Here is a 50262-nt window from a genome sequence, read left to right on the forward strand (position 1 = left end):
CCCCGGCCGAGGCCGACAACTTCCGCCGCACCGTCATCGTCGCCATCGAAGCCGCCGCCCAGACCCACAAGGGCCGGCCCAGCCCCACCATGGCCGAGATGATCCGCAAGATCACCGAAGCCCTCGACGCCGCCTGACGGGGATGTCGACCCGCGTCGCCACTGCTGGTCACGGGGATCCTCTCCGGATCCCGGCTCTTCACCGCTCCGCTCATCGTGCCCGGACCGAGCACCGGTTCATCGACTGTCCGCATGACGTCCGCAAGACACGCTGGCCGGCCCACAAGTCGGCCAGCGGTTCGGGGGCGATGCTTCCCTGGGGCATGCCGGCAGCCGGTGAGGACACGGCCTCGCCTTGTCGTCAGGCCGATGCCTGGCCTCAGCGGAGGCGGGTACCAGGCTCCTCGGTCGATCCCGCGCTCCTCGGGAGCGAGGACGCCGCCCTACTCCTGCGTGTCGGAGGACCTCTCCGCGATCTGCACGCTCAGCCCTCGGGTGTCCGAGTCGAGGAGGAGCTCGCCGAGCTGCCGCCTCTGCTCCGGCGTGAGCCGTACCGGCCACACCGCAGGCAGCACGAGGACGTCGCCGTTCGGAAGCGCGACCAGGTCGAGTGGAAGCGAGGGGGATGAGATCACAGTACGTCTACTGTCCCACGTCAGGACGCTACGCGAGCCGTCTTCGCGTCTTCTCGCTCGAGGAAGCCATGGCGCGCGGGCGGGCTCGTCACGCCACCGACTCGAACGCGACCCGCCGCCGCGTCACCATTCCTCCTCCAACAGGTCGATCTGCCCTTCGCAGTTCCAGCCTCGCGGCACTCCGGTGATCCTCAGCGGCTTCCGAGGCGCCAGCCCCAACCTGGCCGCGCACTCGGGCCCGATCCCCGCGGCCCGCGACTCGGGGGTACGAAGGGTGTGCTTGCACGCTTCACACCGCACCACGTGTTCGCGCACGAAAGGCTCACTCAGATCGAAGAGGGTCACCGCCACATCCTTCATCCCACCCCTCCTCAAGCCCGTCGCGATGAACCGCGCACCATCACGTATGTACCCACAGCCGCCCCTGCGCATGGGAGCGCGTACCGTCGGGGAGCCGGGGCGAGATCGGGCGACGGCTCCTACGAGCCCGGTTCGCTTGCCGTCCTGCCGCTGCGCCGCACCACCGCGGTGTGCAGTCCCTTGAGGAGAAGTGCGGCCACGAACACCACGTTGCTGAGGATCCTCAGGTCGTCCCTGTAGAGCTCGAGCTCGGTCATATCGCCGTAGCCGATGGCGATCGCCAGCCCGATCAACGTGGCAGCGGCGCCGAACAGCATGTAGGCGACTCTGTCGAGGACCGTCATCCAGAGGCGGGCGCGCGAGGCCCGGGGCCTCTGCCGTATGACCATGGAAACTCCTGGCACGAGCGAATGGACCTCACGCGACTCGGACGAGAGCGCGTGTGCCCGTCCTGCCCGGCAGGCGTCAGAGGGCGTTCCAGAAACGGTAGTCGTGGTCGGCGGCCGCATTGTCGGTGAGGCAGGGACTCAGAACGCAGGACTGCAATCCGGCGGCGATGCGCGGTGTGAGGTCCTCCTCTGGGACGACGCCGTCGCGACCTCCGGAGGAGCCGGCCGAGACCCGGTGACGATGTGCGGGGTACCGCCGCGGCGGCAGATTAGGCAGGGTGAACACCTCTCCTCCAGGAAGCCGCCGTACGATCGTGCCGGCCCTGATCGTCGTCGTCTGGTCGGCGAGTTATCTGGCCCTCGGCCTGCTCTGGGCTTTCGGAGGGCCCGGATATCCGTTCGACGCCAGCCGTCCGGGCGCGGGCAACACCCTGCTCGACCCTCTTCCGGCAGCGGCCGGCGGGGGCGTGCTGGCGATGTCGGCGCTGGTGGCCGGCGTCGTCGCCGTGCTCGCCGCCAGAGGCCCGCTCAACCGGGCCCCCGCCGTCGTGGCCGTCGTGGCCGGCGTCGGCCTGGCGGTGCTCCTGCCCGACGTGCGCATCATGATGACCGCCGGGTACCTGCCGGTGATGCTGGCTGCCGCGCTCGCCGGCCAGGCCGAGTTCTCGATGATCGCGACCATGCTGACGTGGCCGAGCGTCAACCTGCTCATCCTGATGGCGGCCGGCGTCAGCCTGATGCTCTTGGGGACGCGCGCGCTGATCGGAGGGCCCGGGCGGCCCGGCAGCGCCGCCGGCGCGCTACGGATCGGGCGGTATGCGACCGCTGTCGCGGTCGCCGTCCCTGTCGTCTACGCCGTCACCCGCTTCGGCTGGCTCCTGGGCGTGCCCGTCGGCATCAGCGACCGGTTCCTGGCCTACATCGCCGAGATCACTCCGATCGGCGCCGGTCTCAGCACGCTCGGTCTCGTCGGCGCGGTTCTGACCGTCGGCTTGGTCCGGCCGTGGGGCGAGGTCTGGCCGCGCTGGGTGCCGTTCCTGCGCGGGCGGCCGATTCCGGCGCGACTCCCGGCCTACTCGGCTCTGGCCGTCTCCCTCCCCATCACCTCCGCCGGACTGATGTACGTCCGCAAGAAGCTCACCGGCGAGCAGGTTGGCCCGGCGGGGGCGGCCGACGAGCTGGGCGCCTGGCTGCCGGAGATGTTGTGGCCGCTGTGGGGTGTGGCCCTGGCGGTGGCCGCGCTGGCGTACCTCTCCCGCCGCCGGCACCTCGCTCACGCACGCCGACCATAATGGTGGGCGTGCGAGAGTCCCCGTCACCTGCCGGCGCCGTGGTGGACTCGTTTTTCAACCGGCATCAGGTGAGCGCCGATGCCATGCTCGCCGTCCTGCTCGTCCTGCCGCTCGGCCTGGTCTCGTTGAGCCTGCTCCGGGCCTCGGACAGTCCCCTGTCGCTCCGCCTGCTCGCGGGTCTCGGCCTACTGGTGCTGCATGGTTGCGTCGTTCCGCGTCGGCTGCGCCCGCTGGCGGCGTACGGAGTGGCCGCCGTGGCGATGCTGCTGCTGGTGGCGCTGCCGCCCCTGCACGACCCGACGGGCGGCGCCTACTATCCGGCGGTGCTGCTGCCGAGCACGCTGGTCTTCGGGCTGCTGCTCTACACGGCGTCCGGCCGGCTCGGCCTGCTGCCCAGCTTGGTCTGCCTGGCCGTCGCCCTGACGGGTGTGGTCCTGGTCCTGTCGCGTCTGTGGAATCCGGCCTCGTGGGGCGGCTCCTCGGGCTCCTACGAGCTGGTCGCGTGGCGGATCGGGCTGTCGGTCGGCCTGGTCGCCGCGGTGGCGTGCTTCTGGTCGCTGGGCCGCCTCAGCCGCATGCGGGTGTTGTTCTTGTCCGAGCTCAGAGCGAAGGCCGAGCGCGCCGAGGCCGACCGTGTGCGGGAGCGGAAGGAGGCAGCGCGGGCGGAGCGCGACCGCATCAGCCGCGAGATGCACGACGTGGTGTCCCACTCGCTCGCCGTCATGGTCAGCCAGGCGGAGGGAGGCAGGCTGTCCGATCCGGACTCACCCGGGGCGGGCGTGTTCGCCACCATCGCCGGGGTCGGGCGCGAGGCCCTGCGCGACATGCGCGGGCTCCTGGGGGTGCTACGCACCGACGGCGGCACCTCTCCGCAACCCGGCCTCGGCGACCTCTCCGACCTGCTCGACCATGTGCGTGATACGGGCGTACGCGTCGCCGTACAGGAGGTCGGGGACGCCCGACCGCTGCGTCCAGCCGTCGACCTGACCGCCTATCGCGTCATCCAAGAGGGGCTGACCAACGTAATCAAGCACGCGGGGGCGACGGCCGCGGCCGACATGATGCTGGCGTGGCGCCCGGACGGACTGCACATCACCATCACGAACGACGGCGACGGGCCGCCCGCCGAAGAGGCCGGCGTCGGGCTGACCGGGATGCGCGAACGTCTCAGCATGGTGGGAGGCACCCTGGAGGCCGGCAGACGTCCCGGCGCCGGCTTCGAACTGTCGGCCACCGTGCCCTATGAGCCGAGGAGTCTCCCATCATCAGGATCATGATCGTCGACGATCATGAGCTGCTGCGCAACGGCCTGACCATGGTCGTCAGGTCCCAGCCCGACATGGAGGTCGCCGCCGAGGCCGCTGACGGCCTGGCGGCCCTGAAGGCGTTGGAGTCGCGACGCGTCGACGTGGTGGTGATGGACATCCGTATGCCCCGAATGGACGGTGTCACCGCCACCCGGGAGATCCAGCGGCTGGACGATCCGCCGAAGGTGCTGGTGTTGACCACGTTCGACCTCGACGAGCACGTCCTGGCCGCGCTGCGCGCCGGTGCGAGCGGGTTCATGTTGAAGGACGCGCCAGGAGAGGAGATCATCGCTGCGATCCGGTACGTGCACCGGGGCGACTCGATCATCGCGCCCGCCACGACCCGGCGGCTCATCGGGCGGCTCGTCGCGAAGGCCAACACCGACCCGGACGCCGTGCTCAAGGTGCTCACGGAGCGCGAGCGTGAAGTCTTCCTCAGCCTGGCCCGAGGCGCGTCCAACGCCGAGATCGGGGTCGAGCTGTTCTTGTCGGAGACCACGGTCAAGACCCACGTGGGGCGCATCCTGACGAAGCTCGGGCTGCGCGACCGGGTCCAGGCGGTGGTCCTGGCGTACGAATCCGGCGTTGTCACTCCGGGCGAGCGCTAGGCACTGGCACCGATCAAAGCGCCGCCGCGTGACTGCTGCCACGACCAAACCTTTCCTGGTTCGGTCTCCACGTTACGAGGGGAAGTGCACTAGCAGGACCGGTAACCGAAGCGCAGGCGATCCCTCTGATCCCAACTCCGTACAGGCCCCAGATCCGCCCACCCTCCCACCTGCCACGGCCGGAATCGTCGCCCCCGATTCAGGCGGCGCCGATTCAGGCGCAACCGGATCAGGCGGGGGCGGTTCGCGTCGCGGTGATCACGACGGCCGTGTAGTGCATCGTGAAGCCGCCGCCCATGGCGTCGACAGCGGCCCCGATGCCCACCAGCACCTCCGCCAGCTTCGCCGGTGGGATCTGGCTGAGGCCGCCCTGGGTGGGCAGCTGGTCCAGCCACTCGTCCGTGGTGTAGTCCCGCTCCCAGTCGAATCGCCACTGCTCCGGGTCGCCGAACGCGCCCGCCTGCTTCATCCCGTCGGCCGCCTTGCCGAACAGCACCGCGTAGCCATCCAGGGCGGACATCGCCTTCCGGTAGCCGCGCGCGGCCAGCGAGTCGGGCACCACGCGGCCGTAGACCGCCGCGAAGGCCTCCGTCGCTTCGGGCGGGGGCTGGCCCACGTTCCAGAACGCCGCTAGCCGTCCGCCTGGCCGCAGCACCCGCGCCGCCTTCGCCGCTCCCACGACCGGGTCGACCCAGTGCCAGGACTGCCCGGCGATGACCGCGTCGAAGTGGCGGCCGGCCGGGTCCCAGTCCTCGAACGTCGCCACCTCGACCTTCGCCCCGCCGCGCCGCGCGAAGTCAGCCATCCGCGCGTCGGGCTCGACCCCGAGCACCTTGCAGCCGGCGGCCTGGAACTGCCGGGCCTCTATGCCGGTGCCGACGCCGACGTCGAGGACGTCGGGCCCCGGGCTGGCGGCCACGATCCGGTCCACCATGGCTTCGGGGTAGCGGGGCCTGGCGCGGTCGTAGCGTTCGGCGTCCGATCCGAACGACTCCGCCGCCTGTCGGTATCGATGAGGCTCGTTCTCGGCAGGACGCGCCGGCTCCAGATGACGCTCGTTCTCGGTGACACGCGCTGACTCTGGATGACGCTCGTTCTCGGTAACACGCGCTCGCTCCGGATGACGCTCGTTCTCGGCGAGACGCGCTCGCTTCGGCGGTATAGTGGGCATGTGCCCACTATGAATGGGCGCTCGCCCACTCGTCAACCGGGCGGGCCCCCGAGAGCGAAGGAGCGATGCACTGTGCCGACAGGTGTGGCCATCCACGACGCGCGCGCCCAGCTCTTCGACGCCGCCGAGCGCATCCTGCTCAGGGACGGGCCGAACGCGCTGACCAGCCGGGCGGTCACCACGGAGGCGGGCTGCGCCAAGGGCGTCCTGCACCGGCACTTCGCCGACTTCGACGCCTTCGTCGCCGAACTCGTACAGGACCGCATCAGCCGGATCGGCAGCCAGGCCACCTCATTGCGCGAGTCGGCAGGCACCGGCACCATCGCCGGCAACCTCACCGGCGCGCTGATGGAGCTGTTCGGGTCGGTCGCCGTGGCGATCGTCGGCTTCATCACCTTCAGGGACGACCTGCGCGCCCGGCTTCGCCAGGCCACCCCGACCGGCGTCCCGGTACTCACCGAAGCCACGGCCATGATCGCCTCCTATCTCGCCGTCGAGCGCGACCTGGGCCGCATCGCCGCCGACGCCGACGTCGACACGCTCGCTCCCACGCTGATCGGGGCCGGGCACCTGCTCTTCGCCGACCGCCAGGTCACCCGACCTGAGGCCGAGGCCGTCCACAAGGTCGTGACCACGGTCATCGCCGGCGTCCTGCGGGAACCGCCGCGATGAACGGCCCGCGCACGGGTCAGCCGATCCTGCTGTCGACCACACCGCCCACATCGCCGCTCCAGATGTCGTCGTCCTCGTGCAGCCAGGTGCCGGTTTCGCGATCCTGCTCCTCCTGACCGCCCGCACCGCCCGTCCCGCTCATCGGCATGAAGGGCGAGCCCATGCCGTGCGAGGCGGCGGCCCTGCCGTTGACCGGGTCTGATCCGAGCTCCGTGCCGGCGCCGGGGACGCCGAAGGTGGCGGCCGGGGAGTGGTTCGGCCCGACGGGGAGTGGTTCGGGCCCGCCGGGGTGGAGAGCGGGCTCGCTGGGGTGGAGAGCGGGCTCGCTGGGGTGGAGAGCGGGCTCGCCGGGGTCGAGTGGAGCGGGGTGCCGTGCGAGTCGACGGGACGCTGGAAGTCCGCGAGATCGTCGATGGAGCCCTGGCCTGCGGTCAGGCCGCTCCCCTCGCCGCCCCCGCCTTCGCCGGTCAGGCGGCCGAGCACGTCTCTCAGCGCCTGAGCCGATCTCGCGATCGCTCTCTCGTCGTAGACGACGCCGTCTCGTTCCGCGTCCAGTCCTGGCCAGTCGTATTCGAGGGGTACCGGTTCCGGCGCCATGCTCGCCCTCCTCAGGGATGTCCGATCACCCGGAACGCTGACCATACCATTCCGTATGGTATGTCTCTGGAGCGGGCGACACTAAACTTGGATAATTCGCTCTCTTGTATCATTCGTGTTTATGACGGTAGGTTTGGCGACATGACCGCTTCCGGGACCCCGACCATCGCCGAGGAGCTGCGCGGTGCCGGCCTGCGGGTGACGGCCGCCCGCGTCGCGCTGCTCGAGACCGTCCGGGACGGTGACCATCTCGGCGTCGAGGCGATCGCCTCCGGGGTGCGTGATCGCGTAGGTCATATCTCTCTGCAAGCCGTGTACGAGGCCCTCCACGCGCTCGACGCCGCAGGGCTCGTACGCCGCCTCGAGCCACCCGGCAGCCCCGCCCTGTACGAGGGGCGCGTCGGGGACAACCATCACCACCTCGTGTGCCGGTCGTGCGGCGCCGTCGCCGACGTCGACTGTGCGGTCGGCCACGCGCCCTGCCTGACCGCCTCCGACGACCACGGCTTCTCGATCGACGAGGCCGAGGTCATCTACTGGGGCCTGTGCCCCGGCTGTTCCAGCACCCGCAGTTCCTGAGCACCGTGATCTGCCAGTCCGGAAGGATTCCCATGTCAGAGAACCACGACGCGATCGTCACAGACCCGAAGACGGAGGGTGGAGGTGGCTGCCCGGTCGCGCACGAGCGCGCCCCTCACCCGACTCAGGGCGGCGGAAACCACCGGTGGTGGCCGGATCGGCTCAACCTGAGGATCCTGGCCAAGAACCCGGCCGTGGCCAACCCCCTCGGCGAGGAGTTCGACTACGCCGAGGCGTTCAAGACCCTCGACCTCGCGGCCGTCAAGCAGGACATCCTGGAGGTGCTGACCACCTCGCAGGACTGGTGGCCCGCCGACTTCGGCCACTACGGCCCGTTCATGATCCGGATGGCCTGGCACAGCGCGGGCACCTACCGGATCAGCGACGGCCGCGGCGGCGCGGGGGCCGGCCAGCAGCGCTTCGCCCCCCTCAACAGCTGGCCGGACAACGGCAACCTCGACAAGGCGCGCCGCCTGCTGTGGCCGGTCAAGAAGAAGTACGGCCAGAAGCTCTCGTGGGCCGACCTCATGATCCTCACCGGCAACGTCGCCCTGGAGTCGATGGGCTTCAAGACCTTCGGCTTCGGCGGCGGTCGCGCGGACGTCTGGGAGCCTGACGAGGACGTCTACTGGGGCCCCGAGTCCACCTGGCTCGGCGACGAGCGCTACACCGGCGACAGGGAGCTCGAGACCCCTCTCGCCGCGGTCCAGATGGGCCTCATCTACGTCAACCCCGAGGGCCCGAACGGCAACCCTGACCCGCTCGCCGCGGCCCGCGACATCCGTGAGACCTTCCGCCGGATGGCGATGAACGACGAGGAGACGGCCGCCCTGATCGTGGGCGGACACACCTTCGGCAAGACCCACGGCGCCGGCCCGGCCGACCACGTCGGCGCCGACCCCGAGGCCGCCTCGATCGAGGACATGGGCCTCGGCTGGAAGAACTCCTTCGGCACCGGCAAGGGCGGCGACACGATCACCAGCGGTCTCGAGGGCATCTGGACGAACACCCCGATCACCTGGGACAACAGCTTCCTCGAGATCCTTTACGGCTACGAGTGGGAGCTGTTCAAGAGCCCCGCGGGCGCGCACCAGTGGCGGCCGAAGGACGGCGCGGGGGCGGGCACCGTGCCCGACGCCCACGACCCGTCGAAGAGCCACGCTCCGACGATGCTGACGACCGACCTCGCGCTCCGCGTCGACCCGATCTACGAGCAGATCACCCGGCGCTGGCTCGAGAACCCCGACGAGCTCGCGGACGCCTTCGCCAAGGCATGGTTCAAGCTGACCCACCGCGACATGGGCCCGGTCGTGCGCTACCTCGGCCCTGAGGTCCCGGCGGAGACGCTGCTGTGGCAGGACCCCCTGCCCGCCGTGACGCACGAGCTCATCGACGCCGCCGACGTCGCCGCGCTCAAGGGCCAGGTTCTCGCCTCGGGCCTGTCGGTGTCCCAGCTCGTGTCCACCGCGTGGGCGTCTGCCTCGTCCTTCCGCGGCAGCGACAAGCGCGGCGGCGCCAACGGCGCGCGCATCCGCCTCGAGCCGCAGAGCGGGTGGGAGGTCAACGACCCCGACCAACTGGCGACGGTGCTGCGCACCCTGGAGGGCATCCAGCAGTCCTTCAACGCCGCCCAGACCGGCGGCAAGCAGGTCTCGCTCGCCGACCTGATCGTGCTCGCCGGCGGTGCGGCGGTCGAGCGGGCCGCCAAGGACGCCGGCTTCGAGGTCGAGGTCCCCTTCACGCCTGGCCGCGTGGACGCGTCGCAGGAGCAGACCGACGTCGAGTCGTTCGCCGCGCTCGAGCCGACCGCCGACGGGTTCCGCAACTACCTCGGCAAGGGCCACCGGCTGCCGGCCGAGTACCTGCTGCTCGACCGGGCGAACCTGCTGACCCTGAGCGCCCCCGAGATGACGGTCCTCGTCGGTGGTCTCCGCGTCCTGGGCGCGAACCACCAGCAGTCGTCGCTCGGCGTCCTCACCACGACCCCCGGTTCTCTGACCAACGACTTCTTCGTCAACCTGCTCGACCTGGGCACGACGTGGAAGGCGACGTCCGAGGACGCGAACACCTTCGAGGGTCGCGACAGCGCCACGGGCGCGGTCAAGTGGACCGGCACCCGTGCCGACCTCGTCTTCGGGTCGAACTCCGAGCTGCGTGCGCTCGCGGAGGTCTACGCGAGCGACGACGCGAAGGAGAAGTTCGTGAACGACTTCGTGGCGGCGTGGGACAAAGTCATGAACCTCGACCGGTTCGACCTCGTCTGATCATGACGTCCAGGCCGGCCCGCTCCGGCCGGCCTGGACGTCCTCAGTCCGGAGGCCCTGCGCTCCCGCCTGAGGGGGCTCCGGCCGCCCGGACCTCGAGAAGGCTGGCCTGGTGCCGTTCGGCCTGGTAGGCCGCGTGGCCGCCGCGCACGCCGAACAGGCGCTTGCCGTACACGATGTAGGCGACCGCCGCGAGGTTCAGCGCCAAGAGGGCGACGCGCACCCAGGTGACCCTGTGGCTCAGCTCGTAGATCTCCAACGGGATGAACACCGACGTCGCGATCACGGCGAAGTACTCGCCCCATCGCCTGAGCAGCCACAGCCCGATACCCTCGGTGACCTGGAGCAGGCCGTACGCGGTGAGGCCGATCGCCAGCCAGGTCAGCGTCCCCGTGCCGGTCGCCAGCAGCTGGTGCAGGGTGTGGACGAGCTTGGAGTCGGCCAGGCGCCAGCCGAGCCTGTCGGCCAGCGGCGCGAGCAGGGGGAGGTACTCCTCGAAGGCTCTGTCGACGGCCTCCCTGCCACCCTTGAAGCGCCAGACGCCGTAGGCGGCAAGGAACAGCAGCAGCCCTCTGGCGCACCGTTCGAGCGCGAGAAGCCTGAGGACGGCGGCGTCGCGCAGGGCCCTGCCGCGCAGCACGAGCGGCGCCTCGTCGGCCGGGCCCTCGCCGTACGGCGGGCCGAGGGTGAAGTCACCGCAGCGCAGACAGCGCCACGCCTCGCCGAGCGCGGTGTCGGCGCGCAGCCGTCGCCGCAGGTGAGGCTCGTCGGGGGCGTACGTGACGTGACCGCGCCTGCTACAGGCGCGAAGGCTCCAGTCCACGGCGGCAGGACTCCTTGGCAGAGGACACTCTCTTCCTTCCCGCATGAAGCCCTTGTGCGGGCGAGGATCGCCCAAGTCTGCGCCCGGTCCTCCCGGAGAGCGGTGCCTTGACAGGGTCGCGTCCCAACGGAGATCGTTTCGCGGAGGACTCCCCCCTCCAGGGGATCGACGGGGAAGAGCGCCATGAAGCTGATCTTCGGTGGGTTCGTACTGGCGGCGATGGCGGGCGCGCTGTGGGCGCGAAGGCGCTACGTGGTGGTCACGGTCGAGGGGACCAGCATGGCCCCGACGCTGTCCGACGGCGATCGGGTCCTGGTGCGCAGGCGCCGCATCGACCAGGTCAGCACGGGCGATGTGGTCGTGCTCGAGCCGCCGCTCACTCCCGCGGAGATCGGACCGCCCGGCCGGGACGGCCGGCAGTGGAACATCAAGCGCGCCGTCGCGTTACCCGGCGACCCGGTGCCGCCCGGCATCGACGACAGCGTGACCCGGGTGCCCCCCGGCGCACTGGTCGTCCTGGGTGACAACACCGACAGCGTCGACTCCCGGCAGCGCGGGTTCTTCGATGCCGACCGCCTGCTCGGCGTCGCCCTGCGCCGGTTGGGCGGGCCACCCCTGTAAGCCGGTACATCGTGCGTTTCCGACTTCTCGGCCCGATGCGGATCCAGGTCAACGGGTCGCCGGTCAAGATCACGGCGCCCAAGCAACGGACCGTCCTGGCCATGCTGCTGGCCCGGGCCGGCCACGTCGTCCCGATCAGGTCGTTGGTGGCGGAGGTGTGGGACGAGCGGCCACCCCGCTCCGCTGTGGCGAACCTGCGCACCTACCTCATGCAGCTGCGCAAGCTGCTGCATGAGGTAGGTGCGCAGGAGTGGCTGGTCACCTCGGACGTCGGCTACCTGCTGAGGGTCGGGCCTGAGGAGTTCGACCTCTTCGAGTTCGAGGCGCTGTCCGCGCGTGGCCGCCAGGCGCTGGCCAGGCGGGATCTGGGCGCCGCCGAGGAGGCCTTCACCCGGGCCCTGGCGCTGTGGGACGGGACCGCGGCGGAGGACGTGCCGCTCGGGCCCGCCCTGCGCGAGGTGGTCGCCCGCCTCACCGAGCACTATCTGGGCGTGGTGGAGGAGCACGCGGACGTCCAGCTCGCTCTCGGCAAGAACGCGACGGCGGCCACGCGGCTGCGCGAGGTGATCGGGCAGTACCCGCTGCGCGAGCGGCTGCACGCCCAGCTCATGGTGGCCCTGTACCGCAGTGGCGACGTGGTCGGCGCGCTGGACGCCTTCGGGGCCGCCCGCCGGATCCTGGCCGACGAACTGGGCATCGACCCAGGGCCTGACCTGCGCCGGCTGCAGCAGGCGATCCTGCGCAGGGACACCGCTCTGCTGACCCCCGACCGTGACGTCCCCGCCGTGCCTGTCGATGACGGGCGTCCGCGTCCGCGTCTGCTTCCGCGGGCTCCCATGGTGTTCGTGGGCCGGTCCGCCGAGCTGGCCCGCCTGCACACCGTCCTGTACGGCGGGCCAGGCCCCTCCGTGGTCGCGCTGCACGGCCCCGGCGGTGCGGGCAAGTCGGCGCTCGCCCTGAAGGCGGCACACGGCGTGGCCGACCGCTATCCCGACGGCCAGCTCTACGTCGATCTCCAGGGGTCCACGCCCGGCCTGCCGCCGTTGCAACCGGCCGAGGTACTCGGCCGGTTCCTGCGCGCGCTGGGCGTGCCGCCCGGTGAGGTCCCTGCGGCACCGGCGGAGGCGGCCACCCACTACCAGTCGTTGCTGGCCGACCGGCGAGTCCTGGTCGTCCTCGACAACGCCGTCGGCGCCGCCCAGGTGGGGCCGTTGCTGCCGGCGGGAGGCGGCTGTGCGGCGCTGGTCACCAGCCGTGCCGCGCTGACCACCGTGGATGCCGTGCCCATCGCCGTCGGCATGCTCGACGAGGCGGATTCGGTGCGCCTGCTGGCGTTGCTGGCCAGTCAGGAGCGGGTGAGCGCCGAGGTGGAGGCGGCTGCGGAGATCGCGCGCTGGTGCGGCTACCATCCGCTGGCGCTGCGCATCGCCGGGGCTCGGCTGGCGGGCAGGCCCGACTGGTCACTCGCCAGGTTCGGCCTGCGGCTGGGCGACGAGCAGCGGCGGCTGGACGAGCTCCAGGCGGCCGACCTGCGGGTGCGCACCTGCTTCGAGGTCGGGTACGGAACGCTGACGAGCACCGCGAAGGCGGCCTTCCGCGCGTTCGGCGTGCTGGAGGTGCCAGAGGTCGGCGTCGAGCTCGCCGCCGAGCTGGCCGACCTCGACCCGACGACGGCGGAGGCCGCGCTCGACGAGCTGACCGAGGCACGGCTGCTCGAGCCGGTCGGCGACGGCCGGTTCCGCATGCACGACCTGCTGCGCCTCTTCGCCGCCGAGCTGGCCGTCACCCATCATGCGCCGGAGGAGCGCGCGCGGGCGGTCGGGCGGGCCCTGGACTGGTACCTGGACCACTGCCGCCGGCTGCAGGCTCTGTTGCAACCGCACCTGGTGCCCGTCAGCGGGGGCGCCCGCGCGACCGGTGTGGACCTGCGCGATCTCCCGACGGCGGTGCGGTGGCTGGAAACGGAGCTGCCGTGCCTGGTGGCGGCAGCCGTACAGGCGGCGAAAGGGAGGCAGGGCGGCTTCGCCGTCGAGCTGATGGCCCTGATCAAGGCCATCGCGATGAAGAACGGCTACTGGCGGGAGCTCGAGACCATCGCGCGGCTCGCCATCGAGGTCGCGCGGCGCGACGGCGACCGCACCGTGGAGGCGTCCACGCTGGCGACGCTGGGGCTGGTGGAGTGGAAGTCCGGCCAGGCCGAGGCGGCGCACGACCTCCTGCGCCGGGCGCTCGAACTCTGGCGTGACGTGGGCGATCGGAGGGAGGAAGGGCTCGCGCTGCACAACCTCGGCTGGCTGTGCATGCAGTCGGGAGATCTCGACGCGGCCCTCGACCACATCAGCGCGGGCCTGCTGCTGCTCGAGGCGCACGGGTCGAACCGCGTCGGGCTGGTCGCGCACAACCTGGGTGAAGTCCTGCTCCGGCTGGGCCGGCACACCGAGGCGGTGGACCGCTTCGAACGGTGCCTGTCCATCCGGCGGGCCGATCGCGACCTGTACGGCGAGAGCATCACGCTGGCCGCGCTCGGCCGCTCCCACTGCCTGCTCGACCAGCGGGAGAAGGCGCTGGTGGTGCTGGAGGAGGCGCTGGCCCGCTGCGAGGAGACCGGCAACAGGGAGGATCAGTGGGAGGTTCTGCTCAGCAGGTCCGAGATCCGTCTGCGGCAGGGTGATCCGGCCGCTGCTGAGGCCGACCTGGCCCGCGTCCTGGAGCTGACCGCCAGGATCGGCGATGCGTACGGCCACGCCGCCGGCATCCGCCAGCTCGCCAGGGCGAGGGCGGCACTCGGCGATCCGCGCGCCGCGGCGGACGCCGGCAAGGCCGAGCAGCTCCTCGCCGATCTCGCGACGCGGCGCGATCCGGTGCTGGAAAGGCTGCTCACCGCCCGGCTGTAGCGCGGCTGTATGAGGCGCTGTATGCCCCCCGCATAGGTTTTCGGCTGACCGCATCGCAACGAAAGGAGCGAATCCATGACTGCTGTTCTTGGCAGGCTCGGCGACCGGATTCTCGACAAGCTGGTGCCCAAGGCGTCCGCGAAGGCGGCCGCCGAGTGGTACGTCCACTGCTACTGCAGGGAGCGCTCCGACTTCCGCAAGATCTGCACCACCGCCGGTGGCCAGACCCGCTGTGGGTCCTGCTACGCGTTCCGCATCTGTGGCGGCTAGGTAGAAACGCGGGTCTGGCGGCGGTGCCCGCCGCCAGACCCGGCGCGAGGTGAAGACTGTGCTGTATCTCATGATCGCGTGTCGAGTCCTGCTGGCCGCCGTCTTCGCGATCGCGTTCACGGGGAAGGTCCGTGGCCGCGCGGCGTTCGACGAGTTCGTGTCCTCCATCGTGGTTCTCGAGGTCCTCCCCAGGCGCGTGTCCGTGGCGGCCGCGCACGCGCTGCTGGCCGCCGAGGCCGCGGCGGTCCTGCTGCTGGCGCTGCCGTGGACCGTACCGCTGGGGTTCGTGGCCGCTGTGGGGACGCTCGCCGTCCTGACCGGCGGCATCCTGGCCGCCCTGCGCCGAGGACGGCAGGCGCCGTGCCGGTGCTTCGGCGCTTCCGTCACACCGCTCGGCCGGGTGCACGTGGTGCGCAACCTCGTCCTGGCCAGCTTCGGCGGCGTCGGGCTCATCGCCTGGATCACCGCCGGCGCGTCCACGCCACATCCGGCCGGTGTCGTCCTCGCACTCGTCGCGGCCGGCGTGGGCGCCCTGCTCGTGGTGCGCCTCGACGACCTGATGGAGCTGTTCACCGTCTGAAGTGAGGTTGCCTGATGCCCTTCCTGGTTACCGCTGTCGTGTTCGTCGGCCTCCTGTGCCTGTTCAACCTGGTGCTCGGTCTCGGGGTGCTGCGCCGGCTGCGCGAGCACACCGCTGAGCTCGCGCGCCTCAACGAACGCTCGATGTTCATGCCGTACGACCCCGCCGTGCTGGTCGGTCGCGCGCTGCCCGAGGCCGCGGCAGGTGCGCGGCTGGTGGGCTTCTTCGACGTCGGCTGCAGCACGTGTCACGAGCGCGCACCGCAGTTCGCCGAGGCGGCAGGGAAGCAGCCCGCCCTCGCGGTCGTCACCGGCGACGGCGCGAAGGTCGACGACCTCGTCGCCATGGTCGGCGGCGTGTCGAGCGTGATCACGGGTGAGGAGGCCGCGCGTCTCACGCACGACCTCGGCGTGGAGGCGTTCCCCACCTTCCTCTGGGCCGACCAGGAGGGCACGGTCGCCGCCGCGCACACGGAACTGTCCGAACTGCCCGTCGTGGCGACGGCCAGATGACCTTCGACCGCCTGCGACGGGCCGCCACCCTGGGGCTCCTGTGCTGGCGGGCCGGACCTGTGCTGGCGGTGTCCCAACTGGTGGTCACCGTCGTGGCCGGACTGCTGCCCACGGGCACCGTGTGGGTCACGAAGCTGCTCATCGACGGGCTGGCGGCGGGTCTCGTGGACCGGGTGCTGGGGCCGGTCGTCGGACTCGTCGCGCTCGGGCTGGCCGCCGGGGTGCTGCCCCACGTCACGGGATACCTGCGGGCGGAGTCTGACCGCAGGCTCGACCTGCTGCTGCAGGACCGCCTCTACACGAGGGTGAACGGGTTCCAGGGGCTGTCCAGGTTCGAGGACCCGGCCTTCCTCGACGAGCTGCGGATGGCCACGCAAGCCACGGGCGGCGCGATGGGCCCGATCACCTCGGGCCTGTTCGACCTCTGCCGCAACATCATCACCCTGGCCGGGCTCCTCGGCGCGCTGGCCGTACTGAGCCCCCTGATGGCCGGGCTGGTGGCCGTCGCGGCGCTGCCCACCCTCGCCGCCAGGATGTCCCTGGAGAAGCGGCGGACCAGGATGATCGCCGGGCAGTCGACGGCGGCCAGGCGGCAGATCTTCTACTCCTCGCTGATCACCGACGTGGAGGCCGCCAAGGAGGTACGGCTCTTCGGGCTCGGCGACTTCCTCAGGCGCAGGGTCATCGGCGAGCTCGGCACGATGCAGGCGGCCGAGCGGCGGCTGGACCGGCGGGAGGCGCTCACTCAGTCGGCGCTGGCCGGCCTGTCCGCCGTGGTCAGCGGCGCGGGGTTGGTCTGGGCGGTGTACGCCGCCCTGGCGGGGCGGCTGACCCTGGGCGACGTCACGGCCTTCGCCGCGGCCGTGGCGGGCACCCAGGCCGCCCTGATCGCGACCGTGGAGAACGCGGCCAACGCGAGCCACGCGCTGCTCCTGTTCGACCACCACGAGCGGGTGATGTCGCTCTCCGACGACCTCTCACCACCGCGCAGGCCGGCCCTGCTGCCGGCCCTCCGGCGCGGCATCGAACTGCGCGACGTGTGGTTCCGGTACGACGAGAGCCATCCCTGGGTGCTGAGCGGCGTCGACCTGACGATCCCCCACGGCGCGTCGGTCGCGCTCGTGGGACTCAACGGAGCCGGCAAGAGCACGCTGATCAAACTGCTGTGCCGCTTCTACGATCCGTCCCACGGGGCGATCCTCTGGGACGGCGTGGACATCCGCGATGTCCCGCCGGCCGAGCTGCGCGCCAGGATGGGCGTGCTCTTCCAGGACTACATGAGCTACGACCTCACCGCGGCGGAGAACATCGGCGTCGGCGAACTCGAGGCGATGTCCGACCGGACCAGGATCCAGGCCGCCGCCGAGATGTCCGGAGCCGACCAGATCGTGCGGTCGCTGCCCCAGGGATACGACACGATGCTGAGCCGGATCTTCTTCGGACCGGAGGACGACGCCGGAGTGGTGCTATCCGGCGGCCAGTGGCAGCGGCTGGCCCTGGCCCGCGCGCTGGTGCGCGAGCAACGCGACCTGCTCATCCTCGACGAACCCAGCTCGGGGCTCGACGCGGAGGCCGAGTACGAGGTGCACCGGCGGCTGCGCGAGCACCGGTCGGGACGCACCAGCCTCCTCGTCTCGCACCGGCTCGGCGCGGTCAGGGACGCCGACCTCATCGTGGTGCTCGGCGAAGGCAGGATCGTCGAGCAGGGCACCCACGACGACCTCATCGCCGCGCGCGGCGGCTACGCCCATCTGTTCGAAACCCAGGCCAGCGGCTACCGCGTCGAGGCCTAGCAGCTCTCGCATCCCTCCGGGTAGCAGGGCGTCATGCCCTGCCGTTGGCCGCGCACCAGTCGGCCCACGTGGTGGCGCCCTTGCCCAGCTGCTTGTTGTAGAAGGAGGTCCAGGAGTTCTCACTCGGGCCCGGCGCGGTGGGAGCGGCCTTGTAGAGCGGGTAGGCGGCGTCGACCTCCGCGCGCAGCCACGGCTCGATGTCGAGGTAGGACGGCAGCGACCAGCTGCGGGCGTGGTAGGTGAGCTGCCCGCGGACGCCGGTCTCCGGCAGGCACATGAACGGCGCCCACGGGCTCGTCCTGGACCAGCTGATCTTGGTCTTCATCGCGCCCCTGGGGACGGTGCCCGCGACCGTGCGGGCCGCGACCTCGCGGTCGTCGACGTAGAAGTCGAACATCTCCTGGGCCGCGTAGACGCCGTTCACCAGGCCGAACGACTCGCCCAGCGTGAGCCCGAAGTTGGTCCGAACCGGGATGTCGCTGGTCCACACGGTCTCGTCGTGCATCTGCCGCAGGGGCGGGCCCGCGTAGGAGGGGGTGACGTTGAACGGGCCGAAGTTCACCGTGTCGTTGTTGATGGGCACGACGGGATAGGTCCGGAGGTCGATCGGGTTCGTCCACTCCCGCACGATCTTCGTGGGGTCGGCGGGGTCGGTGTAGAAGACGATCTCGCGGGAGAGCTGGTAGAGCTGCGTGGTGCCGGGTACCCGGTACAGCCGCCGGATGTTGTAGCCCTCGATGTTGAACAGCTTCTGGCCATGGCGCAGCTGCGGGTCGTGAGCGTTGCCCTCGATGTTGGCGTAGACGGATCCCGAGATCCTGAAGACCATGTCCCGCCCGTCAGGACGCCCGTTGGTCTGCAACGACAGCAGCCCGCTCTTGTCCGTCACCGTGCGGTAGACCGGCCCAGGGGCTGTCGGATCATCCAGCTCCTCGCCCGCCGCCGCACCGGGAACTGCGACGGAGACCAGCAGGGCGGTGAGGGCTGCGGACAAGGTGAAGGCACGACGCTTGAACAAGAGTGCTCCTGCGATACAGAGGGGTGACAGGGACAAATGTGATCATTTCAGCTCACGGGACCCACCCTCAACCAAACCTGGCGTCAACGACACAGTCATCCGAGCCCTTCGCTTTCGTGATCAGTCTGCACTTCCCGGCGACAAGGAACCTTGCGACAATTCCGCGACAGAACGCGCGGGGACGGGAGGCCGGGTGTCGAGCAGGGTGCTGACCCACGTGTTTCACACGCACGACAACCCGATCACCGTGGCCCTCCACACCGACGGTCTGTCCGTCCACGGCGAGGTGCGAAGCCCCGGATGCGTCCGCATGGCCTACCGCTTCGACCTCGAGCCTGACGGCACCGGCACACGGGTGAGCGACAGGCTCGACCTGACGGCACCGTGGCTCCTGGCCGGGTTCGCCGCAGGCCAGGCGCGCAAGGTCCAGCTCGCCCGCGCTCGGATCCTGGCCGAACGGCTGTCTCACCACCCATGAGCCGCCGCCGGCCCCCGACGTTACTGGCGTAGGCGGTCGATCGCCGGGTCCGCGAGCTGTGGATGGACAGAAGGAAACGAGCCGTCGCCGAACAGGACCCGCGCCGCCAGTGCCCGACCGGCACGACCGCGCAGCACGGTCACCGCCGCCTCTGCCAAGGCGGGTGATCGGATGCCGGCGAACACGCGGCGCAGCACCAGCCGCCCTCGGAACCGGCTCCGCAACGCGTTCCCGTCGTACCGGCGCAACACGCGCGGGTCGCCGGTACGCAGGTAGCCGGCGGCGACCGCCGCTGCCCATTCCGACATGCGGAAGCAGGGGTCCAGCCCACCGGCCGTCAGCGGCGACACCGCGCCCGCCGCGTCTCCGACGAGCAACCCTGCGGGGCAGGCCAACCGTCGCAGCACCCCGCCGACCGGGATGGGACCGCCTCGACGCTCGACCGGACCTGCCGGCGCCGCGCGGCCTGGCGCGTCCACGGCGAAAGCGTCCAGCAGGTGACGGATGCCGGCGCGCATCGCGTCCGGGTAGCCCGCGACGCCGACATGCGCATGCCGGCCGTCGTCGATGACCCACCCCAGGTACCCGGGAGCGACCCGGGGGTCCAGCACGCAGTGGAACGCAGGAGTGGTCGTGCCTGACGCGATGGGATGGACGAGCTCGGCACCGACGAGGAAGCGCCGGTTGACATCGAGACCGAGATCTCGGGCCACCCTGGAGCGGGCGCCGTCCGCGCCGACGATGAACCGGGCCTTCACCGGTTCCGCACCCGTGAACCGTACACAGCCCATCGACGCGTCGACGTACCGTACGCCCAGGAGGACCTGTGCCCCGGCCGACTCCGCCGCGCGGCGCGCGTGCTCGTAGACGGCCGCCATGTCGGCCACGCGGTACTCGTCCCTGTCGCTGGTGAGCCGGATCGGCGCCCGCCGCGACGGCGGATACAGCAGCACGTCCCGCACACCAGGCCCGAGCAGATGGTCGGGCAGGTCGAAGTCGTCCAGGGTACGACGCACGAAGATCCCGGTGGTGCGGATGCCCGCCGACAGCGACCTGCGGCGGTCGACCACCATCACCTTCAGCTGCCGTCGCGCGAGCAGCTGGGCTGTGCGCAGACCGGCCAGTCCCGCGCCCACGACCAGTACATCCACTGTCTGCATATTCTGCGACGATAGGAGCGAGGCCGCACCCTTGCGACCGTTTGCACGCGACCCGCACAGGACCTCCCCACCGTCGCCACAACGGGACGGGAGACTGCTCCGCTGCCGCGAGGTCGCCGCAGGAACACCGCCACGGTCAAACTCCATGAGCTTGGCTGAGCGACCGGGTCACCGCGACCCACGCTGGAGGCGTTCGCCGCGACGCTGACCACGCTCGCCGAGGGCGACACGTTCGGGGCGCTGCCGACGTTGTGGGTGCACGGCGAAGACGACCAGCTCGTGCCGCTCGGGCCCAGCAGGGGCGGGATCGACGCCGTGCGGGGGACCGACCTGTCCGAGCGGATCTACCCGGGCGGCAGGCACGAGGTGTTCAACGAGACCAACAAGGACGAGGTCCTGGACGATGTCACATCGTTCATCGACCGCGCCCTGACCGCCCGGGCTCGAGGCGTCAGCGAGTGGTGATCTCGAGATAGGGGACGGTCTTGGAGGAGAGGCCGCCGACAGCCACGCCTACTCCAGCGCTCTCGGCCAACCCCACGCTGGCCGGTCCGCCCAGCTTCGGCTTGAGGTAGCTGGTGAGATTCAGCTTCACCCAACTGCCGGACTCATCCACCGGCGGGAACTCGCCGAGTTTGTTGCTCAGAGGCGGGCGGGTGTCGAAGGTGACCCCGGAGGTCCAGTTGTTCCCCATGGCGTACGCGACAGCCCTTCCCTGGACGTCACCGCTGTCGTCGACGTGCATGTGGGCGTGCAGCACGATTTTGGCGATCCGGGCAGGCTCGACCTTGACGGCGCCGAGGTCGAAGCGGAAGTACGTCTCGCGGTAGTAGCCCGGGTTACCGGTCTTGACCTTGCATTTCATGCAGGCGGCGTACGCGTCGCCGGAGTAGCCGCCTGCCCGGACCATGTTGGTCATCGTGGCGGGCACGCGCAGCCTCCGGGGACCCGCCTTCGGCGAGGTGGAAGGGGTGGGCGTCGCCGAGGCCGCGATGCTGAGAGGGAGGGCGGCGACCCGCGACGCGCCGTTCATGGTCACCTTGACGGTGATGCGGACCCGGCCGGCGGCGAGCACGGTGACCTGGCCGTCGGGGCTGACGGTGGCCACGCGAGGATCGGCGCTGTGAAAGTCGAAGGCGGCTTTCGACAGGCTGGCCGCGCGCCCGTTGGACAGACGGCCGGTCACCTTCAGTTGGAGAGTCTGACCAGGAGTCTGGGCTTTCGCGTCCGTTGTCACGAACACCTTGGTGAGGGTGGGCTTCTTGGACCTCGCCGAGGGTTCAGCCGAACTAGGCGAAGGGGTGACAGGCTCGTGCCCGGTGGCCACGGGCAGCGGGGAAGAGGTGGTGGCGAGCACCGCCTTCGCGGCGGGTCCGCCGGTCAGGTTGACCGCGGCCACGGTGGCGACCACCGCGGTGAGCGCCGCGGCCGTCGCGAGAATCCATCGGCGGGACTTGCGGCGTGCGCTCGTGGGCGCCGTCACGGCAGGCCCAGGGCGAAGGGGAGGGGCCGCTGCCGGTGCGGGGGGCGTGACGGCGGCGGGAAGTGGCGCCGGAATGGCGGTCGCCGGCTCGGTCACCGGGAGCCCGAGAGCCCGCTGCACCTTCTGCAGCTCCTCGACGAAGGCCCAGGCGTTCTGCGGCCGCGCGTCAGGCTCCTTGGACATCGCCCGCTCGACGAGGGCGCGCAGCGGAGCGGGGACGCCGGGCTCCGGCAGCGGGGGCAGCGGCTGCCTGAGCACCCTGAGCAGCAACGGGGCGACCCCGACATCGGCGGCGTCATAGTAGGCGGGACGCCCGGCCAGCAACTGGTAGAGAGTCGACCCGAGCGCGTAGACGTCGGAGACGACGTTCTGGGGTAAGCCGTTGAGCACCTCAGGAGCGGCGTGGTGCGGAGTGAAGATGAGCGTGTTGGACGACAGCTGCCCGACGTCCAGCATGCGTGCCACGCCGAAGTCGGCCAGCGCCGGCTCGCCGTACTTGGACACGAGGATGTTCTGCGGCTTGATGTCGCCGTGGAAGACGCCGGCATCGTGCACGGCCGCCAGGGCGGCGGCGACCTTCACGCCGATCCGCAGCACCTCGTTCGCTGGGAGCGCTCCCGCCGCGCGCAGCTGGGTGTGGAGACTCCCACCTTCGTGAAAGTCCATGACGATGTACGGCCGGCCGGTGGGGGTCGTGCCGGTGTCCAGCGCGGCCACGATGTTGGGGTGGCCGCTCAGCCGGCCCATGACCTCCAGTTCCCGCCGGAAGTTGCGCAGCGCCCGCTCGTCCAGGTCCGCCACCGAAAGAATCTTCACGGCGACCACGCGCCCGACCCGCTCGTGCAGGGCGCGGTAAACCACGGCGAAACCACCCTGGCCCACAGGTTCGATAAGCCGGTAACCGGGAATGTGGTCCCGAAGATCCCCCAGTGTCACCCGACAGATACTGGCATATCGGGAAATCTTTGTCAGGGATCCAGGGGCTCCAGGCGAGCCCGGCGATCGGCCGCAGACCATGCCCCTTCTTCCAATCGAAAGAGGGAAGGACCGCCTGCACCTGCGCCCACCGCTCCCAGCCAGGCAGCCCCGGAAGAGCGCCCGCAGTTCCGCGACCGACAGCGTGCGACGACCTGGCGGCCCACCCGCGCATCGGCGATGCTGTGACTGGGGCCGCCCCACCACCGCTGAGCTGCAAGACCGGCTGGCCACGGCGGCAGGACCGCACGAGATGCTGACGCTGCTCGAGGAGGAGCTGATGCGACGGCTCTGCGAAACCGCCGGCTTGGGGCTGGTCCGCCACACGAGCAGCGTCATCGCGGCGGCCACCGGAGCGGTGGCGATCGGCGACCTGAGCGTGGCGGCCGGCGTCAGCAGCACCCATCTGGCACAGCGGTTCAAGGAGCTCATCGGCGTCACGCCGAAGCGGCTCGCCCGCACCTACCGCTTCGCCGCCACCGTGCTCGCGATCGACCCCGCCGGACCGGTCGACTGGGCCGACCTCGCCGGTCGCGCCGGCTACTTCGACCAGGCCCACTTCGGCCACGAGTTCCGTACGTTCACGGGGCTTACACCGACCCGCTACCTCGACCGCCGGCGGCGGTTCCTGCGCGAACATCCCAGCCATGCGCTCGACGTCGGGCCGCTGCCAGCCGATTGAATTCTTACAAGAGCCGGCAACGCCCGACACGCCAGTATGGGCACTTCCCGAGCAGAGGAGAGAGAGCCCATGAGCAGGGTGGTCATGTACAGCACGGTGTCGGTGGACGGCTTCATCGCGGACGAGAACGATCAGGTCGGACCGCTGTTCGACTGGCTGTCCAGCGGCGACATCCCGTTGGACGAGACGGGGGAGGTGAAGGTGTCGCAGGCGTCCTACGACTACACCCGGCCGTACTGGGACCAGATCGGAGTGACGGTCGTCGGCCGCCACGTCTTCGACATGACGGACGGCTGGGGCGGCAAGCCACCGGGCGGGATCGCCCACGTGGTCGTCGTGTCGCACCGGCCGATGCCCGAGAGCTGGGACCCCGAGACGCCGTTCCATTTCGTCGACGGCGTCGAGGCCGCCATGGCGAAGGCGCAGAAGCTCGCGGGCGACCGAACGGTCGAGGTCGCCGCCGGCGACGTCGGCGGCCAGGTGCTGGCCGCAGGGCTCGTCGACGAGGTCGCCATGGACGTCACGCCCGTGGTGTTCGGGTCCGGCAAGCGCTACTTCGGGTCGGTTGCCGCACAACACCTGTTGGAGGATCCGCACGTGGTGATCCAGGGCAACCGGGTGCTCCACCTGCGCTATCGGGTCCGCCGATGAGCGATCTGAGCGGATACGAGCAGAAGCTCGCACTGCCGGCGGGCTGACGATCGCGACCAACCTCCCGATTCCGGCACCAATGGCCGCATATCACCCACCAGCTCACGCAGGTGAGCGGCTGGCTTCTCCACCGCGACCGGACCAAGACGGACACTCGACAGCGCTGTCGCTGCTCCGGCTCTGCGTAACGGCTCTCCGGCATCGACGGGGGCGAGCGGGACGCCCGTGCCGCCTTCTGTGCGCGCCAAGCCATGCCCGGTCCTCGCGGGCGGGGTTCGAACGAGGCCACCTCGGATGTCAGTGCGCCGTGGTAATGGTGACCACGGCAGGAACGCAACTGCTCTGCGCGAGCGACTGGGGATTCGTATGGCAAGCAACCAGAACGTTGAGACAGCGGGGCTGCTCCAGCGGATGGCCCTCAGTATGTCCAAGGGGGCGCCCCAGGGCTATCGACGGGCTTGTTTAAGCGCCCATGTCGACCGATATGGGGTGAGCGCCGCAGTGACGAACGTGCTGGCCAGCGGTAGAGCACGTCCCGGTCCCCAGGATTTCCGCAAGCAGCTGAGCAAGCTGTATGACCTTGACAAGACCGGCGCCGACGAGCTGGGTGTCGAGCTCGCCGTAGATCCCACCGGCCGGTTCGAAGCGGTCATCAGCCGGGCGCTGATCAGCCAGCCGGGCACGGTGCCTGGAACGGACCGCTGTCTCTACGTTCTCAGGCCTGATGTCCTTCCCCCCGACGCGGGCGCTGACCAGCCGGGGCCATCGAATGCGACGTGGTCGGGGGATCCTGAGGAGGCGGTACGGCTTCTGGGCAGGTATCTCAAGAAGCGGGCGGAGATCTTCGAATTGCCGGAAGGCGACCTCGAATGGATGCCTGCTCCGCTGGAGGCAGCGGAGATTGACGCTCTGGAGCAGGCCCTCGGCTTCGGTCTCCCCGGCGATCTGCGCGCGCTCTACGCCGTGGCGGACGGCGACGGCGGCGACGATGGCGCGCGGCTCATGGATCGTCACCTGTGGTTCGACCTCGAGCGTTTGGTGGCGAGGTATCACTCCGACCCTTGGTGGGTGGCGGGTAGTTCATGGCGCAATCACCACCTCCATGCGGTGCGCCATGACGCCATCCCCTACGGCATCGTACGGCGCTCCACTCGTCGCCCCGGCTGGATCCCGTTCGCGGAGACCACGGGCGGCGACTTCCTTGCCGTTGACCTGGATCCAGCCGAGGGCGGACGTCCGGGACAGGTGATCAGGGTCGGCCGCAACTACGACGACGGCCCCGTCTATGTCGCCGACTCCATGACCACACTGCTGCGTCTGCAGTTGGAGGCGCTGGAGCGTGGCGAGTATGAGTGTGACGTCGAGAACGGCGAGCTGTGGATCAAAACAGCGAGCTTGCCAGACCGACGTCCCAGCGCGCTGCGCCACTCGAGTGTCCAGGAAGCGGCGGCATCCCTTGATGACGTCCAGGAACTGGTTGCGACCGGAGAGACAGATCTAGAGCCACTACGCGCAGCGAGACGGCTATTGCGTGTACGGCTGTCCGACGCTGCATCTGTCGGGTTGGCGGCGCTATGTGGTGTGCCGCTGGAGAGCCTCGAACTCGATCTCGGCTCAGTGGACTTGGCACCCTTGGCGGAGCACCCGACGTTGCGCACGGTAACGGTCAAGACAGCCGCTCCCCTGTCTCTCGCTCCGCTCCGGAGCTGTCCGCAGCTGTACGGGCTGGATCTGTCGCATGCTTCGGTGCGCGATATCGAGGTGCTCGCCGAGATGAAGGGTCTGTTGTATCTGTCGCTGAGATACGAGCAGTGGTTGGAGTTGTGGGAGTGCACCGACTCTCTGCCCTCACTGGTGGTGCCCGTGCTGGCCGGCACCACAACGCCCGGGAAGCTGGCGGAGTGGGCAGCTCGCTTCGGGGACGGCAGCGAGAGCCACGACGTGCAGTACTACAGCGGGCAGTTAATGGCCTCAGAGTGATCCCGGCGCCCGGGGCAGGAAACGCTGTTCTTCTGGCCACGCGGCGAGGATCTCGATACCGATCACCCGGCCGCTCTCGTCCAGATCGAAGTTGACCATCGGGCTGTCCACCGTGACCGTACTCGGCGTTGACTTCGCACGCGTGACAGGCGTTCGAGGTGTTCCTGCGATCTCCAGTCGCAGAATCCGAAGCTGATCATGACTCTCCCGGCCCGAGCCGTCCTCGCCAACATTTCGGCTCTTCGTGTGCTGCAAGGACCACCTGCAAGCACTGCCAACTCAGAGCAACAGAATCATGGCTCAGTCCAGCCGGTCCGGACGTCGGTTGTCGAGGACGCGGCGAGCTGTCACGAACCGCTCGTGAAATGCCTCGGCGACTCGCGCCGGTAGCGCTGACGAAGGACGCGGTCGAGATCTCCGGCCATGTTGACGAAGTCGTTCAGTGATCTGCGGTCGATGTCGCCTTGGTCGCGAGCTCCGCGATGGTGAGCCGCTGGGTCATCGGACCTTCCGCGGTTTCCTGGCTACGCCGACAAGACGGGACAAGGCGGTCAGATGTGACAACTTTGGGCGAAGACTCTTCGTCTAACGCGCCGTGGACGCATTGAGCGCGGGGGATCCGCAGCACATCGGGGATTACTGGCTGGCTGGACGCCTCGGCTCGGGCGGACAGGGAGTCGTGTACGAGGCCTACGACCCCGAAGGACACAGGGTCGCCATCAAGGTGCTGCACGCGTCGGACGACGGCGGCAGCCGTGACCGCTTCGCCAAGGAGGCGACTGCGGCCGGCCGGGTGGCCTCGTTCTGCACGGCCAGGGTGCTCGCCACCGACCTGGAGGGAAGCAAGCCGTACATCGTCTCGGAGTACGTGGCGGGGCCGAGCTTGCGCAAGGCCGTGAACGAGGGCCGCAGGTTCACCGAGGACGACCTCCACCGGCTGGCGACGGCGATCGCCACCGCGTTGACCGCGATCCACGACGCGGGCGTCATCCACCGCGACCTGAAGCCGGACAACGTGCTGCTCGGCCCGGACGGCCCGCGCGTGATCGACTTCGGCATCGCCCGTACCCTGGACATGTCACTGACGAGGACGGGCGAAATCTCGGGCACGCCCAGCTACATGGCGCCCGAGGTGTTCATCGGGCAGCGCGCGGGCGCGCCCGCCGACGTGTTCGCGTGGGGTGCCGTCGTTGTGTTCGCCGCCACGGGGCAGGATCCGTTCAAGGCGGACCACCTGGGCGCCGTGATGCACCAGGTGCTGTCCTCCGCACCGGATCTGCGGGCATTGCCGCCGCGGCTGGCCCGGCTGGTGGCGGCCGCGATGGCGAAGGATCCCGCCGCCAGGCCCGCGGCACGCGACCTGCTGCTCGCGCTGGTCAGCGGCACCGCCGCTGACATCAGGGGCCTGCTGGCCGCGGGCAGCCGCTCGGCGCAGGGCGTCCACGGGTCCGACCAGGGTGATCCGGCGCTCGGCACGATCGCAGAGGACGCCTACGCTGCACTCGCGCCAGAGGAGCGCGACCTGGCCGCCGAGGTGTTCCTGCGGATGGTGACCGTGGACGAGGACGGGTACGAGAGCGGGCGATGGGCCTCGCGCGAGGAGCTCTACGGCGGGCGCCCAGTGCGCGAGGCGGCGGCGGTCGAGCGGATCCTGCGGGCGTTCTCGTACGTGGTGACCACGAAGGACACCTCGGTCGCCCTGTCCAGGCCCGCGCTGCTGAGGGCCTGGCCGCGGCTGCGCATGTGGGTGGACGCCAACCGCGATGGCCTGGCCGTACTGAGCCAGATCTCCGCGGCGGCACGGCGCTGGTCCGACAACGGCAGGCGGGACGGCGACCTGCTCCAGGGCAGCCGCCTGGAGCAGGCGCTCAGCTGGGCGGCGACCGGTCGCCGTCACGTGACGCTCACCCCCGCCGAGCGGAACTTCCTGCGGGCAGGCACAGAGCTGACCAGGAAGCGGACCCGCCGCAGAACGCTGACCACGATCGCGCTGGCCGGGCTGCTGGTTGTGGCCATGGTCGCCGGAGGGCTGGCCGTCTATCAACAGCGGCAGGCCACCGAACAGCGCGACATCCTCACCGCCAAGCAGGTGGCGACGGAGGCCGACCGCATGCGCACGACCGACCCGGTCAAGGCGATGCTGCTGAGCGTGGCCGCCTGGCGGGTCTCACCGCAGTTGGAGGCCCGATCCAGTCTCATCGCCTCCCTGCAGCAGCAGGAGACGGTGGTCTTCCGCGATCCCCTGGTCAAGGGCCTTGCCCACCGCGCCCTCAGTTCTGACGGCCGCACACTTGTCAGCGTCAGCGAGGCCGGCGTGAACGTCTACGACGTCCGCACCGGCAAGCGCACCGGTGGCTGGGCCGGGCTGAGGCTGAAGGACGGGACTCCTCAGGAGCCGGCGCTCAACAAGAGCGGCCGCCTGCTCGCCCTGACGATCGGTTCAGAGCTCGGAGTCTGGGACCTAACCTCGGGAAGGCAACTGGTGCGGCGCTCCCTGTCCGAACGCGGCGGGTACAGCGCGATCTGGGGTGAGCACGAGTCGATCCTCACCGTGATGTACCAGGGCGACATCGCCTACCTGTTGAACGTGGCGACCGGCAAGCAGTTCGGCAAGAGTCTCTACACGGACGGCGGCACGGCGCCGTGGCAGGCTCCGCTCGTCGATCCGACAGGCAAACACCTGCTGCTGACGGGTGGGCGCTTCGACGAGCTGGCCCTGCCGGGCTGGACCCAGGAGCGGCGCCTAGCGCCCTGCCGCATTCACGCGGACGTGGCGGCTTTCACTCCGGACGGCAAAACCATCGCCTGCGCGGCCGCCACGATCGCGCTCGTCGACGCGGCGACCGGTCGTGAGCACAAACTGGGCGACGACGACTGGGCCTGCGACATCTGCACGAAACCCGGGGCCCAGCTGCGCTTCAGCCAGGACGGCGACTACCTGGCCGCCTTCGCTGCACGCGAGCTGCGCGTGTGGAAGGTCGCCGACCGGAAGCAGATCCTCACCTACCGGGCCGAGGACGAGCTGACCGACCTTCGGTTCGACCCCGACGGCAGGACCCTGCGATACCTCTACGACAACATGGTCATCAGCCTCGACCTGTCGCCGAGAGCCGGCGTCACCCATGTCAGGAAGGGAGTGGCGAAGCTCAGCCCCGGAGGACGGTGGGTGGCGATGGAGGATCCGGATCACAACCGCCTCGGGCTCTGGGACCTGCGCGGCCGCAAGGAGGTGGCGACGTTCCCGCTCCGCGAATTCGGGGCATGGGGATTCGACCGAACCGGCACACGCATGCTCATCGCCGACTTCACGAGCGTGCGGCTGATCGACCTCGCGACACGCAAGAAGCTCTGGCAGATCTCCACGCCCCACACGAACACGAACAACCCCGAACGTGTCGACTTCAGCCAGGACGGCAAGACGATCGCGCTCACGCTCCAGCCATCCTCCCAGGAGGGCAGCTTCCGGCTACTCGAGGTGGACACCGCCCGTGGGCGCGTCCTGCGCACGTTCAGCTCGCAGATCGGCGGCGGTCCGTACACGCCGGACGGGCGCCTCGCCTCGACTTTCGGAAGGTTCATCGACCTCACCACCGGCAAGCCGGTCGACGCGGCCTTCGACGTCGTACGCGGTGCCTCGGCAGTGGCCGTCAGCGGCCAGGGGCGGCTGGCGTTCAGCGCCGGTCCGGCCGGCCGCGTCGCGATGTGGACGGTCCAGGGGCCGGCCCAGATCCCACCGGTCCTGCGCGGGACGACGGGTGAGATCACGGAACTGGCCTTCTCCACGAAGGGCGATCTGCTCGCCAGCGTGACCATGGAAGGAATCCTCCAGATCTGGGACGTCAACGCCATGCGGCGGCTCGGCGGCGCGTTCAACCTGCACGGCTCCCAGATCACCTCGCTCGCCTTCAGCTCGGACGACTCCACCCTCTACGCCGCCGACTGGGGTTCCGTCTACAAGATCCCGATCGGTGCCGAACGGATCGTCCAGGACGTGTGCCGCCGTGCCGGGCACACGCTCTCACCGGCCGACTGGGCCACCTTCCTCAAGGACGTGCCCTACCGCGACATCTGCCCGACCAGGCAGCCATAGTGAGCTGGTCTTGAATGCAAGGGTCACCATGAGGCGCATCCTGTTCGATTTCCTGCGTGTGGCGATGCGCATCCTCCGTCACTCTCAACTCACAGTGAGATCCCTAGAACCGCAAGGCCCACGACAAGCCCACCAGAGCCTCGAAGGCTGACATCGCTGAAGGAGCTGGGCCTCGCATGACCATGAGGGGTCCTGCTTCATGTCTGCTCAGTGACGCGGTGGCCGAACAGCAGCGACTCAATTCATCCCGTCAGAAAGGACGGCGCTTCGCCAACCCACTCCTCGTTCAGCCTCACTCCTGTGGCGAGCTCGATAGCCGTCAGAGCGGCAGCCCGCCAGCTTTCCCCCCTCTCCCAATCGAAAGAGGGAAGGACCGCCTGCACCTGCGGCCACCGCTCCCAACCAGGCAGCCCCACCGCCTCTTCGGTGAACATGGCGTCGAAGGAGAGCACCATCTCGCCATCGACGGCAAAGCCGACGGAATTGGTGGCGTTGGCGTTCCAGTACGCGCTGTAGGCTCGCCCACCCATACTCAGGCGGGATAGCACCGGTGGATATACGCCCTGAAACCCGTTGTTCTCGAAAAGCGCGACATGCCGATCAGAACGATCGACGAGCATCGCCCAGGGCGCGTCATCCGACAGGTGCATGAACACCTCCTCATGCTCGAAGGTGTCCGTCTCGTAGACCTCGTAGTGCCCCGTCTCACCGACCCGTTCACCGATCTCCGCGAGACTTAACGCAGACCCACCGTGGGGCACGAGCACCGTCCAGCAGATGGCCACTCCCATCCAGCTGTCATCGAGCAACTGCCTGTAGTGCAGGTATGCCTCACGCGCCACCTGATCATCAACCACGCTTGACCTCCATCTACCCAGGGTCAGAGGGGAAGATCATCGCTGGCGAGACCGACAGGAGTCAGAGAGGTTGCTGTACGAAGCCGCTGTACGGAGATCACAAAGGCCCTCCCGAATCACCCGGGAGGGCCTTTGAGCTGCAGAGCCGACGTGGGGAATCGAACCCCGAACCTTCTGTTTACAAGGTCCCAAACGGCCTCCAGGATCATTCAGAGCCGTTCGCCCTGCTGCTCGCCGGGACTCCGGCCGTTCCGATCCGTCGGCTCAGGTCATGATCGTCTGTTCGGGTGGCTCTCAAGGTGGCTCCCGGGAGGCACTCATCGGCGTCCCAGGACGGGGAATCGCTCCTCCACCGCAACGAGCGCGTCCACAAGCGGCGGGAGGTCTGTTTGATCCAAGCCCTCGACCACGAAGTGAAGGGTGTTCCGCATCCCCGGATCATCGGCCACGATCCCGGAGACCGACAGCGAGCCTGTGGGATGACATTCGACGGTGAGCTCTATCCAATGTTCGATGGAGGAAAGGGTGGCGCTCCCCCCGACCTGTGCGTAGAGGCGCTCCAAAGCCACTCGGAAGTCGCGGAGTTTGAGCTTGTTCCGCTTTGACGGACACCGTTGGTGTGGCGGTCAAGCCGCAATGGCAGCCTCGTAGGCGGCCGGACTACGGTAGCCGAGGCTGCTGTGGAGCCGGTGCAGGTTGTACCAGCTCTCGATGAACTCAAAGATCGCGCTGCGGGCGGCAGCCCGGCTCGGCCAGGCACGCCCGGCCAGCAGCTCACCCTTCAACGTCGCGAAGAACGACTCGGCCAGAGCGTTGTCCCAGCACTGACCTGTGCGACCGACCGACAGACGGACGCCCAGCCGCTCGGCCAGCTGGGCGTAGCCGGCGCTGGTGTACTGGCAGCCACGATCGGAGTGGAAGATCACCGACCTGTTGGGCCGGCGGCGCGACCACGCCATCTGCAGCGCCTCGACCACCAGCTCAGTGCGCAGGTGGTCGGCGGTGGCCCAGCCGACCACCCGGCGTGAAGCGATGTCGATCACGGTGGCCAGATACAACCAGCCTTCATCGGTCGGGATGTAGGTGATGTCGCCGCACCAGCGGGTATCGACCGCGGCCGCGTCCGGCTCGAAGTCCCGGCCGATCAGATCGGGCCGGGCTGCGGCACCGGGATCGGCGATCGTGGTCACCAGGCGGCGGCGCCGATGACGGCCGCGCAGCCCGGCCTCGCGCATCAACCGGGCCACCCGCCGTCGCCCGCACCGCTCGCCCTCGCCCCGCAAGACCGCGTGAATGCGAGGGGCGCCGTAGGTGCCATGCGAGTGGCGGTGCACTTGACTAATGCGCTCGCCCAGTTCCCTGTCGCGCGCCGCGCGAGGACGGGGCACGGCCTGGCGGCGCGCGTAGAAGGCGGCACGGGAGACTCCTAGCAGCTCACACGCCCGTTTGACGTTGTGGCCGCCCTGCTTCTCCGCCTCGATGAACGGGTGAACGCTCACCGGGTCTCCTTCACGAAGAAAGCCGTCGCTCGCTTGAGGACGTCGACGTCCTCACGCAGCCGGCGGTTCTCCCGCCGCAGCGCCGCCAGCTCCTCTCGCTCGCTGCTGGTCAGCCCGTCCCGTCGGCCGGTATCGACCTCGGCCTGGCGGACCCAGCCACGCACCGCGGTCTCGGTCAGATCGAAATCCTTGGCCACCTGACCGATCGAGCGATCACCGCGCTGGCACAGCTCGACGATCTCGGCCTTGAACTCCGGCGTGAACGAGCGGCGAGGACGCTTCTTCTTCCCCATGCTCTCCATGATGGACATCCTTCCGGGGACGAACCCCTGATCTCAGATGTCCGTCAAACCGGATCAAGCCCAACCGCCGAAGCGAGCAAAGCCAAAGACACCGCGGGCAACATCATGGCCACCCCGCATGTCTGGTCCTTCACGACGGTACAGGCGCCATCGGCTCCGAAGACGATCACGTTGCCGGTGCAGACCGACACCTGGCTCGATGATCAAGGGACGGTCGGCCCTAATGGCCCCACTGTGTGGGCGGGTGCGTACGGCAGTAGCGCTCCGAGGGCCATCGAGCGGACCTACCTGAAGTTCGACACCTCGGCGCTGGCGGGTAAGACGATCACCGAGGCCAAGCTGGAGCTGTGGAATTCGGCTTCCTTCGGTTGTGGCGCCGCCGACTCGGGTCTCAAGGCGCAGCAGGTCACCGGGGCGTGGAGTGCCGAAACCCTGAGTTGGCGCAATCAGCCGCAGACCACCACCAACGGCGAGGCGCTCGCCAAGGACCCCGGCGGATGCATCGGCGATTCGCCGCCGAGCGATGTCGCGTGGACGTGGCCGGTAACCGACATCGTGCGGCGCTGGGCATCGGGCCAGGACAACCACGGCCTGATGGTGCGCGGGGTTGACGAATCCACCAGCGCCCCCCAGTACGACCGCGGCTTCCACGCGTCGGAAACCGAGGAGGCCGAGGCCCATCCGCCGACGTTGAAGGTGACCTACACCGACAACGCCGGTCCCAGCCCGACTCCCACGACACCTCCCCCCGGTTCGGACACGACACCGCCGACGATCCTCGCGGTGGAACCGGCCGACGGAGCCGAGAACGTGCCGGCCGACGCCACGGTGAAGGTCACCTTCAGCGAGCCGGTGACCAACGTGAACTTCGGCCTGACCGACATCGACGACGAGGAGGTTCCCGGCAGCGTCACGATGAGCGCCCGTAACACGGTGTTGACGTTCACGCCGGACGAACCGCTGGACTTCTACTACTGGGCTGAGATCACCGCGGCCTCGGACACCGCGGGCAACGCCATCGAGGAGCCCTACGGGTGGACTTTCCTGGCCGGCTCGGCCGAACCGCGGCAACTACGTGCTACGGCCAAGGCCCTGTTGTCCATCGACAGGTTGTGGACCCGCTCCTCGAAGGCTGAGGAGGCCGTCGTACCGACCACGGCTCCGGAGCTCATGGTCAAGGTGTCCGGCCGGTTGACGCGGCACTCCACCGTGGAAGTCGAGGTCGAGCACGACCCCGGCGCCCGGTCGCAGGGCAAGGGCAGAATCTGGTCCGGAAGCGCAGAGATCGCCGCTGGATCTGTGGGAATCGCTCGGGTGCCCGGCGGAAAGCTGAAGGACGGGTGGCAGGTGCGATGGCGTGCCCGCGCCACATCGGCCGCCGCGGTGTCCTCGTGGACGGAATGGCAGTCGGTCAAGATCGATCTCGGTGACTCCGGCCAGGCAAGCACTCCGAATAAGGCGGAGGCCACCGCCGTACAGAACGCCGATTTCGACTATGAGCACATGAGCCTTGAAATGTGCTCGGAGGGCCGCCGGAACGCGCCGCAGCCGAATGCCAGCTTCGGCTGGCAGAAGTCCTCCCGCTACAACGCCTGCTGGAGCAAGCTCATCGGCGTCGGCGACTACATCAAGAAGGGAGAGTACGTCCGGCCGCAGGTGGAGGACGGCTATCTCGTGGAGGCCACGACCGTCTACCACACCTACCTGGGGACCGCCGACGGCGCGGGGGTGATCGGCGGAACGGGCCTGACTCCGCAGACGATCTCGATGTGGACCCGGCTGGGCAACATCGTGGCGTACCTCGACGGCAAGGAGATCCCGGCCGACAAACTCGACGAGTACCGGATCGGCCTGGTGATCAGCTCGAAGGGCGAAAGCGGCTCCACGTGTAACCTCACTCCCGCCGTCCTCAGCCAGATGAAGGCCAAGGGCTGGCAGGAGCACGCGGACGGCATCTACACGTTCCGGGACAGCATCGCCAAGTTCAAGGCCAGCGGTGACACCTTCTTCCGCTTCTACTCCGACCCCGACAGCGACCGTGTCAGCACCTGCACGCTTCGTCCCCGGCTGTACAACACCCTGGACGAGTGGGACTCGGACGGCGAGGTCGACGAAACCTGGGACAAGCAGGCGATCCCGCTGTGGAACACCGGCTGCTTCGACGACAAGGGCTTGGACGTGGGCAAGGTCATCGGAACCACACGCGTCTGCGGTGGCCCCAGCCACGCGTACGCCCCGACCACCCGTTGTGACGAACTCACCCTCGGGCAGGAGGACGAGGACCCCCCGAGCACGGTGAGAGCGGCGGCGAACAACACCTATGGCGTGCACACCGGCGCCTGCATCTTCACCGTCACCCCCGTCTTCACGATGTCGAAGAGCGCGGCGACAGCGGCCGGGAAACCCATGGACGCGGTCATCGACCATATCGCCGACGCCCTGAAGACACCAGACAACAAGAACACCTGGCCCTACAAACTGGTGAACAACGTGCGCCAGGTCAAGACCATCCCGGGCAACGCCGACGTCCCGGGATCCAATCCACTGACCCGTCTCCTGGGCAAGAAGAACGCGGATGAGAATCGGAAGAAGTTCAACTGGGAAAGGCAGGTGAACGGCCATCTGACGAAGGGCGAATGCGACCTGTACTACTGGGAGCTGAACCCGAGCCTGAAGTGGGTACAGCACTACACCCAGGCCGGTCTGCAGTGCGATGAGTTCCCCTTCGCCAGCACGTACCAGGGAAAAGTGGGGAACGACTACTCCGTCAGACCCATCAATGGCCTGCAGAACAGGAACCATGGATGGACCTGGCTCAGAACCTTCTACTCGAGAAATAGACTCGCCGACAAGGACCCCTTCTTGGTGAGAACCAGAAGCTGAACCCGACCTCGGCCCTCTGTCACTCGGCAGAGGGCCGAGGCGGTTCGGCGGCCCGTTCTGATACGGAATAATCGTCCCCGTCCATGACATGCCAATCCGAGGGAGCGTCATGACCGAGCCTCTACCGGCGGGATGGTCAGGAATCGATGGGCATGGATGGGCTGACCTAGCGGCGATCCGCGCCAGGCTGGAAGCGGGCGCCGACCCCGACTCGGGCGTCTACGCCTTCGGCGGTTACGAGGGAAGGCCCCTGCACTTCGCGGCCGAATGGGGGACTCCTGAGACGGTGGCCGAGCTGGCCCGTCGCGTCGACGACGTCGATGCCGAGTTCGACGACCGGACCGCCCTGTGGACGGCGGTGTTCGCCCATCGCCTGGACAACGCCCGCACCCTGGTCGCCGCCGGTGCGGACCCCTGGCGGCCCATGATGGCCGGATGGTCTCCTGGACGGCTCGCCCTCGCCGGTCCGACCCCGGACCTGTTCCCGATCCCCGCCGGGCACCCCGGCCTGACCCCCGACGAGGCCGCGACGGCCGCGGAGGCGCACCGGCTGATCGCCGCGCTGGCCGACATCGACGACTACATGGGTGTGGCCTGCGTGGCGGATCTCACCACGACTGAGGCTGCGCGGCGTCTGGAAGCCGGGCCGGTGGACGACACCACTATGGAGCCGGTCCTGGAAGATCCTTGGGCCGATCCCGACGCCCATCTGGGAATCGTCGGAATCACCGACGTCCCCGGTGGATGCGTCGTCACCCAACCCTGGGGGTACATCCCCTCCACTCCCGAAGTGACCTTGCCGTTGTCCGAGGGAACGGTCTGCTACAGCCTGTTCGCCAACCCCAAGAGCGGCGACCAAGGACTTGTCAGCCGCGATGGAGTGATCGAGGACTCCGACACACTTCCCGGCGGCGGCGACGCGGGCGGACACCTGACGGCCGACGAGATTCTGGCCGAATACCTCTATCAGGGCGAGGCCGTGGCATATGTGTGCGCCAAGGCAGGGCTGCGACTGCTCGACGCCCGGGCCATCATCGGCCCGCCGGATCTGTGGGTGCGCCTGCCGGAGCGAGACCGCTGAAGCCGGATGGTCAGGCCCCGGGCCCACGGGCGAACCGGGCTGGTGGCGACCCAGGTGATCACGGGCCGAACGCCCACGACACCATCACCGGGAACTCCTCCCGCCAGAACGCACCGCCGTGCGACCCGACCCGCTCCGTCATGACAACGTCCACACCCGCATCGCGCAGCGCGACCGCCCACCGGGCCGCGTTCTCCAGAAAAAACGGCTCCAGCGTCCCAGCGACGAGGTACACGCACGGAACCGTACGAGGCATCACGTCAGGTGGCCGGAACCCCCGCGCCCGGTGAGGCGCAGAAGACCGCACCGTAGATGTCAGGATGCCCAAGCGCCATCGCGAGCGCCAGTTCTCCACCCGCCGAGACGCCGAACACCGCGGTGCGTTCGGCGGGGAGCATGACAATAGAGGGGTTCCCAAACAGGCACTTCAGCCTGGAGCGCCTTCACCATTCTTCGAGCTCGGCCGCATCCGGGTACAGCTGGCTGACCCTCCAAGCAACGTCCGGCCTCGTCGTCCACACATCCCACGAACCGCTGTCGAAGGCGCGAAGGCGAACATCCGACGCCGACGAACTAACCCCGCGTCCTATCGCTTCTCCGTCTATAAGCTGAACACGAGCGTCGAACAGGCGGAGGACCTCAGCGGAATTCAGCCACGCATCCGCAGAAACCTCGACCGAGGGATTCGACCAGTCAATGATCATCCGCCACTCATATCCCGCAACAAGAGGGCTCAGAGTGGCGAGCAGCTCCCCGAGCCCCGGGTAATGGCCGTCACGCCATGCGACGAACGAGAGCATCCGCGTCTCTATCATCAGACCCCGTAGCTGTATTCCACTGCTGTACAAGATCGAAAAGGCCTCTTCCCGATCAAGGAAGAGGCCTTTTACATGCGAGCCGACGAGGGGAATCGAACCCCTGACCTTCTGTTTACAAGGGACTTCGAGGTCGTCCACGGCCGTCTATGGCTCTCTTGGTCCCCAGGTAACGCCCTACTTCGGAGGACCAGCCGTCCACAACCATCCAAGATCGTCCAGGACGGCTGTTAGCACCGGCGTTAGCAAGATCGGCCGTGATCCCTTCAACGCTACTCTGGGCGAACGTCTTTCCGAGTGACACGTTTGTCGCACCCTGAGGAGTCCAGTTGACGCCCAAGACACCACGGCCCCATGTCGCCCGTGTCTTGGAGCAGACCCGTGCTGCCCTCTTCGCCTTCGACGACGCATTGTGCGACCTCTTCCACAGCGTGCACGGCGCAGCAATCGCCCGCGAGATTCACGATCGACTCTTCGCCGCAGGACACCGGATGTCACTCTTCGTCGCCATCGAGCAGAACCCGATCAGCATGATGTGGTACGCCCGACAAGTCGCCCCGGACATCGGCGCCGAAGCTACCGAACTCCTGCGAAAGATCGAGATTACGGCGGCCACGACGGCCGTGCCCGTACCAGACGTACAAGAAGCGATTCATGCCTGCCACGCCAGCGGCCGAAGCATCGCGGTAGTCGACGACATCTCCTCCGACGCCATGGAAACCTACCTCGACCTGCACGGCCTACGGCACCTCGTAGGAGCAGTCATCGGCCGTGAGCATCTCTTCACGCTGCCCGAACACCTCCAGACGGGCGAAAACCTCCTACAGCAGGCTGTGCAAGCTCTCAACGCCGAACCTTCCGACGCCGCTCTGGTCACCCTGACCCCACACCGAATCTTCAGGGCCAAGAATGCCGGCCTCCGCTCCCTCGGAGTCGTCAACAAGCGTGGTACGCGTAAGCACCTCAGTGGGCCTCCCGACGCAGTGGCCGTCTCCTCCATGGCTCATCTCGCCTCAGGCTTCGCAAGCGTCCCTGTCCTGAGCACCTAATTGCGAGTCAAGCGGAGGGCCGTGGTCGAGAGCCAGCGCTGCTGTTCAACCGTGTGACGCTGTACGGGACGATCAGGCTGTGTGAAGCGGCGTTGCTGTACTTCCCTGCTGTACAGCAGACCACAGCAACCCGCGTGACCGGTGGCAAGCCGACCCGGAGCACAGGGCCGCCAGGCCCGAGCACCGGAAGCGGCGCGGCAGCCCGACCGTCCGCTTTTCAGGCGGAACAATCACCCTGCTCCCCTGTCGAAGACCGTGGTCAGAGGGTGGTAGACGGCTGCCCTAGGGTGCCCTTGGTGGCCGATGTTGCTGTCACTACTGCTGTCATCGCGGGCCGCCACCCTCGTTGCTCGCCTGCAAGATCTCGACAGCCTGGAGTACGTCCGTGACCACGTGATCGGCTTGGTGGTCGACGCGGGGCCAGGTCCCCCGGTCGATCCAGATTGTTCGGAGGCCGGCCCCTCGTCCACCGGCTATGTCTGCGATGAGGTTGTCGCCGATCATCCATCCGCCCTCGGCGAGAGTCGCGCCACAACGCGTGGCCGCTATATCGAATAGACCAACCTCGGGTTTACGGATACCTTCGGTTCCCGACAACGCGTAGGCGTCGACCGCTTCGGACAACCCTGTCTGTTGGATCTTTCCGAGTTGGTTGTCCGCGGTCCCGTTGGTCACGATCGCCACTCGCCACCCGGACACCCGCAGCTGGGCCAGGCCGTCCAGCACTTCGGGCCGACGGTGCACGAGGTACGGCATTCGCCGCCGGTAGCGCCCCCATAGCTCCTCGGCGGAGTCAGGCAGGGCGAAGCGCTCACGAACCTTGGCGAAGAACACCTCTCGGTGTGGATAGCCAGCCCTATCAAGCTCGATCAGCCAGTCAACCGCTTCGAGTCCCAGACGGTGCTCATCGGCGAACTCCTCAACCCACCCCCGGAACGCCGCGTCAAAGTCTACGAGGGTGTTGTCCAGATCAAAGAGCGCGAGTCGTTGCACGAGGACAACGTAGCCAGTCCCCGTGGAGCCGATCGGCAGACGGTCTACGGATAATCCGGTGGCAACATGCTTCGCGGACCAGAGATTGGGGATCTCGGTCGGCGAGCGCGCCGATTCGCGGAACCTTTGGGCTGCGAAGCCTTCATGGCCGCCGCTACTGAGGTAGGTCAGCAGGCTATTCAACCGTGTAGCCATTGTATTAATGGAGCGACTGTCGGTAGGTCGTGGTTTAGTTCGGAAGTGACTTCGAACGAGACCCTGTCCTACGCCTCGGTCAGTATCACCCCTCGTCCGCCGCGAGTCATCATCGTGGTCGAAGGTGGCAAGCATTGGAGCTACTGGGTGCGCCGCGCGCTCTATCGTGCGGACAAGGTCTGGGGCGGTGCTGGCTTCGCGGTTGTCCCGCACCAGAAGGGGCAGGTGAACGCGGTGCTTCTACGGGCGTGCGAGGCATACGACCCCGACTTCGTCGTGACGTACAGCCCAACGGTCGCGGATATGGAGCACTTCCGTCCCGGTCTCATCTCCTTTAGCGGAGATGACGGCCAGCCTCTCGAAGGAGTCGATCGCGAGCGATTGCTCGCCATGGTGCATGCTGACGATGTGCCGAGCGCGGAGGACGAGGCTGCCCGGAAGCAGGTCGTCGCCGCCTGTTCACCCTACCGGTCCCGACTCGCAGGTGATGAGTGGCATGAGCACGTCATGTCACTGCGCGAGGAGTCGAGCGGTCACTTCGCGAACGTCCTCGACATACCGGGTACATGGCAGGCATCTGTCCTTGCCTGCCCGACAGACTGGGGTGGCGTACTCGGTGCCGCGGTGGCCTCTTATGCCGGGGTTGCCGCCCCACCGTCGCGCGACGCGGAAGAACCCGAAATTGATGAGGATGCCCGGAAAACGCTAACGTCCTGGCTCTTAGGCCAGCCGGACGGCTTGGTGCCCAACGAGCTGGTGTGGCATCCGGGCCCGGCTTTCGGGGTGGACAGACGAACAACGCCGACCGCGCATGAGCGCACCAAGGCGCATCTGGTCGAAATCGTCACTGGCCTCGATTTCCACCGTGCGGGCTCTTGGTGGTGGGCGACAGCGCCGAGGATTTCGCGCTGTCGCGCCTTTGGCAACTCACATACGGCAACACCTACTGGCTCCCGTCGATGCTGGGGGCGGACGAGGAGCCCGTTCCGTGGTCCATCGGATATGGCGTGACGAGGATCGCGCGGGACCTCGCCCAGCGCGCCAATCGCCTCGTGATTACGTCAATGTCGAGGCCGAAAGATGATCTCAAGCTTTGGCGTGAACGGCTTCTGACGGCGTACCCGATGAGGAGCCCGCAGAACGATGATGTCATCCCCGTCATCCTGGGCACGGAGCTGCCGTGGCGGCAGGGGGCGACAGTGGGCTTGGCCGTGCAGGATCAGTGGGACAGTCAGGTCACCGTACCGATATCCGTGGCGGAGGACGGCACGAGCCGCATGGCCGCCCCTTTGCCAGCACCGGTAATGGTTAACGGGGAACTGGCCGCGCACGCGGATCTGGAATGGCAGGTCGACGTTCATTGGCAGCCGGGCCACACCGTGCGCCGACGTGGGCTGGACAGCCGGGAACTCTTCGCCGACCAGCCACCGCTCATGCTGACATGGGCACGCAGCAGTCGCTACGGCGTGACATATGGGTCACGACGGTATGACCTCGTCCGGGGAGGGGCCCGACCGGAGAACGCCCTCGCACGTGTCGCACTCCGACACCTCAGCCTCGCCGCCTGGGTCCGAGCAAAAGCGGCCGAGCACGACCTCTCCGCGTTGCCAAGCGAGGCCGGACGGCGCGCCTCACTACTGGCTAGCATGCTTGGCGGGCGTCGGCGATATATCGATCTCTTCGGTGGCCCGTTACTGCCGGCTCTCCGCGCCATGCTGGCGACTAGCGCCAAGACCAAGGAGGCGTACCCCAATGGGGACGGTGTCTCGCTCTCGTCGACCGAGGGTGTACTGACGTTCGCCGGCATCTACGCGCGAGTGGCTGATATGAAATTGGCCGACGTCCGCGAGCTTGCCGATGCCGCACTCCGCGCCGGAGTGCTGCGCCGGGGAATGGTACTCAGGTGCGCGGCCTGTGAGCAGAAGCAGTTCCAGACGGTCGAGAAACTCAGCCAGCGCTGGAGCTGTGTCCGCTGCAATGCGCTAAACGACCTTGATCGACACGCATGGAAGCTTCCCGCAGACGAACCGACGTGGTACTACGACCTGCACCCAGTGGGCCGCCATATGTTGAGCGAACACGGCGAGGTACCCGCCCTGCTGTCGGCGTACCTGCGGAAGCAGCGCAAGGGACAGCGTGGAATGTTCGACGACCTGGAGGAGGTCGCGATTCTGCGGGGGAACCAACCACAAGTTGAGGTGGACCTGGTGGCGTACACCGACGATGTTCTGACCGTGGCAGAGTGCAAGACGCCAGGCGAGTTAACCGGCAAGAAGGGCAGGCAGGAGGTCCTCAAGAAGTGCCGTGCGGCCGCTTGGCTACGCGCCGACCGATTGCTGTTTGCCACCACAGCAGAGGAATGGACACAGGCCACTCGCGTCATGGTCGAAAACGCAGTAGCCAGCTTCAGTGAGTGGGGCCCTCTCGGCTCACCTCAGGTCGAGTTCGTCGCGCGCCTTGGCAGGGCGGACACCGAAACCTAAAGGTACGAAGCACGGACCGGAACTGTCGTCAACGCAGCCATGGCCGCCCAACCATGTGCGGCGGGTCCAGTCGTGGACGGTGGATGACCCCCGTGTCCTACCTCGGTTGATGCTTGACGCTTCGGCCCCGCCTGAAGCTTTACATGATCACGTGCATGGCTACCGACCCGCTCTGCGCGGACTGGCCATCATGTCGCCCGCGACACTTCCGCTCATGCCGATGACAGTGCAGTGCCGACCGTCAGAAACTGACGACCTCATGCGGGTATTGGGCCGATCTGATTGCGTCGGTCTAATTGCAACTAGCGCTGCATCGTTCGCGGCGCACCGCTACGGTCAATGGACCGGCCATCGCGAGGACGATGTCATCTGAGGAGCACATGAACGAGCCCGTTGCGCCAGACCATGCCGTTGGACCCGAGGGTGAGGGGACGCCTGCGTTGGCTGCTGCTCCCCAGGACGCGGGCGCCAAGACTGCGCGTGCGACTGAGCGGGGTTCGAGTACCTACGCGACCGGTGGTGGAGGGGTTTCGTTCGCGCATCGCGTCGCGACGGTCTACCTGGCCAGCATATTGACCGAGGCCCGGCGGGCCGAGGCATCTGAGCTGCCGGTGCGGAGGGTGTCGTTTCAGACCGGTCCAGATCACCCGGTCGATGACCTGCTTATCGAGTGTGGCGACCACGCAGCAGAGATGACGCTCGCCGTGGCCTGTCGGGCCACGCCGAACTTCGTCCAGAGTGATGACGAGACGGTGAAGCTCGTCGGGTCACTGCTCGCCGAGGTGGAGAAGTTCGACAGTGACTCCCATCAGGTGGCGGTCGCGACCGCCGGCTGGTCCAGTCAATGGGAACAGCTCGCGACGGTGTGCGACATCGCGCGAGCTAATGCTGACCCGGAATCGTTCCAAGCGTCCATGGATGTCGGTGGCCGTTGGTCTAAGCCGGTGCGTGAGCGGCTCGGCCAGTTTCTGAAGATGGTCGATAGGGCTGTCGAAGACGACACCTCGCCCGAGGAAGTGCTTTGGCTGGCGTGGCGGCTCCTTGGTCGGCTGCACGTGCTCGCGTTCGCTGTTCAGAGTCCGGACGAGGGGGACCGCACGGCGGTGGCGACATCGTTGGCCGGTGTCGCTGCGGCACGAGTCGACGGGGCCGTGGTCCGGGACCGGATTGAGGTCGAGGCAACCCGCTACGACGCGACCGGCGCTGTGGTGGACCTCAAGCTCCTGCGTCGTGACCTTCACCGCGTCTTGGACTCGGCCGAGACGCGAAGCCGGCGCGCGTGGACGGTAATCGCTGAACACCGAAAGTTGGCCGTTGCCGGTGTGCGGACCACCATCGGTGATGAGTCATCCGGTGGGCCGGTCGAGATCGCGTTCGCCGACCGCCGCAAGGAGCTCGCAGAAGCTCTGCGCGCAGCCGGAGCTCGAGCGTCGGCTCTGCTGATATCTGGTGAGTCCGGCATCGGTAAGAGCGCGTTGACGCTGTCAGCCATCGAAGAGCTTGAAGCCGCGGACCCAGCAGGATTCGAGGCGGTGGTGGTCAACTTCCGCAGCTTGCCGCAGTCGAGCTTGGAGCTTCGTGCAGTGCTCGGGATGTCGATGGAGGACGTGCTCGCGGAACTTTCGGCACCAAGCCGGGTCCTGGTTGTCGACGCTGCTGATGCGGCACTGGAGCGATCCGCTGGCCTGTTGAGCGACCTTGTGTTGGCCGCGGCTGCCGCGGGTGTCGGGGTCGCCGCGGTCACGTCTGACCAGGCATCCAGCTTCGTACGGGAGCAGGTGGAGCTGGGCTTCGGGAGGGCCATTTCGTCCTTCACGATGAAGCCGCTGGAGGACGAGGACATCTCGGTCGTCTCGGACCACTTCCCGCTTCTGCGTGCAGTCCTGCGGGACATGCCTGCGAACTCGCTTTTGCGACGGCCCGTTGTGTTGGACCTCTTGGCACGGACCGGGTTGGAACCTGATAGCTCACTGGGCGAGTGGGAGTGCCTGCAGCTGGTGTGGAGCAAGGTTGTACGAGGCGACGGGCGCCCGGGCGTCGGCTCAGCGGAGGCCCGCGAACAGACCTTGCTCGCGGTGGCAGCGTCAACAATGCAACTGCCCGAAACCCGACGACCTGGTGCCGGCATTGACGCTGCAGCGGTCGATGCATTAAGGCGGGACCATCTGCTCGCGCCCGCGAGCCCCTATCGAGACCAGCCGGAGTTTGCGCACGACGAAGTCCGGCGGTACGCGACTGCCATCCTTCTAGTCCGCGGCCAGATACCGACCGAGCTGCTGGGAGCAGCTGGCGTGCCCCGGTGGGCGCTGTCAGCCGCCACGCTCGCATGCAAGGGACTACTGAAAGCACCGAGCGCTCAACCCGCCCGAGTGTTCGTCCAGTTGCTCTCGCAGTTCACGCCGTTCGCGGCATCGCACGGGCCCAGGTGGGCTGACGTCCCCGTAGAGGCGGTTCTGGAGACGCCGTCCGCATACGAGTGCCTGAAGGCAGCGTTCGCGGATGAGTCCGTTGACCTCGTACTCAGTGACGTGGTTCGGGTGGTTCAGCAGAGGCACAAGGTCAACGCGTTGGTCGACCCCGTCATCTCGGCCCCAGTCGTGCAGATTCTCCTCGATGAAAAAGCGCCGTGGGACGTGTCAGAGGAGTCGTTCGAGCTGCTCGCGGACTGGTTGCAGGCTCTGTCGTTGGCGGACGTACCGGCGGGAAACGAACTGCGCATCAGGCTGCGGGGCCGCCTACTTGCCTACTGGGACTCGTTCCCTCCGCGCGACACCAGCGGTGACCTTCTGCCCAGCTGGATGTCCGAACGGCGTCGACGTCGGCGCAAGCTGGACTACCACCTCACAAAGGCAGAGTTCGTTGAAACCTTGGCGCTGCTCGGACCGGACATCGACGAAGCCGCCATAGCGTGTCTTCGGGCAATCGCCGATGACGCACCGGCGTTCCTGGCCCCGGCTGCCGACTCGCCGTTGAGCGCCCGAGCCTTGGCGCAGAAGAACCCGGAGATGTTAGCGACGTTGATGGAGGCCTACTACATCGACGACGAGCATGGTTGGCACCGAGATGAGGGCGTCCGGGGGCATCAAGGCCGCTGGACCAGTTTTGGACCACCGTTCTCCCAGTACTACTTTGGTGGATTCTGGCAGCTGTTCCAGACCGCACGCTTGCGTACATCGGTGCGGGTGCTGAACAACGTCTTGAACAGTGGTGCACGGGCGCGGGTCGAAACCCCGTCTCGACTCAACTCAACCGGCGTTTTCGCTGAGCCGGTCGCCGAACCGGGCGCAAAATCCGTTGCCGGAACCGACGGCGCAGACGAAGAAGGTGAAGACCGGGGTGCCGTCCTGAACCTCGACGGCACCGCCCGCTTGTACGTCGGCGACAGCCACGTCTGGAGCTGGTACCGGGGCACGTCAGGCGGCCCGCACTCGGCAATGAGCGCGCTCCAGGCGATGGAACGCCTCGCTGACGGATGGCTGAGGCAGGGTGTGCCGCCGAAGAAGGTCGTCGAGGTACTTCTGAACGGATGCGAGAACCTGGCGGTCCCGGGGATGCTGTTCGGTCTGCTGGTGCGCCACATAGAGAACGTCGGCAGCGAGCTCGACCCGTTCCTCGCTGAGCCGGTCGTTTGGGAGCTGGAGTTCGGCCGCCGGATGAGTGAGTACTTTGGACTGCGAGCTACAACCGAAGGCCTCGTGAACCTGGAACGTCGCCAGTGGACACCGCGTGAGGTGGCCGCGTGGCTGATGACTCACGGCGGGCAGGAGCGCGCCGAGGTTTTGAAGAAGGTCGCCGAGCAACTCGTCGAGAACGGAGACCGCCTCGGCATCAGCCCCGAGCTGACGAAGAACTGGGCCGCAAGCCTGGACTCCGATCAGTATCGGATCACTCGGCATGGCGATCAGTACTACATCGAGGTCGTTTCGCCACCTGAGATCCAGGTCGCGCAAGAGATGCACGCGGCGTACCAGGAGCTCGTGCAGACCACCATGCGGCTGCAGAACCGGTACTGGGGCTCGGCCAAGTACGAAGCCGACTACGTGCCACCCTCCTCAAAGGAGATCGCCGCGGACCTGGCTGCCGCCAGATCGTTGTTCGAGTCCGATGGAGACCAGATGCCGACCCGACCCATGGACGCGGTAGCCCACGTCGTCCGCGCAGCGGTCGAACGAGCCGCGGTCGGTGACATCGACGCGCTGGGCGGCGAGGGGACCTTCGCGACAGAGTTCGTTCTCGGTGTTGCGTTGTCGTTCCAGGCCGCCAAGGACCAGCGCCACGAGGGTCAGTACTTCGACCTCGGCGCCGACCGGGCCGTGGCCCAGGCCCTGCCGGCGTTCCTCACATCTGCGATGACCCCACCCCTAGAGGCCGCGGGAGGCTCGACCGATGATGTTGCCGAGGCCGGCTTCGCGATGGCAGGCAAAGCGTCCCTGGAGACGCGGCTATACCTGGCGCGCGGATGCGATGTCGTCTGGGCAGCGCCTTGCCACGGCGACCCATGCGTCCACCGGACAGCGTTGAACTGGTTGGCCGAGTCCGCTCGTATCGCAGAGATCGGACCGCGGGACCAACACGCCCAGCGGCGGCCGAACGTCCAGATTGTCGGCGACGTCGCCGAACGCCTTCAGGAGTTGGCTGGAGACTCCATCGACATCGCCGTGCTCGACGCAGCCATACGCGGACTCGGCGCAGCCGCGTCCTCGGACCACTGCTGCACTGACGACGCAGCTACGCTGCTCGCCGCCCTTCTCGACGTCGAGCGACGTGCCATGGTCGAACAGGAAGAGAAGGGCTGGACCGCGGACGACCGCGGGACGCACACCCTCGTCGCCGCACGAGCCCTGCTCGAGGGCTTTGCAAAGAACGGTGACGGCAGGCCGGTGCTCGAACACCTCGATGTCCTTCGCGCGGACGCAGGACTGATGTCGAACTTCCTGCACGGTCTCGCGGCAGTCGGCGCAGAGAACGAACGCCTGGCTGAGGCTGCCCGAAATGTTTGGCCATTGTTGCTGCGCCACGCCATTGGGTACCTAAGCGACGACCCGAGCCCCTATCAGGACCACCACTGGGGCGACTGGGCCGCTGCTGCCCTCCTGCCGGACCCGCTTCCGTGGACGCAAGGCCTGTACAACGAGGTCATCGGTGCACCCATCGACTGGGTCCGTGCTGAGGACCTCGTTGGGCTGATCGACGACTGGTCACCCGCCGCGCACGGACAGGTCAAATGCGTCGACGGGCTCATCGGCATCCTGCGGAAGCTCTCGGTGGAGGTGCAGGTCACTCGCGGCCTGCGCTGGGTGTCCGACCTGTGCATTCAAGACGGCCGGGTCACAGTCAAGCAGTCGTGGCTGTCGAACAACTGGCTCAAGGAGGTTCGCAGTACGGCGGAGGAACTCGGCCATCTGGACGAGTGGCAGATGCTTGTCGATTCCTTGGTCGTCGCCGGGAACGAAGGACTGGCGCCGTACAGTAGGTGACGTCTCAAGGCCCCTAGCCGAACTTTCCTGAGAACTTCCGGATCCGCCGCGATCCGCGCGGCTCTGCCGATGGTCGGACGTCTGCCCGCGGTTATATCTGCGCTGTTCTCGGTTCTCCTGACCCGCGCGGCTACTGGACATCAGACCGACTTGGCGTGCGAAGCGCGCTGGGTGGGCGGCAGTCCCCTAGCGCGATGGGATTACGGAAATCCGGCGAGTCGTGCGCGGGGCGTGTGCAGACTGAGTGCATCGTCAGACGGACGGAGGTCGAAGCGATGGCAACGACATCAGCAACGCTCCCCGAAGGCGTCATCGAGGTCGACGGGCTGCTCTGGAAGCCGAAGCCCGGCGCGACCGCCACGGCCGAGAAGTTCATAACGGCGCGGACGCGCTTCGTTGAGATCAACTGCGACGGCAGATGGAACCCGTGGGTACTCGACGAGCGCCGGGCCGAACTCGATGAGGCGATCGCCATCATGGGTCAGTGGACACGCGCCGAACCCGGACACCGCCGACTGACGACGAAGCAGTTGGAAGCACGCTGGGAGCGCGAGGACCGCAAGCTGAAACGAGAACGCGCCGCTGCCGACAAACAGCGCGAGGCCCGCAAGCAGCACTACGACCCGCAACGGGCGCAGGCACGGCTGTCGCTCATCGAGAACCAGTCCATCCTTGACCACCTGCAGACGGAGCTGGCTGCGTTCTGGGACGGCTCGCGCTACCTGGGCATGGAGCCGGTCAAGCGCCAGAAGGAGATGGCCGAGCTTGAGACCAAAATCGAGCGTGTCCAGAAGTTCGTGAAGCACCTTGAGGCTGAAGTGGGTGACCCGGAGGAGGTCATCGACAAGAACGGCTGGTTGCCCGGGGAGCGGCGCGAGGCCTTGCTCTTTCAGTACAAGTACGACCGGGAGTTCGCGGTTCGGGACCTGCGGAAGCAGCTTGCCGAGCTGCAGTCCACCTACAAAGCTTCGAAGGACCGAAAAGAGCGCTCAGACCTGCGCTTCAAGATCAGCATGGCACAGCACAAGCTCGACGCTCTGCTGGCGGTTCCCGAGCTTGCCGCCGAGCAGATGTGCAGCGAGTGCGCCACGCCGATGTTCAAGCACGGGTGGGTGACACCGCCGTATGACGGCCCGTGTCCGGCTTGGCCAGGGTGGGCGAAGCGGATACAACGGGTGCGGGAGATGCTCAAAGCTGCCGGCGAGGCGAGCAAGGGGCGCAAGAAGCCATCAGCGTCGCCGCCCCCTAAGCCGGAACCGCTGGCCGTCATCCCGTCGGGGTTGCCGGTTGCGGAGATCACGGCGAGCCTGACCGAGTTGCAAAAGCAGTTTCCTGATGCCGAGGTGCGGCGCGGACGGGCGAACCGATGGGAGCTGTGGCCAGCGAAGAGCTAGATCGCGATCTTGAAGCCTGTCTGAAGCCATCCAGCCGTGCCACTGTGAGTAGGCATCCTCGCATCGTTTCGAGCAGCCCTGTTGACCGGCTGTACTCCCACCTCTGAAGCAGCGCGGCGGCGGGCGGGGTCTCGGCTTCCTCGTTAGCTCCGCGGCTTCTTGCCCGCTTCAATGATGGTCCGGTCCGCGGGGAACTTGCGGACCTCGCCGTCCGGCTCGGTGATGACCAGGATGGGATCTAGGCTCTTCTCCATGGGGATCTCGGAGCGGACCCGGAAGATCATTTGGGTGGAGTCGGGCGGGCGTTGCGCCATCTGCCGACGGCAGGTCCTGACTCCAGGTAGCGAGACAGACGATCCCTCGATCTTCGGCGAAGAGTGTCACATCGTCGCCCGCGGAGCTTCCGGGCCGCGAGCCGGCGGCTTGGGCGAGGAACTGATAGACCACCACTCAAACCTTCTGCTGTTGTGCAGCGAGCACCACAAGCAGATCGATGACCAGGTCGCGACGTTCACCATTGAACGCCTACACGAGATCAAAAAGTCACATCGCGAGTGGATCGCACGCCTGGGCAATCCTGATGGCGGTCCCGTCCGCCTTGTCCCGGATCCCAGCTTTCCACGACCACGTGTCCTGACGCCGATCACCACAGGGAACGCTCTCTGGGAGATGCTCTTCAGGGCAACAGCTTTCGAGTACGCCTACGCTGACCATCAGCCCGAAGCCGCAGAAGACTTGACGATCGAGTTCCTCGACATGATCAAGGATTACCTCGACATCGCGAGCGAACTCGACAGCATTAAGGAGCAGCGAGATGCGGCGAAGCTCCTCGGGGACTACATCAGCCGCCTCGCCGAAAACGGCTACCTGGTCGGTGCATGGGTACGCCACATGTTGCTGACAGGCGGACCAACTGAAGCCGAGCCCTCGCCATGGGAAATCCTTCGGGTCGAAGTGATCCCCGCAGCCGCCGCAGAGGTCGTCGATAGTCAGGGAAAGCCCGTTACGATCCCCGATCCACCGAGCAGCTCTCAGGCGAGCTGAGCGTTTTTGGATACCTCCCACAAGGTTGCCGTCATGGTCCGGAACTGCTGTACGGAAGTCGAAAAAGCCCTCCCAGATCATCCGAGAAGGCCTTTCACCTGGAAACCGCTCAGGATTCGGAACCGAAAACCCTTCATTACGAGTCTGATTACGGCCATCCACCGGTGTCCGCCCTCATCCCGCCGCCCTGGTCGACGGCCACTCGCACAGCTAGTGCGGTGACCACATAGGTTCACCGGCTCGAGGAACAGCGCTGTTCTGCTTGCGCTGGCCGTACTGGTTGCCCTCCACTGTCGTATCGACACCG

General features: G+C 67.9%; 42 protein-coding genes, 1 tRNA gene and 3 pseudogenes. 26 read left to right on the forward strand and 20 right to left on the reverse strand.

Features of this window, described 5'->3' with window-relative positions:
• Nucleotides 1-442: 442 nt before the first annotated feature.
• From ABFX50_RS46300 to ABFX50_RS46310, 3 genes are all read right to left on the reverse strand, one after another.
• Nucleotides 443-634, reverse strand: coding sequence for a hypothetical protein (locus tag ABFX50_RS46300; RefSeq protein ID WP_346156595.1), 192 nt, complete (start codon nucleotides 632-634; stop codon nucleotides 443-445).
• A 123-nt stretch (nucleotides 635-757) separates the two neighbouring features.
• The gene (locus ABFX50_RS46305; protein WP_346156597.1) at nucleotides 758-979 is read right to left on the reverse strand and encodes a DUF6011 domain-containing protein; all 222 of its coding nucleotides are present in this window, start codon (nucleotides 977-979) and stop codon (nucleotides 758-760) included.
• Nucleotides 980-1113: 134 nt separating this feature from the next.
• Nucleotides 1114-1383: a hypothetical protein gene (locus ABFX50_RS46310; RefSeq protein WP_346156599.1), complete on the reverse strand. Its 270-nt coding sequence runs from the start codon at nucleotides 1381-1383 to the stop codon at nucleotides 1114-1116.
• A gap of 278 nt (nucleotides 1384-1661) precedes the next feature.
• On the opposite strand from ABFX50_RS46310, the gene ABFX50_RS46315 reads away from it, so the two are divergent.
• From ABFX50_RS46315 to ABFX50_RS46325, 3 genes are read left to right on the forward strand one after another with little or no spacing between them, the layout of a single operon-like run.
• Nucleotides 1662-2675: a hypothetical protein gene (locus ABFX50_RS46315; protein WP_346156601.1), complete on the forward strand. Its 1014-nt coding sequence runs from the start codon at nucleotides 1662-1664 to the stop codon at nucleotides 2673-2675.
• A gap of 8 nt (nucleotides 2676-2683) precedes the next feature.
• Nucleotides 2684-3952: a sensor histidine kinase gene (locus ABFX50_RS46320; protein WP_346156604.1), complete on the forward strand. Its 1269-nt coding sequence runs from the start codon at nucleotides 2684-2686 to the stop codon at nucleotides 3950-3952.
• On the forward strand, nucleotides 3949-4590 hold the full coding sequence (locus ABFX50_RS46325) for a response regulator transcription factor (RefSeq protein WP_346156605.1): 642 nt from the start codon (nucleotides 3949-3951) through the stop codon (nucleotides 4588-4590). Before ABFX50_RS46320 ends, ABFX50_RS46325 begins: the two co-directional genes overlap by 4 nt.
• A 229-nt stretch (nucleotides 4591-4819) precedes the next feature.
• Here ABFX50_RS46325 and ABFX50_RS46330 read toward each other — a convergent pair whose 3' ends face one another.
• Nucleotides 4820-5638, reverse strand: a complete 819-nt coding sequence (locus tag ABFX50_RS46330) for a class I SAM-dependent methyltransferase (protein WP_346156705.1) — start codon at nucleotides 5636-5638, stop codon at nucleotides 4820-4822.
• Between the two features lie 195 nt (nucleotides 5639-5833).
• Here ABFX50_RS46330 and ABFX50_RS46335 point away from each other — a divergent pair, with 195 nt between their 5' ends.
• Nucleotides 5834-6433: a TetR/AcrR family transcriptional regulator gene (locus tag ABFX50_RS46335; protein ID WP_346156607.1), complete on the forward strand. Its 600-nt coding sequence runs from the start codon at nucleotides 5834-5836 to the stop codon at nucleotides 6431-6433.
• A gap of 16 nt (nucleotides 6434-6449) precedes the next feature.
• Here the strand turns inward: ABFX50_RS46335 and ABFX50_RS46340 are convergent, their stop codons facing one another.
• Nucleotides 6450-6596: a hypothetical protein gene (locus tag ABFX50_RS46340; protein ID WP_346156609.1), complete on the reverse strand. Its 147-nt coding sequence runs from the start codon at nucleotides 6594-6596 to the stop codon at nucleotides 6450-6452.
• A gap of 87 nt (nucleotides 6597-6683) precedes the next feature.
• Here ABFX50_RS46340 and ABFX50_RS46345 point away from each other — a divergent pair, with 87 nt between their 5' ends.
• The 3 genes from ABFX50_RS46345 to katG all read left to right on the forward strand — a co-directional run bounded on the left by ABFX50_RS46345 (nucleotide 6684) and on the right by katG (nucleotide 9873).
• Complete coding sequence (locus tag ABFX50_RS46345; protein WP_346156612.1) at nucleotides 6684-6932, forward strand: hypothetical protein; 249 nt, start codon at nucleotides 6684-6686, stop codon at nucleotides 6930-6932.
• A gap of 239 nt (nucleotides 6933-7171) precedes the next feature.
• On the forward strand, nucleotides 7172-7609 hold the full coding sequence (locus ABFX50_RS46350) for a Fur family transcriptional regulator (protein WP_346156615.1): 438 nt from the start codon (nucleotides 7172-7174) through the stop codon (nucleotides 7607-7609).
• A 32-nt stretch (nucleotides 7610-7641) separates the two neighbouring features.
• The gene (gene katG, locus ABFX50_RS46355; protein WP_346156617.1) at nucleotides 7642-9873 is read left to right on the forward strand and encodes a catalase/peroxidase HPI; all 2232 of its coding nucleotides are present in this window, start codon (nucleotides 7642-7644) and stop codon (nucleotides 9871-9873) included.
• A gap of 43 nt (nucleotides 9874-9916) precedes the next feature.
• Here the strand turns inward: katG and ABFX50_RS46360 are convergent, their stop codons facing one another.
• Entirely contained in the window at nucleotides 9917-10696 is a 780-nt protein-coding gene (locus tag ABFX50_RS46360; RefSeq protein WP_346156620.1) for a DUF2127 domain-containing protein, read from the reverse strand.
• Between the two features lie 183 nt (nucleotides 10697-10879).
• On the opposite strand from ABFX50_RS46360, the gene ABFX50_RS46365 reads away from it, so the two are divergent.
• From ABFX50_RS46365 to ABFX50_RS46390, 6 genes are all read left to right on the forward strand, one after another.
• Nucleotides 10880-11317: a S26 family signal peptidase gene (locus ABFX50_RS46365; protein ID WP_346156623.1), complete on the forward strand. Its 438-nt coding sequence runs from the start codon at nucleotides 10880-10882 to the stop codon at nucleotides 11315-11317.
• A gap of 11 nt (nucleotides 11318-11328) precedes the next feature.
• Complete coding sequence (locus ABFX50_RS46370; protein WP_346156625.1) at nucleotides 11329-14211, forward strand: AfsR/SARP family transcriptional regulator; 2883 nt, start codon at nucleotides 11329-11331, stop codon at nucleotides 14209-14211.
• Between the two features lie 75 nt (nucleotides 14212-14286).
• The gene (locus tag ABFX50_RS46375) at nucleotides 14287-14481 is read left to right on the forward strand and encodes a hypothetical protein (protein ID WP_346156627.1); all 195 of its coding nucleotides are present in this window, start codon (nucleotides 14287-14289) and stop codon (nucleotides 14479-14481) included.
• Nucleotides 14482-14551: 70 nt separating this feature from the next.
• Nucleotides 14552-15061, forward strand: coding sequence for a MauE/DoxX family redox-associated membrane protein (locus ABFX50_RS46380; protein WP_346156629.1), 510 nt, complete (start codon nucleotides 14552-14554; stop codon nucleotides 15059-15061).
• 14 nt (nucleotides 15062-15075) lie between these two features.
• Nucleotides 15076-15573 (forward strand): TlpA family protein disulfide reductase, encoded by a 498-nt coding sequence (locus ABFX50_RS46385; protein ID WP_346156631.1) that lies wholly within the window; start codon nucleotides 15076-15078, stop codon nucleotides 15571-15573.
• The gene (locus tag ABFX50_RS46390) at nucleotides 15570-17366 is read left to right on the forward strand and encodes an ABC transporter ATP-binding protein (protein WP_346156635.1); all 1797 of its coding nucleotides are present in this window, start codon (nucleotides 15570-15572) and stop codon (nucleotides 17364-17366) included. Before ABFX50_RS46385 ends, ABFX50_RS46390 begins: the two co-directional genes overlap by 4 nt.
• A gap of 31 nt (nucleotides 17367-17397) precedes the next feature.
• Here the strand turns inward: ABFX50_RS46390 and ABFX50_RS46395 are convergent, their stop codons facing one another.
• The gene (locus tag ABFX50_RS46395; RefSeq protein WP_346156638.1) at nucleotides 17398-18384 is read right to left on the reverse strand and encodes a DUF1838 family protein; all 987 of its coding nucleotides are present in this window, start codon (nucleotides 18382-18384) and stop codon (nucleotides 17398-17400) included.
• 193 nt (nucleotides 18385-18577) lie between these two features.
• Between ABFX50_RS46395 and ABFX50_RS46400 the strand changes: the two genes are divergently transcribed.
• Nucleotides 18578-18862: a hypothetical protein gene (locus tag ABFX50_RS46400; protein ID WP_346156642.1), complete on the forward strand. Its 285-nt coding sequence runs from the start codon at nucleotides 18578-18580 to the stop codon at nucleotides 18860-18862.
• Nucleotides 18863-18882: 20 nt separating this feature from the next.
• Here the strand turns inward: ABFX50_RS46400 and ABFX50_RS46405 are convergent, their stop codons facing one another.
• Nucleotides 18883-20022, reverse strand: a complete 1140-nt coding sequence (locus ABFX50_RS46405) for an NAD(P)/FAD-dependent oxidoreductase (protein ID WP_346156645.1) — start codon at nucleotides 20020-20022, stop codon at nucleotides 18883-18885.
• A 204-nt stretch (nucleotides 20023-20226) separates the two neighbouring features.
• Here ABFX50_RS46405 and ABFX50_RS46410 point away from each other — a divergent pair, with 204 nt between their 5' ends.
• Nucleotides 20227-20487, forward strand: coding sequence for an alpha/beta hydrolase (locus ABFX50_RS46410; RefSeq protein ID WP_379506602.1), 261 nt, complete (start codon nucleotides 20227-20229; stop codon nucleotides 20485-20487).
• A gap of 22 nt (nucleotides 20488-20509) precedes the next feature.
• Here the strand turns inward: ABFX50_RS46410 and ABFX50_RS51605 are convergent.
• Together ABFX50_RS51605 and ABFX50_RS46415 are read right to left on the reverse strand one after the other, a co-directional pair.
• Nucleotides 20510-21055 (reverse strand): annotated as a pseudogene (locus ABFX50_RS51605) (CBM96 family carbohydrate-binding protein); the annotation flags it as partial.
• Nucleotides 21056-21070: 15 nt separating this feature from the next.
• Nucleotides 21071-22819: pseudogene (locus ABFX50_RS46415) on the reverse strand (protein kinase domain-containing protein); the annotation flags it as partial.
• On the opposite strand from ABFX50_RS46415, the gene ABFX50_RS46420 reads away from it, so the two are divergent.
• The 3 genes from ABFX50_RS46420 (at nucleotide 22734) to ABFX50_RS46430 (ending at nucleotide 25793) form a co-directional block, all read left to right on the forward strand.
• Nucleotides 22734-23162 (forward strand): helix-turn-helix domain-containing protein, encoded by a 429-nt coding sequence (locus ABFX50_RS46420; RefSeq protein ID WP_346156650.1) that lies wholly within the window; start codon nucleotides 22734-22736, stop codon nucleotides 23160-23162. The pseudogene ABFX50_RS46415 and the gene ABFX50_RS46420 overlap by 86 nt on opposite strands.
• 69 nt (nucleotides 23163-23231) lie before the next feature.
• Complete coding sequence (locus ABFX50_RS46425) at nucleotides 23232-23813, forward strand: dihydrofolate reductase family protein (protein WP_346156653.1); 582 nt, start codon at nucleotides 23232-23234, stop codon at nucleotides 23811-23813.
• 501 nt (nucleotides 23814-24314) lie between these two features.
• The gene (locus ABFX50_RS46430; RefSeq protein ID WP_346156657.1) at nucleotides 24315-25793 is read left to right on the forward strand and encodes an SMI1/KNR4 family protein; all 1479 of its coding nucleotides are present in this window, start codon (nucleotides 24315-24317) and stop codon (nucleotides 25791-25793) included.
• On the opposite strand, the gene ABFX50_RS46435 is transcribed toward ABFX50_RS46430, so the two are convergent.
• Complete coding sequence (locus ABFX50_RS46435; RefSeq protein WP_346156659.1) at nucleotides 25785-26048, reverse strand: DUF2283 domain-containing protein; 264 nt, start codon at nucleotides 26046-26048, stop codon at nucleotides 25785-25787. The two genes, ABFX50_RS46430 and ABFX50_RS46435, sit on opposite strands and share 9 nt — an antisense overlap.
• A gap of 340 nt (nucleotides 26049-26388) precedes the next feature.
• Here ABFX50_RS46435 and ABFX50_RS46440 point away from each other — a divergent pair, with 340 nt between their 5' ends.
• Nucleotides 26389-29883, forward strand: coding sequence for a protein kinase domain-containing protein (locus tag ABFX50_RS46440; protein WP_346156662.1), 3495 nt, complete (start codon nucleotides 26389-26391; stop codon nucleotides 29881-29883).
• 242 nt (nucleotides 29884-30125) lie between these two features.
• On the opposite strand, the gene ABFX50_RS46445 is transcribed toward ABFX50_RS46440, so the two are convergent.
• The 4 genes and pseudogenes from ABFX50_RS46445 to ABFX50_RS46460 form a co-directional block, all read right to left on the reverse strand.
• Nucleotides 30126-30740: a DUF6461 domain-containing protein gene (locus ABFX50_RS46445; RefSeq protein WP_346156665.1), complete on the reverse strand. Its 615-nt coding sequence runs from the start codon at nucleotides 30738-30740 to the stop codon at nucleotides 30126-30128.
• Nucleotides 30741-31057: 317 nt separating this feature from the next.
• Nucleotides 31058-31312: pseudogene (locus ABFX50_RS46450) on the reverse strand (WapI family immunity protein); the annotation flags it as partial.
• 54 nt (nucleotides 31313-31366) lie between these two features.
• Nucleotides 31367-32239: an IS3 family transposase gene (locus ABFX50_RS46455; protein ID WP_346156670.1), complete on the reverse strand. Its 873-nt coding sequence runs from the start codon at nucleotides 32237-32239 to the stop codon at nucleotides 31367-31369.
• Nucleotides 32236-32532 carry a transposase gene (locus ABFX50_RS46460; protein ID WP_346156674.1) on the reverse strand — a complete coding sequence of 99 codons (297 nt, stop codon included), beginning with the start codon at nucleotides 32530-32532 and terminating at the stop codon, nucleotides 32236-32238. The genes ABFX50_RS46455 and ABFX50_RS46460 overlap by 4 nt, the downstream gene beginning before the upstream one ends.
• Before the next feature lie 114 nt (nucleotides 32533-32646).
• Between ABFX50_RS46460 and ABFX50_RS46465 the strand changes: the two genes are divergently transcribed.
• Nucleotides 32647-35424 carry a DNRLRE domain-containing protein gene (locus ABFX50_RS46465; protein ID WP_346156677.1) on the forward strand — a complete coding sequence of 926 codons (2778 nt, stop codon included), beginning with the start codon at nucleotides 32647-32649 and terminating at the stop codon, nucleotides 35422-35424.
• A gap of 109 nt (nucleotides 35425-35533) precedes the next feature.
• Nucleotides 35534-36505: an ankyrin repeat domain-containing protein gene (locus ABFX50_RS46470; protein ID WP_346156679.1), complete on the forward strand. Its 972-nt coding sequence runs from the start codon at nucleotides 35534-35536 to the stop codon at nucleotides 36503-36505.
• Between the two features lie 58 nt (nucleotides 36506-36563).
• Here ABFX50_RS46470 and ABFX50_RS46475 read toward each other — a convergent pair whose 3' ends face one another.
• The 4 genes from ABFX50_RS46475 to ABFX50_RS46490 all read right to left on the reverse strand — a co-directional run bounded on the left by ABFX50_RS46475 (nucleotide 36564) and on the right by ABFX50_RS46490 (nucleotide 37464).
• Nucleotides 36564-36740, reverse strand: a complete 177-nt coding sequence (locus ABFX50_RS46475; RefSeq protein WP_346156683.1) for a hypothetical protein — start codon at nucleotides 36738-36740, stop codon at nucleotides 36564-36566.
• Nucleotides 36741-36765: 25 nt separating this feature from the next.
• On the reverse strand, nucleotides 36766-36903 hold the full coding sequence (locus ABFX50_RS46480) for an alpha/beta hydrolase-fold protein (RefSeq protein ID WP_346156686.1): 138 nt from the start codon (nucleotides 36901-36903) through the stop codon (nucleotides 36766-36768).
• A 45-nt stretch (nucleotides 36904-36948) separates the two neighbouring features.
• Nucleotides 36949-37305 (reverse strand): hypothetical protein, encoded by a 357-nt coding sequence (locus ABFX50_RS46485; protein WP_346156688.1) that lies wholly within the window; start codon nucleotides 37303-37305, stop codon nucleotides 36949-36951.
• A gap of 95 nt (nucleotides 37306-37400) precedes the next feature.
• Nucleotides 37401-37464: transfer RNA gene (locus ABFX50_RS46490), tRNA-Ser, on the reverse strand.
• A gap of 185 nt (nucleotides 37465-37649) precedes the next feature.
• Here ABFX50_RS46490 and ABFX50_RS46495 point away from each other — a divergent pair.
• Nucleotides 37650-38369 (forward strand): HAD hydrolase-like protein, encoded by a 720-nt coding sequence (locus tag ABFX50_RS46495; RefSeq protein ID WP_346156691.1) that lies wholly within the window; start codon nucleotides 37650-37652, stop codon nucleotides 38367-38369.
• 324 nt (nucleotides 38370-38693) lie between these two features.
• Here ABFX50_RS46495 and ABFX50_RS46500 read toward each other — a convergent pair whose 3' ends face one another.
• Nucleotides 38694-39545 (reverse strand): HAD family hydrolase, encoded by an 852-nt coding sequence (locus ABFX50_RS46500; RefSeq protein ID WP_346156693.1) that lies wholly within the window; start codon nucleotides 39543-39545, stop codon nucleotides 38694-38696.
• A gap of 887 nt (nucleotides 39546-40432) precedes the next feature.
• Between ABFX50_RS46500 and ABFX50_RS46505 the strand changes: the two genes are divergently transcribed.
• The 4 genes from ABFX50_RS46505 to ABFX50_RS46520 all read left to right on the forward strand — a co-directional run bounded on the left by ABFX50_RS46505 (nucleotide 40433) and on the right by ABFX50_RS46520 (nucleotide 49955).
• Nucleotides 40433-42040: a hypothetical protein gene (locus tag ABFX50_RS46505; protein ID WP_346156696.1), complete on the forward strand. Its 1608-nt coding sequence runs from the start codon at nucleotides 40433-40435 to the stop codon at nucleotides 42038-42040.
• 380 nt (nucleotides 42041-42420) lie between these two features.
• Entirely contained in the window at nucleotides 42421-47517 is a 5097-nt protein-coding gene (locus ABFX50_RS46510) for an SAM domain-containing protein (RefSeq protein ID WP_346156699.1), read from the forward strand.
• Nucleotides 47518-47792: 275 nt separating this feature from the next.
• Entirely contained in the window at nucleotides 47793-48911 is a 1119-nt protein-coding gene (locus ABFX50_RS46515; protein ID WP_346156701.1) for a hypothetical protein, read from the forward strand.
• Between the two features lie 252 nt (nucleotides 48912-49163).
• Entirely contained in the window at nucleotides 49164-49955 is a 792-nt protein-coding gene (locus ABFX50_RS46520) for an HNH endonuclease (RefSeq protein WP_346156703.1), read from the forward strand.
• Nucleotides 49956-50262 lie beyond the last annotated feature (307 nt).

This window comes from Nonomuraea recticatena (assembly GCF_039533245.1).
In the GTDB taxonomy this organism is placed as follows: Bacteria; Actinomycetota; Actinomycetes; order Streptosporangiales; family Streptosporangiaceae; genus Nonomuraea; species Nonomuraea roseola.

What these genes read in the sequence shown, in the direction of transcription:
- ABFX50_RS46375 (WP_346156627.1), top strand. Translation starts at nt 14,287, where the DNA reads ATGACTGCTGTTCTTGGCAGGCTCGGCGACCGGATTCTCGACAAGCTG.
- ABFX50_RS46485 (WP_346156688.1), bottom strand. Translation starts at nt 37,305, where the DNA reads ATGCTCTCGTTCGTCGCATGGCGTGACGGCCATTACCCGGGGCTCGGG.
- ABFX50_RS46405 (WP_346156645.1), bottom strand. Translation starts at nt 20,022, where the DNA reads ATGCAGACAGTGGATGTACTGGTCGTGGGCGCGGGACTGGCCGGTCTG.
- ABFX50_RS46515 (WP_346156701.1), top strand. Translation starts at nt 47,793, where the DNA reads ATGGCAACGACATCAGCAACGCTCCCCGAAGGCGTCATCGAGGTCGAC.
- ABFX50_RS46340 (WP_346156609.1), bottom strand. Translation starts at nt 6,596, where the DNA reads ATGGGCTCGCCCTTCATGCCGATGAGCGGGACGGGCGGTGCGGGCGGT.
- ABFX50_RS46465 (WP_346156677.1), top strand. Translation starts at nt 32,647, where the DNA reads ATGGCCACCCCGCATGTCTGGTCCTTCACGACGGTACAGGCGCCATCG.
- katG (WP_346156617.1), top strand. Translation starts at nt 7,642, where the DNA reads ATGTCAGAGAACCACGACGCGATCGTCACAGACCCGAAGACGGAGGGT.
- ABFX50_RS46425 (WP_346156653.1), top strand. Translation starts at nt 23,232, where the DNA reads ATGAGCAGGGTGGTCATGTACAGCACGGTGTCGGTGGACGGCTTCATC.
- ABFX50_RS46310 (WP_346156599.1), bottom strand. Translation starts at nt 1,383, where the DNA reads ATGGTCATACGGCAGAGGCCCCGGGCCTCGCGCGCCCGCCTCTGGATG.
- ABFX50_RS46350 (WP_346156615.1), top strand. Translation starts at nt 7,172, where the DNA reads ATGACCGCTTCCGGGACCCCGACCATCGCCGAGGAGCTGCGCGGTGCC.
- ABFX50_RS46325 (WP_346156605.1), top strand. Translation starts at nt 3,949, where the DNA reads ATGATCGTCGACGATCATGAGCTGCTGCGCAACGGCCTGACCATGGTC.
- ABFX50_RS46365 (WP_346156623.1), top strand. Translation starts at nt 10,880, where the DNA reads ATGAAGCTGATCTTCGGTGGGTTCGTACTGGCGGCGATGGCGGGCGCG.
- ABFX50_RS46520 (WP_346156703.1), top strand. Translation starts at nt 49,164, where the DNA reads ATGGGGATCTCGGAGCGGACCCGGAAGATCATTTGGGTGGAGTCGGGC.
- ABFX50_RS46390 (WP_346156635.1), top strand. Translation starts at nt 15,570, where the DNA reads ATGACCTTCGACCGCCTGCGACGGGCCGCCACCCTGGGGCTCCTGTGC.
- ABFX50_RS46510 (WP_346156699.1), top strand. Translation starts at nt 42,421, where the DNA reads ATGAACGAGCCCGTTGCGCCAGACCATGCCGTTGGACCCGAGGGTGAG.
- ABFX50_RS46470 (WP_346156679.1), top strand. Translation starts at nt 35,534, where the DNA reads ATGACCGAGCCTCTACCGGCGGGATGGTCAGGAATCGATGGGCATGGA.
- ABFX50_RS46385 (WP_346156631.1), top strand. Translation starts at nt 15,076, where the DNA reads ATGCCCTTCCTGGTTACCGCTGTCGTGTTCGTCGGCCTCCTGTGCCTG.
- ABFX50_RS46480 (WP_346156686.1), bottom strand. Translation starts at nt 36,903, where the DNA reads ATGCTCCCCGCCGAACGCACCGCGGTGTTCGGCGTCTCGGCGGGTGGA.
- ABFX50_RS46460 (WP_346156674.1), bottom strand. Translation starts at nt 32,532, where the DNA reads ATGGGGAAGAAGAAGCGTCCTCGCCGCTCGTTCACGCCGGAGTTCAAG.
- ABFX50_RS46420 (WP_346156650.1), top strand. Translation starts at nt 22,734, where the DNA reads ATGCTGACGCTGCTCGAGGAGGAGCTGATGCGACGGCTCTGCGAAACC.
- ABFX50_RS46380 (WP_346156629.1), top strand. Translation starts at nt 14,552, where the DNA reads ATGATCGCGTGTCGAGTCCTGCTGGCCGCCGTCTTCGCGATCGCGTTC.